The following is a 41,090-nucleotide window of genomic DNA, read 5'->3' as shown; positions in this document are numbered from 1 at the left end:
TATATATAATAATCTACTATATGTCAACTAAAAAATATCTCTATTAGTGACTACATAAAAATCCTAAAAACCGCCACTTTCTCATTAATATTCAATATGTTATACTAATTTGTAGGGGTGAACTTCCGGTATATTGTTTAATGGATGATAAAACAAATTTTGCATATCTTTTTAAGATGAAATAGGCTAGTTTAGAAGATACGTTGACCCCAGATATGGAGAAGGAATAATAATTCAGCTTCCCTGGAGAAGCTTGAGGTGAGAGGTATTAAAGGTCAGGATAGCCATCTTTATAGCTTTTTTATCAATCCGGATACCATAAAAACGCCAAAAATTGCTATTTTTATCCTTAATATTTAATAGGTTATACTAATTCACGGGGTAAACTTCCGCTATAAAAAACGTTCTATACTTAATGGAGTTACATCTATACTAGGTGGCTTGTCTAAGATAATTTCTTTTAACAGTTTTCCAGTCACTAATCCTTGAGTAATCCCTAACATCCCATGGCCACATGCTATTAATAAATTTTTAAAAAGATTACTACGCCCAATTATTGGTAAACCATCTGGAGTCACAGGGCGCATTCCTCTCCAGACTTCCATAATATGAAAATTGTTTTTAACTTTTATATAATTTTGAAGAGCGCTCAGAATATTTTCTATTCGTTTCCATTTTATAGATACATCTAATCCACTTAACTCTAGTACCCCTGCTAAACGCATTCTATGCCCCAGAGGTGTAACAGCTACCTTTTCTTCCCCTAAGTATAATGGTATATTGGGAATAACTTCAGGATATTCAATAGTTATACTATATCCCTTTGCTGGTTGAAGAGGTAAATTAAGACCCAATTCCTTACCTAACATGGAAGTCCATACACCTGTTGCTAGCACCACCTGTTCAGCTTTTAATTGGCCTTTAGTAGTTATGATTTTGTCAACTTTGTTTTTCTTGGTCTCAAAGGTAATTACTTCAGTATTTGTTAGAAAATTTACACCTCTTTTTTGTGCCAGTTTAGCTAATTCTGTAACAAATTGATGAGGATTCAGATGAGCATCCTCAGCAAAATAGATTCCTCCTGTTATTGATGGCAAAATGTGGGGCTCATATTGCAGAACCTCATTTTTTCCCAATATCTTGAGAGTAATTCCATTTTTATTAAGTAATTCAGCCTCCTTGGCTGCTTTATGGAAACTTTTTTCATCAGTATAAAGATGTAGCCATCCACGTTGATCAAAACTACATTCAATATTTTCTGTTGATTGTAGCTCATTTAATAATGAATAACTGGCTATATTCAACGATCTAATTATGGAAATAGCCTTGTGCATTTGAGTATCATTGCAAGCAGATCTAAATTGCCAAAGCCACTTTAGAAGTTCAAAATCAAGACGAGGTTTAATGTAAAAGGGACTATTTTTCTTCATTAGCATCCAACGCAAACTCTGACTAATAACACCAGGTGCAGCAAGGGGAATCACGTGACTTGGCACAATAAGCCCAGCGTTACCGTAAGAACTGGCATCTGTGGAACAGACACCTCTTTTATCTAATAGGGAAACCCTCAATCCTTCTGAGCTTAAGTAATAAGCAATAGATACTCCAATTACACCACCACCGACTATAAGAACATCCTGACTCATTTGATACCCCTTTTTTTATTAAAAAACCTCAAAAAACACCCACTAGTGGATTTTACTTTACTCTGAAAAAAAACATTAGTAAACAAAATTCTTATTAAGAATTTTTAGACACAAACAAAAAACACATTCTGTTTTTATTTGCAACTTATAATTTTTTTCCTTTAAAGGCGATTAACAAAGGGGAGATCAAATACATTAGTAACTTGTCATAAAGATTACCCCCTTATCTTTTGCAAAATTGAAAATTTTTTTTGCATAAATGCTTTTTAAGTAATCATTTGAAATTATATGGGTTTTTATATAATTTCTTAAAATTTTAGCAAAACTGCAAAATTTTTAAACATGCTCATAAGAAAAACTTTTATATTATAATCAAATAAATTCAAGATGTTATTAATATGGCGTAACAATTGCTAAAAAGTTTGAATGAGGTTTAGATAAGAAAATTGTGATATTGAATTTTAAAAATGTTGATTCTAAAGTGGTTATGACCTTTTTAATAAAAAGGAGCGTACTATGTTCTGGAATGTTCTTACAGTTGGTATAATGGTTGGAGCAATCTATACGTTAGTAACCATTGGTTATAGTATGGTTTATGGAATTTTAAGGTTGATGAATTTTGCGCATGGAGATGTATATATTTTTGGTACATTACTAGCCTGGTCACTTTTGTCTGTTCATCATTGGCATCCTGTAGCGGCAATAATTGTTTCTGTAATTGTGGGCGGGACGTTGGCCTCTCTAGTTGAAATTATCTGTTATAGACGTCTTAGAGCAGAGCAACATCGAATGATCTCAATGATCACGGCCCTAGGTGCTGCATATATAATTCAGAATATCTCAGAACTAAATTGGGGTAACCAAGTTTTATCTTTTCCTTCTTTATTCCCTGCACGTACTTTTACAATTTTTGGGATAACTGTATCATTAACCAATGTTATTACTCTAGCTATTGCCATTGGAGTGTTGGTTATATTTAACCTTTTTTTAAAGTATCATAAGATAGGAAAGGCCATACTCTGTGCATCAGAAGATTTGGAAGCCTCAAGTTTAATGGGCATTCCTATAAATAGAACCATTTCCATAGTTTATTTCCTTGGTGGTGTTCTGGGAGTAATTGGAGGTATCTTATATTCTTCATCTTATAACGTTATCTCAATTGGAATGGGATTTCGTGGTACCATAGTAGCTTTTACTGCAGCAGTAATAGGAGGAATTGGGAGCTTCAGTGGTGCCTTTATTGGTTCCATGATAATGGGGCTAGCTGAAAATTTTGTAGGAGTTTACATATCTAGTTCTTTTCGGGACCCTATTATATTTATGCTTCTTATACTTATATTGCTCGTAAAGCCTACTGGTATTATGGGTGAAATTGAAATCAAAAAAGTTTAAAGAGCTAATTGAGGAGGTTATAAGTGGTAAAGAACTTAAATAATAATATGACAAATTCTAAAGCTATGAAAACCTTGAATGGAGAAGGCAAAAAAACGCTAAAAACTGTAGTGGTTTTAGGAATTGTAATTCTCTTACTTATGCTCCCATTATTTATAAAAAACCCTTATATCTTAGGCACCCTAAATTTTATGATCCTGTTCGGAGTGTGTTGTATGGGGCTCGATCTCATCTTAGGATATACAGGGCTACTTTCCCTTGGACATGCTGCATTTTACGGAATAGGAGCTTACACCACTGCAATTCTCATGGTAAGGCATGGATTTGGATTTGTACCAGCATTTATTATATCAGGCATGGTCACTTTTCTCATTGCTTTGTTACTAGCTATTCCAACAAGAAAGGTTCGTGGAGATTATTTTTGTTTAATAACTATAGCATTTGGTGAAATATTCCGTCTTGTAGCAGTTGCATGGATAGGTTTCACTGGGGGTGCCATGGGTATAGTTGGGATACCTATACCACGAATTTTAGGATATGCCCTAAGAACAGAGGCTGACTATTATTACTTCGGTCTTGCACTGTTGGCTTTTACCTATGTTACTTTGTATCTTTTGGTACATTCCCGTTTTGGACGTGCCTTTATCGCGATCCGTGAAGACGAACTGGCGGCTCAGGCAATGGGTGTAAATACGCCTATGTATATGATTATGTCATTTACAATTGGATCTATTTATGCAGGACTTGCTGGTAGCCTCTTAGCTGTGTACCAAACTACAGTAACACCTTCAAATTTTAAATTAGAAGATTCCTGTTTGATGATTATAATGGTAATAGTTGGGGGAATGGGAAGATTATGGGCATCGTTGCTAGGTGTATTTTTAATGACTGTAGCGACAGAATTATTTAGACCTCTGGATAGTTATAGAATGATGATAATTGGAGCTATAATGATTGGTGTACTTTTGTTTAGGCCTCAAGGATTATTTGGAATTTCGGCCTTTAAAGACTAAAAAACAGTGTATGAGGTAGTTTTTATGACACTCTTAAAAACAGAAAGACTTCAAAAGAATTTTGGCGGTGTCTTTGCAGTAAATAATGTATCTCTGGAAATAAAAAAAGGTGAAATTTTGGGCATGATAGGTCCAAATGGAAGTGGGAAATCCACTTTTATCAATGTGATCACCGGGATTTATGAACCAGATGGAGGAGATGTCCTATTTAATGGAGAATCAATATCAGGTTTGCCACCCTATAAAATCACTGAAAAAGGAATCACCAGAACTTTTCAAAATTTAAGAGTGTTTTCAAATATATCTGTATTGGACAATATATTAATTGGTCAACACTGTAGGATAAAAAATTCTCTAATTGATATCTATTTAAGACCTTTTAAGACTAGAAAAAGAGAAAAAGAAGCAGTTGATAAGGCATTAGAAATCCTTGAAATGGTAAAATTGGCTCATCGCAAGGATGAACTAGCAAAAAATTTACCGTACGGAGAACAGCGTCTAATTGAAATCTGTCGTGCACTGGCCTCAGAACCTGAACTTATATTTTTAGATGAGCCATGTGCTGGAATGAATCCTGTAGAGATGGATACATTGGCAGAATTTATACTGCAGTTACAATCAAAGGGTTATACCCTCTTTATTATAGAACACAATATGCGTTTTATAATGTCAGTTGCAGAAAGGATAGTAGTGCTTAATGCGGGCAGTAAATTTCGTGAAGGAAGTCCCGCAGAAATTCAGGCAGACAAGGACGTCCAAAAAATTTACCTTGGAGAAGAGGAAGGTTCAATATGTTAGAAGTTAAGAAAGTTTGTTCTGGATATGGAAAGATTAATGTTTTAAATGAAATTAGCCTTTATATTGATGCTGGTGAAATCGTAGCAGTAATTGGAGCAAATGGTGCTGGGAAAACTACTCTTCTTAAGACTATATCTGGACTTATAAAGGCCACAAAAGGGGAGATTCTTTTTGAAGGAGAACCCATAACTCGCATGGCTCCCGAAAAAATTGTTGCCAGAGGGATAGTACATGTTCCAGAAGGGCGTAGAGTGTTTGCCAAGTCCACAGTTATGGTCAATCTGGAGATGGGTGCTTACCTACGTAAAGACCAACAGGAAATTAAAAAAGACATGGAAATGTGTTTTGAGCTGTTTCCTGTATTAAAGGAGAGGGCCAGTCAATTAGCAGGCACTTTAAGTGGGGGAGAACAACAGATGCTTGCAATAGCAAGGGGGCTTATGGCAAGGCCCAAAGTACTTTTACTAGATGAGCCATCAATGGGACTGGCTCCTTTTTTGGTCAATGAAATCATGAAAGTTATTTCTCATCTTAACGAAAATGGAATGGCAGTCCTGTTAATAGAACAAAATGTAAAAAAGGCTCTCTCTATTACACAAAGGGCCTATGTTATGGAGCTTGGTAGGATTGTTCTTGAAGGACAATCCCATGAACTTTTGCAATCAGATGAGGTTCGTAAGTGTTACCTTGGTGAACAATAAACACAAAAATATAAGGAGGTAAGTATGAGAAAGAAAACTTTAATTTTAGCTACCGTACTAATGTTTCTTTTGGGAATGTCTATTCATTGTTTTGCAAAGGATGGGGTGGATCATAAAAGAAAGATTGTGAAGATTGCAGGTTATGATGCTGCCACTGGTAAATACGGCGATTATGGTCTTGGAGACAAGCGGGGACAAGAAATAGCAGTGGATGAAATTAATAAGAAAGGTGGGATTCAGGCTGGGCCACTAAAAGGTTATAAACTAAAACTGGATTTTTTTGATGATCGTGGGGATCCCAAAGAATCAGCAAGTATTGCTAAAAGAATTTCTGCTGGAGATTATCTTGTAGCAATTGGTCCTACTATTAGTTCATGTGCCCTTGCTGCTACTCCAGTTTTTTACAGAAATAGGGTGCCAAACATTGTCACATATTCCAACGCAAACACCATTACTGAGCAGGGCTTTGATAATATTATTCGCCTAACCTATACTACAAAATCTATAGCTACTTATATGGCTGAACAGGTGAAAAATCGTTTTAACAAACATTCAGCAGCCATAATTAGTGAAAATCAGGATTATGGTCAACAATTGGTAAAATATTTCAAAGAAGCAGCTAAGAAACTTGGTATTAAGGTGGTGGCAGAAAGTGTTATAACAGCGGGTCAGGATCTTGATTTTAAGTCTGTTTTAATGAAATCCAGGGCAAAAAATCCTGGTGTTTTAATACTTTTTGTCACATATAACGAAGGAGGAATGATAGTAAGACAGGCAAGACAGCTTGGGTGGAATGTTCTGATCTATGTTCCTGATGCAATGACTGAACCTAAATTTTACGAGCTAGCAGGTGATGTCCATAATGTTTATATCCAGTTGTCTCCAACCATTGATATTACCAGGCCTGCTGCAAAGGTTATAAAGGAAGAGTGGGAAAAAAGATATGGAGGATTTCCTCCACTTTCTGCTATTTATGGATATGATGCTGTTAAAATCGCGGAAAAAGTAATTGAAATGGGCGGTACAACAAGGGAAAAATTTATAAAGCTGATGAGAAAAGTAAGACATGAAGGTGTAGCCAATCCTATGTATGAGTTTGACCAGAAAGGAGACAGTAAGGCACCACCCTTTGTTACTATGTCATGTGTAGAATATTATGAGAAAAATATAAAAGGGAAAAAATAATAAGATTTGAGATGAAATTTATTTATTAGTTATACAACGGGATAGTGATTAGGAGGCCGACAATATGGAGGATAAAATAAAAGAACAGGGATTGTGGGCGGTTACCGCCCCTCCTCCCCCCCCACTTCATGAACTTCAGGAAGATATTACCTGTGATATTGCAATTATAGGAGGTGGTTATACAGGTGTATCTGCTGCTCTACATTTGGCAGAGGCAGGAATAAAAGCTGTATTATTAGAATCTAAATATTTAGGATATGGAGGTTCTGGGAGAAATGTAGGGTTGGTAAATGCGGGCCTATGGGTGCTTCCTGAAGATGTAGTCAAAGAGCTTGGCACATATTATGGAGAACAGCTCAATGCTGTATTAGGAGAATCACCTGATTTGGTGTTTAACTTAATAGAAAAGTATAAAATGTCATGTGAAGCCATTAGAAATGGTACACTCCAGTGTGCACATTCAAAAGCAGGATTTCGTTACCTTAGGGAAAGAGAAAAACAATGGGGTCTAAGAGGTGCTCCTGTAAAGCTCTTAGATAGACACTCAGCTGCAGAAAAAATAGGCTCAAATGCTTATCATGGAGCTCTATGGGACTTAAGGGCGGGGACAGTGCAGCCTCTAGCATATCTTCATGGTCTTGCCCATGCTGCTGTTAAGAATGGAGCACAGCTTTTTGAGAGAAGTCCCGCAATTTACATTAAAAGGGAATCAGGCAAATGGTACATTAAAACTCCTAAAGGTACAGTACGCTCACAAGCTATAATTTGCGCCACCAATGGATATGTGGAAAAGGTTCTTCCAGAATTAACAAAGACCTTCATAAAATTTAATTATTTTCAATATGCCACAAAACCTTTGCCTGAAAGTGTGTTAAAAACAGTCATTCCTGAGAGACACGGCACATGGGATACTAATACTGTTTTGGCCTCAATGAGATTAGACAAAGATGGGCGTCTTGTAGTGGGAAGTGTAGGAACTGTTAATGGATTTGCCAATAAGTTACACAGAAGATGGGCAAAAAGAATGATTCGCAAGGTATTCCCCCAAATAGGAAAAGTGGAATTTGAGTATGCCTGGTATGGCGTGATAGCAATGACAACTAATCACATGCCTAGGTTTTACAAACTTGGACCTGATTTTATAACTGTTATGAGCTATAACGGCAGGGGAATAGGTCCTGGAACCATGTTTGGTAAGCTCATGGCTGACTATTTTTTGCATGAAAAATCAGATGATGTGATTCCTTTGCCAGTTTCAGAGCCAAAGCCAATTACAACAAAAAAATTCTGGGAGCTTTTCTACGAGACAGGAGCAAGATTGTATCACTCAGTTCAAAAATTTATATTGCGTTAATAAATGGCAAAATGGAGGTTAACATTATGAATTTAAATGAGGTCCTTGATAAACTTGGTATAAAAAAAATCAACTTTGGTTCTAGCACTGGCGTAGATTGGGGTAAATCCAGTGATAAAGGTGTTATAGAGAGTTTTTCTCCAGTTGATGGAAAAACTATTGCGTCTGTGTATAAGGCCTCAGAAGAAGATTATAATACTGTTGTGAATAAAGCAACTGAGGCCTTTAAATACTGGCGAAAGGTTCCAGCTCCAAAACGTGGTGAGGTAGTTAGAAAAATAGGTCTTAAGCTAAGGGAATACAAGGATGTTCTCGGTAGATTGGTTAGTTATGAAAACGGAAAGATCCTCCAGGAAGGCTGGGGTGAGGTTCAAGAAATGATAGATATTGCTGATTTTGCAGTGGGTCTTTCTAGACAATTATATGGCTTTACCATGCACTCTGAAAGACCAGCACATCGTATGTATGAACAATACCATCCATTAGGACCAGTAGGTATTATAACGGCATTTAATTTTCCTGTTGCAGTGTGGTCTTGGAATGCCTTTATTGCTGCTGTATGCGGAGATGTTATGGTGTGGAAACCTGCATCGTCTGTACCTCTAACAGCAATAGCCGTTCAAAACATATTATCTGAAGTTATAAAGGAAGAAGGATTACCTGAAGGTATTTTTAATCTGGTGATAGGAAGTGGAGAGACTATTGGAGAGAAAATGTTACAAGACAAAAGGTTGCCTCTTATTTCTATAACTGGATCCATTCCTGTGGGAAGACATGCTGCTACTGTTATATCAAAACGAATGGGAAGATATATACTGGAACTTGGGGGAAACAATGCCATTATTTTAACAGAAAGTGCTGATTTAAAACTAGCTATTCCAGCAATAGTCTTTGGGGCAGTGGGCACTGCTGGTCAGAGGTGCACTACCACAAGAAGACTAATAATCCATGAGAATATTTTTGACAGAGTGAAAGAAGCCTTAATTAAAGCATATGCAAGTTTAAAAATTGGTAATCCTTTAGATCCATCGGTTCATGTTGGTCCTTTAATTGATAAAAAGGCGGTGGAAAACTATAAAAAAGCCTTACAGATAATTAAGGAACAAGGTGGTGAAATAATCTATGGTGGGGAAGTACTAGATGGGCCTGGATATGAATCTGGTTGTTATGTTAAACCGACCCTAGTTATTGCGAAAAGTGATATGCCAATTGTTAGAGAAGAGACATTTGCTCCAATACTATACCTAATAAAATACTCTGGACATATAGAAGAAGCACTTGAAATTCACAATAATGTACCACAAGGTCTTTCTTCTGCTATTTTTACACAAAACATAAAAGAATCTGAAGCATTCCTATCAGCGTGGGGATCTGACTGTGGAATAGCCAATGTAAACATCGGCACATCTGGTGCAGAGATTGGAGGAGCTTTTGGAGGAGAAAAGGAGACAGGAGGAGGAAGAGAAGCTGGATCAGATGCATGGAAGGCCTACATGAGACGCCAGACTGTTACAATTAACTTTTCAGATGACCTTCCACTCGCTCAAGGTATTAGATTTGAAATATAAAATGGGATACTCAGGGGGATCATTATAATGCGTCTTTGTTTGATGGAAGGAAATGAGGCAATTGCACGTGCAGCAGTGGCCGCGGGTTGTAGGTTTTTTGCGGGATATCCAATAACCCCGGCCACCTCTCTGTATCATGAAATGTTAAAACTTCTCCCTCCTCTTGGAGGTATTTGTATTCAGGGGGAAGATGAAATAGCCTCTATTGGATTTTGTCTTGGGGCCTCTTTAAGTGGAATGAAAGTCATGACTGCTACTTCCGGTCCAGGAATCAGTCTCTACAGTGAACAGATATCCTTTGCTATTGGAAGCGAGATCCCAATAGTAATTGTGGATGTCCAGAGGTTAGGCCCTTCCACTGGTTCTGCAACTCGTGGTGCTGACGGTGACATACAGTTTTTGAGGTGGGGAAATTCTGGAGGATTACCAGTAATAGTCCTGGCTCCTGTAGATGTCAAAGATTGTTTTGTATTAACTATACATGCCTTTAACCTTGCAGAACAATATCGTTGTCCAGTGTTTATCGCCTCCAATAAAGAACTTGGGATGACCAGAGATACAATTAATCTAAAAGAAGTAAAACTTCCTCCATTAGTTAATCGAAAGATGGCGGATGATAGTGAGCCTTATCTTCCATACAAGACGGAAAATGATAATTCTCCCCCTTCCTTTCTTCCTCTTGGGAGCAAGCAACTTGTACGTATTACATCTTCAACCCATGGAATAAACGGATACATTACTACAGATCCTGAAGAGATAAGTAATTTTCAAAATAGGCTCTACAAGAAGATAGAATCTCACATAGATGAATTTTCTTTTTATGATTTTTTTGAAATAAAAGGGGCTGATACCCTTGTTATAACTTATGGTGTTACAGCTAGGGCAGCCAAGGTAGCTGTAAAAAATCTTGCAAAAAACAATATTATGGCTTCATTACTTGTGTTAAAAACATTATGGCCTGTGCCTGAAAAGCTAATTAGAGAAAAGGGAAAAAACTACAAAAAGATAGTAGTTGTTGAGATGAATCTTGGACAATATGTTAGAGAAATAAAAAGGATATTTTATGATAAAAAGATAAATTTTCTGGGACAGATGAATGGTATGCTAATTTCACCTACCCAGATTGAGGAGGCAATTACAAGATGACTGACACCAGTTTATTAAATAAAAGTAGACCTCCAGTATTTTGCCCAGGATGTTCTCATGAACGTGTGGTACAGGCCTTAGACAAGGCATTGATACGATTAGGTGTTAAAGGAAACCAGGTGGTAATTGTTTCTGATATTGGTTGTTCAGGGCTTTTTGATACCTTTTTTAATACCCATGCGGTACATGGACTTCATGGCAGGGCACTAACCTATGCTACAGGTATAAAGTTAGCTAGACCTGAGCTTAAGGTTATAGTTACAATGGGAGATGGAGGTCTTGGAATTGGAGGTGCGCATGTATTGGCAACATGTAGGAGAAATATTGACCTTACTTTGTTGGTTTTAAATAATTTTAACTATGGTATGACAGGTGGACAGTATTCTGTTACTACCCCCCAAGATGCTAAAGTATCCTCAGGATTTTTAAATCAATTGGAAAAACCAATTGACATATGTCAGGTAACTGCCTCTGCTGGAGCTGGTTGGGTGGATAGAACTTCCGTATATGAAAAGAATCTTGTTGAAAAGATTGAGGAGGCAATAAGATTTGAAGGTTTTTCTGTTTTAGATATTTGGGGTATATGTACAGGAAGATATATAAAGCGAAATGAAATCTCTCCTAAGATAATTAAGAAAAAGATTGAAAAACTTCCTGAGTGGACGCACTTTTTAAAACAAAATAAAAGACCTGAATACACCAAACATTATACAGAGGTGGCAAATAATACATCCAGTCCACCAGAACCTATAGAATTTGAGACATTGTATTCGCCACCTCAAAATAAAAGACATGAAATAGTTATCATGGGAGCAGCTGGTCAAAGAATTGTTACTGCTGGAGAACTTCTTTGTATGGCAGGTGTCACAGCTGGTCTTTATACAACTCAGAAGAATGATTATCCTATCACAGTGATGCGTGGTCATTCTGTCACAGAAGTCATTTTAAGTCCAGAGAAAGTTGATTTTACAGGGATTGAAAATCCCACAGTATTAATTGCCCTGGCTGAAGAAGGTGTAAATAGAAAAAAATCTCTTTTTAAAACCCTATCACCGGATACCACCATTATTATAAAAAAGGGCCTAAACATTCCGCCCAATAATGGATCTACAATTGAACTTGACTTTGATGCAAGAAAAATTCGTTCTCAAGATCTTGCTCTTGCCTCTATTGCATGGCTTGCCAAAAATAAAATTGCAATAAATGAAGATATGCTAACGTCTGCTCTTAAATACCGTTTTAAGGGAGAAGTATTAACCAAGGCCCTTCAAATAACAAAAACCTGGAAGGAATAATTTATGAAGGTAAGATTTCTTTGTTCAGAGGATGTTAAAAAGGCGCTTCCTATGGAAAAGGCAATTGATGTCATGGCTGAAGCCTTTTCTCAGTTTTCTTCAGGGAGAGCTCAAGTGCCATTAAGGAATCGAGTTAAAACTAAAAAAGGAGAAACATTATTTATGCCAGCCTATCTTATGGATACTGGGGCTGTAGCAATTAAGGTGGTATCTGTGTACCCAGAAAATATAGAGCATGGCTTGCCAACAGTTCCAGGCATTGTCCTAGCTATTGATTCAGATACAGGAATACCCCGGGCGATTATAGAAGGTTATACCCTAACAGCTATTAGAACCGGTGCTGCAGGCGGACTTGCAGCCAAACTTCTCTCCTTACCAAATTCAGAGAATTTGGTTGTTTTTGGTGCAGGAACTCAAGGGTGGGCACAGATTTGTGGAGTACTTGCTGTTAGGAATATAAAACGCATATGGATCTTTGATCCGAATGAAAAAAATAAAGAAAATCTTGCCCTCAAATTAAAATCACTCCCATCTCCCCCCGACGTAATTATATTTGACGACCCCAATAAAGCTGTAAGTAGAGCACATATAATCGTTACAGCTACAACATCTACTACTCCTGTATTTGATGGAAGTTATGTTAGGCCCGGAACCCATGTAACTGCTGTTGGATCTTATACCCCTAATATGCAGGAGATAGATGGCAAACTTATGCAACAGGCTAAAGTAGTGGTTGATTCCCGTGAGGCTTGTTTGGCAGAAACAGGAGATATTATCAAACCAAAAGTATCAATATATGCTGAAATTGGAGAAATTGTAAGTAAAAAAAGTCTTGGAAGGACATCTGATGAAGAAATTACCATTTTTAAGACTGTTGGTATAGCTGTGCAGGATGCGGCTGCTGCGAAAGCAATAGTTGAATATGCAGAACAGAAAAATTTAGGGGAGCTAATGGAGTTAACATGATAACTTGCGCCACTAATATCTGGTTATAATTATTGAAAGACATCTAAAAAATATTCCTTTCATTATATTCTCATGCCTAACAATAAATAGAAATCATGGAAACTAATTTAATTTTTATTTTTGATATTTAAACTCAGAACATATGTTAGGAGGAATAACTATGGAAAATAGTTTAAATCCATTTCACATAGCACAAAAGCAATTAGATGAAGCAGCGGAGTATTTGGGGTTAGATGAATCAACCCATGAACTTTTGAGATGGCCAATGATGGAGCTTCATTTTCGTATTCCAGTGAGGATGGATGATGGTAGTATCAAGGTATTTGAGGCATTTAGGGTGCAGTATAACACGGCTAGGGGACCTGCAAAAGGCGGAATAAGATGGCATCCTGATGAGACCATAGATACTGTTAGAGCACTTGCTGCATGGATGACATGGAAGACAGCAGTCTTAGATCTGCCCCTAGGAGGTGGAAAAGGTGGTGTTGTTTGTAATCCAAAGGAGCTTTCAGAGCCAGAAAAGGAGCGTCTGGCTAGAGGTTACATGAGAGCTGCTGGGAAACACCTAGGAGTATTTCAGGATGTCCCAGCACCTGATGTATACACTAATCCACAAATTATGGCGTGGATGATGGATGAATATGAAACCTTGGTTGGGGAAAAACATCCTGGAGTTATTACTGGAAAGCCCTTGCCTTTGGGAGGCTCTCCTGGAAGAAAAAGTGCCACTGCACGTGGTGGTATCTATGTGGTAAGGGAGGCAGCAAAAGCAATAGGGCTTAATTTAGAAGGTAACTCAATGGCAGTGCAGGGATTTGGAAATGCTGGGCAGAATGCAGCTATTTTAGGTGAAACTTTACTTAAAATGAAGTTAGTTGCTGTGTCAGATTCAAAAGGGGGAATTTATAATCCAAAGGGTATTAATGTGAAAGCATTAATTGAGTACAAGAGAGAGACTGGTTCAGTTGTAGGTTTTAAAGATGCAGATTCCATAACCAATGAGGAATTACTTGAATTAGATGTTACAGTATTATTTCCTGCAGCACTTGAAAATGTAATAACTGAGGAAAATGCAGATAAAATAAAATGTAAAATAAGTTGTGAGCTTGCAAATGGTCCAACAACTCCTGAAGCTGATAATATTTTATTTGATAGAGGTATATTGGTTCTTCCTGACTTTTTGGCAAATGCAGGCGGTGTTACTGTATCCTATTTTGAACAGGTGCAGAATGCATATAATTATTATTGGAGTCTTAAGGAGATCCAAAGAAGATTATGTGAAAAAATGACCAAGGCATTTAGAGCAGTTTATGAGATGCATATAAAAGAGAATATCCACATGAGAAAGGCTGCTTATCTTTTAGCTGTATCAAGGGTAGCTGAAGCATGTAGACTTAGGGGTTGGGTATAGATGAAATTAGATCTGCACCATAATATACTTATTCAATTAATCAAAGAGTATGAACTAATTAACCGTATATTTAAATATCCTGAAATAAAAAATACCGTATTTTCAGTTTTTAAAGATGCTTTAAAAGAGAATTTCAATATAGATGAAGCTGTTATTGAGAGTAAAATATATCAAGTAAAAAGCCTATTAAGACAACGAATAGAGGAGGAAGAATTAAAAAAGATACTCGTTGTTATATTTTTTTCCATTTATTTTGAGAATAGTAGATGGGATGATTATATTAATCTCGCAAGAAAAAAGGTATTGTTTAAAAAATTAGCAAAAACAGTTAACAAAGAAGGGGCAACCTATGGACAGATACTAAGAGCACTTAAGAAGTTTTGCGAAATTCCAGAGGGGGACTTGTATCTTTCTCCAAGTGAGGTAGAAGGGATGAGGGTTGCCCTGATTAATTATTTTATCTCAAATCAACTGTCTTTTATCAGCATTGCCAAAAATCATATCACAGTCAGAGATGTAAATGATATTTTGGAAAATACATACAGGAGTAAGAGAAGGCCTGGTAGAATTGGTGGTAAGGCAGCAGGTATGTATCTCGCTTATAGGATACTTGTGCCAAGGTTTGGGGATAGAGATAAGGATCTGGAAAAATATATAAAAATCCCAGAATCCTATTATTTCAATTCAGGAATTTTTTCAGAATTCATAGATTATAACGACCTATATGAGTTTCATACACAAAAATATAAAACATTAGAGGAGATTCAAAAAGGATATGAGCAGATAAGCGAGCTTTTTAAAAGGGCAAAATTTCCAGATAACATAGTTGATCAATTTAAGGAATTTTTAAAAAAGGTGGGAGAACACCCCTTGATTCTTCGTTCATCTAGTCTATTAGAAGACAACTTTGGATATGCCTTTTCAGGAAAATATGATTCTGTATTTCTTGCAAATCAAGGAGATATAGAGACAAGATTAGAAGAATTTATTTTAGGTCTGAAACAGGTACATATGAGTGCCTATTCTCCTGCAGCGTTAATATATAGAAGAGATCGTAACTTACTTGATTTTGATGAACGAATGAGTGTTCTTGTTCAAAAAGTGGTTGGCAGAAGAGTTGGGAACTATTTTTTCCCCTTTGCTGCTGGTGTAGGATTTTCTTATAGTTCTTATTCATGGTCACCTAAAATTGATAAAAATCTGGGAATGGTTAGGTTGGTGTTAGGACTTGGAACCCGAGCAGTGGATAGGGTTGGTGGAGACTATCCCAGAATGATTTACCTCTCTCATCCTTCTCTACGTCCAGAAGTGAGTGCAGACCAAATAGTAAAATATTCTCAAAAATTCATAGATGTGTTAGATATTAAAGAAAGGTGTGTGAAGAGCGTTTCTATAAAGGAATTTATAAAACAAGCAAAACATCCAGAAATGTATCATGCCATTTCAATAATAGACAACGAGCACATCTCATCCCCACTTTTTAAAAAAGTTCCTTTAGATAAAGTATCTGTGTGTATAACTTTTGATAATCTCATAAAAAAAACAAAATTCATTGCCCTAATGAAGAAGGTCTTAAAAAAATTAGAAGAGGCTTATAATACACCTGTTGACGTAGAATTTGCCTGGGACAATGGGATATTATATATTTTACAGTGTAGACCTCTTTTTGTGACTCAAGAAGAACATGATGTAGAAATTCCTCATGATATTCCAGACAAAGATATCATTTTTACAACCCACATGGCATTAAATAATTGTAAGATAGAAGGAATAAAATATGTCATTTATGTTGATCCCAAAAAATATGCCACTATACCATCTCCTCAAAAAAAGATAAAAGTTGGACACATTGTGGGCAAACTCAACAGGTGTCTTGAGAAGGGTTCCTTTGCTCTTTTTGGACCTGGTAGATGGGGATCAAATGATTTAAATTTAGGAGTAAAAGTGACTTATGAGGATATAAATAGAGCAAAAGTGTTAGCTGAAGTTGCCTTTGAACAAAATGGATCAACTCCTGAAGTATCCTATGGAACACATTTTTTTAATGATCTTGTGGAATCACAGATACTTCCTTTAGCTATCTTTCCAAATCATCACAAAACTATTTTTAAAGAGGATTTTTTTAAAACAGGCAAGAATCTCCTTACACAGATAATATCTGAAGCAGAAGAATTCAAAGAAATTATATATGTAATTTTAGTGCCAAATGAACACCAGGGAAGATACCTAAATATTTATCAAAATTCTAAGCAACAGTTTGGCGTTGGTTTTCTATGTCCACCAAGAACTTAAATAAGAGATAACGAACAAATATAACTACTATATATTAATTGCAGGAGGTAAATATAATGACATTAATTAATGAAAACTTTCTTAAGTTACAACAGAGTTACTTATTTTTTGAGACTGCAAAGAGAGTAAATGAATTTCAGAAAGAAAATCCTGAAATTGATATAATAAAAATGGGTATTGGAGATGTCACTCTACCTCTTCCTCAATCATGTATTGAAGCAATGGAAAAAGCACTAAATGAAATGGGTAATGCTGATACATTTAGGGGATATGGACCTGCCCAAGGATATGAATTTTTAAGAGAAAAAATAGCATTTTTTGACTTTCAGAACAGGGGTATAGATATATCAAGAGATGAAATTTTTGTAAGTGACGGATCCAAATGCGATACTGGTAATTTCCAGGAACTTTTTTCTTCAGACGCCATAGTAGGTATCCCAGACCCTGTGTATCCTGTATACATAGACACAAATGTAATGGCTGGCAGAGCAGGAGAACTCAAAGATGGAAGATATACAGATATTAAGTACTTGGAATGCACCATTGAAAACAATTTTATTCCAGATATTCCTGAAAATAAGATTGACATTATATACTTGTGTTTTCCAAATAACCCAACTGGAGCAACTATTAATAAAGATGAGCTAAAAAAGTGGGTGGAATACGCTTTCCAAAATAAATCAATTATTTTATTTGACGCAGCATATGAGGCCTTTGTCCAAGATTCAGATATTCCTCGCTCTATTTATGAGATCTCTGGAGCCAAAAAGGTTGCAATAGAATTTAGGAGTTTTTCAAAAACTGCTGGTTTTACAGGAGTGAGGTGTGCATATACTGTAGTTCCTAAAGATTGTGTTGGGTATACAAGGGATGGTAAAGAGGTAAGTTTATACAACTTATGGTTAAGGAGACAATCAACAAAATTCAATGGAGTTTCTTATATTGTTCAAAGAGGAGCAGAGGCCATATATTCAGAAAAAGGTCGAAATGAGGTAAAAGAACGCATTACTTATTATTTAGAAAATGCAAAATTAATTAGAAAGTCATTGGAAGATATTGGATATTTTTGTGTGGGTGGAGAAAATTCTCCATATGTATGGGTGAAGGTAAATATGAATTCGTGGAAATTTTTTGACTTGTTATTGAAAAAGTGCGGGGTGGTATGTACTCCTGGCAGTGGATTTGGAATGTGCGGTGAAGGGTATATTAGGTTAAGTGCCTTTAACTTTAGAGAAAATGTGGAAAAGGCCATAGAGCGAATCAAAAAAATTTAATTTGATTGATCCAATTACATATGTATAACTACTATTTTAGAATTCTAGTTAGATTTAAAGAATCTCAAATGGTAACCCGAGGTTATTAAATTGATAACCTCGGGTTAAGATAAATATAAATTAGTAATTGTAACTTAGAAATACTTTTATATTTTTTCCAACAAGGTATTCTCTTTGCCTTAAGTTGTTTTCTCATTAAAGGTAGTTTTGAATTAAATTTATAACACTAACTAACCAAAAGCTTTAATAACTTGTGTTAATTTAATTTTTTTCATTACCATTTTTTCTCCGATAATAGAGAAGTTGATCACTAACTCTTTCTAGTAAAAGCTTGAATCCCTGTTATATATCGTCCTAAAATCAATGTGTGAATGTCATTGGTCCCCTCATATGTATACACGCTTTCGATGTTAGCCATATGTCTAATTGGAGAGTAGTCTAGGGAGATACCATTGGCACCTAAAAGTTCTCTAGCTATTCTAGCACACATCCTAGCCACCCAAACATTATTCTTTTTTGCAAAAGAAATCATCTCAGGTGTTCCTTTTCCTTGGTCTAAAAGTCTTCCAACCCTATATGATACTAATTGTCCTTTAGAAATTTCCATGAACATCTTTACCAGTTTTTCTTGTACTAATTGGTATGAAGCTAGAGGCTCTCCAAACTGTTTCCTCTCTTTGGTGTAAGTTAAAGCAGTCTCGAAACAATCCATAGCGGCACCTAAAGCACCCCATGAAATTCCATATCTCGCCTGGTTTAAACACATAAGTGGAGATTTAAGTCCTCCTGAATTAGGTAAAAGATTCTTTTCAGGGATCCTGCAATTTACAAATCCAAGCTCACCTACACCTCCAGCCCTCATGGACCCTTTTTGTGTAATAGCTGATTGTGTAAAGCCCTTAGTTTCTCTCTCAACGACAAATCCTTTAATCCTTCCATCATCTACATCCTTTGCAAACACAACTGCAATGTCCGCTATATCTGCTTCTGTTATCCAAGTTTTGGTTCCATTTAATATCCACTCATTGCCATCTTTTTTAGCAGTTGTCTCCATGGAACCAGGATCAGAACCATGATTTGGTTCAGTCAATCCAAAACATCCAATAATTTCTCCACTTGCAAGTTTAGGCAAATATTTTTTCTTTTGTTCCTCATCCCCAAATTTCCATATGGGATACATAACAAGGCCAGAGGTAACTGCAACAAAACTCCTCAGAGCGCTATCCACCCTTTCCACTTCCTGACAAACCAGGCCAAATTCCACATAATTTCCTCCAGGACATCCATATTCCTCTGGCAAAAAAGTACCTAACATTCCAATGTCTCCCATTTTAGGAGCAATGTCCTTAAAAGGTAGAGATTCTTCCTTATGAAAGGCTTCCTTTACTAACGGTTCTATTTCCTTGTTCAAAAACTCTCTCACTGACTTTTTAATTAACTTTTCTTCTTTAGAAAGTTTATCGTCCAATCTGAAAAAGTCTATTCCTTTAAAAGCCATAAATAGTCCTCCATACCTTTTATTCATATTGAATTGTATAACGTTTCTAATTTTTTAGCAAAATTTGTACCATTATTATCAATGACATAACCATCTATTTTTTATTAATTTTCAAAGATAAAATCTCCATAAAAACAGAAAAAAATATGGAGGGATTGCAAATTTGAAAATACAGTAGAGAAAATTTAAGTATATTTAGCCAGAATATACGTTATTAAATTTTGCTTTTTTGCAATAACTCATTTTCATTTTTGCAATTTACGATAAAGGGTAGAAGGGGCTACCTTTAATATCTTGGACGCCTTAACTACACTTCCAAATTTTCTTACTGCTTTTTCAATAACACTAATTTCATATTTTCTCACCATTTCTTTTAGTGAATGAAATTCGTTTAAGGGATAGTTAGTATTATTCTTTAGAAAGATATCCTTTGGTAATTCACCTTCATCAATAACATTATTTTGACTCATAATTATAAGTCGCTCAACTAAGTTTTTTAACTCTCTAACATTTCCTGGCCAATGGTAATTATACAAAAAGTCAATAACTCCTTTTGAAAATGACTTTTTCATTTTATATTTTGTATTAAATTCTCTCAAATAATAGTAAATTAATGGTATAATATCTTCTTTTCTTTTTCTTAAGGGCGGTACATAAATAGGGACTACGTTTATTCTAAAGAAGAGGTCTTGACGAAATTTTCCCTTTGAAACCATGTCTTTTAAGTCTCTATTAGTAATGCAAATTATTCTAACATTAATTTTCTTACGCTTAACCCCACCTATTCTTTTAATTTCATAATCTTCAAGAACAGTAAGCAACTTTGATTGAAGATATAAAGGCAACTCTCCTATTTCATCTAATACCAAAGTACCTCCATGGGCTAGTTCAAACAGTCCTGGTTTACCACTGGAATCTGCTCCTGTGAACGCCCCTTTTTCATAACCAAATAACTCAGCTTCCAATAAATTGTCAGGGATTGCACTACAATTAATACTCACATATGGAGCATCTAATTTGGGAAAAGTCATTTTATGTATTAATTTTGCTATAACACCCTTACCAACTCCTGTTTCTCCATAAATTAAAACTGGAACTCTATTATGCTGTAATTGAACAATTATATCCAAAATCCTTTCCATGGATTTTGATTCGCATATTATATTTGAGGGAAGATTTATAATTTGTTTTTTTAATTCTCTAATCTTGTGTTCATATTGTTCTGCCAGCTCTTTGGCTTCCTTTAGCTCTCTACTAAGTTGCCTCATCTCAGAAAGGTCTCTAACTGTCGTAACAACCATACTTACCTTTCCATCTTTATCTAATACAGGATTTCCAGAAACCAATACTTCCTTACCAGTAACAGTTTTAGCTTGAATAGACATTGGCTTTTTATTTTTAATTACCATTGGTGTTACAAATTTAGATACATATCCTTTTTCTTCTAATTCCTTTACAGTCTTACCTAAAACATATTCTGGTTTCAGACCTGTTATTTTTGCCCAGGAAGAATTAACTCTAAGTGTTTTTCCATATCCATCAGTTACATAAATTCCATCATAGATAGATTCTATAATAGTATTTAATTCCTTAACAAGTAAATGATATGTTTCAAGTTCATTTGCCAACTTTTCCATTTCAGAAAAATGTTGGAAAAGGCTAATAACACCTATTACTTTACCGTTATATTCTATTGGATAACGTTGTACAAATAATGTTTTACCTTTAATCTTTTCTCTTTTCCCAATTTGTTCTTTTTTAGTTTTAAATATATCTTTTATTTCACTCCATGCATTATACGATATATCTGACAAATATAATTTATTTGTCTTATTTTTTATATTTAAAATCTCTCTAGCAGTATTATTAATAAATCTTATACAACTCTCTTTATCTAAAATAACTATTCCTATCTTTATGGAGTTTAGTGATATATTAAATAATATATCTTTTTTATTAAAAAAATCTTCCATAAATACTCCTTAAAACATATTGTGTATTATATTATATATACAAATTCTAAAATAAATCAATATAATATACTGCTGTAGACCTTAACGCAACTTCCTAAAAATTATTTTTATGTGAAATATTAAAAAATGGGCTCAAAAACTGATTAACATATGGATATGAAATCAACATTGGATGAAAATGTCAATACTCTTTACTAATTGAGTAATATTAACCTTATCTGCCTATTTCTTTTGCTCCGATTAGTGATTGGGTTATGGATGAAGATAGTGTAAGAATTTTTCTGTAAAAAGGTGCTTAACCTTTCTGATATGAGGCTTCACTTCGGTCAGCCTTGACTGGGCACTCAAAGCTGGTGATTGTAACCCCGGCTTTGGGGTTACACTAAAAACAGCTTATCTAAAACCCGCAAATTGGTGCCGTTATTTTACCAGCTTTGAGTTTTGCCCCGTCAAGGCCAAGCCTTTGAGGTGACCTCTGTTTCGCCTCTGTTTATACCCCCCCTTCCGTCCCTCAAAGGGGAAACGGGGTTCCCTAAAAACAGCTTTTTTACTATGTCATTCTCAGATATATCCTCCCTTGTTCCCATTCCTCAGAAATCTCCATCAATACCGCACTCACTAGCCTTAAGCATGATGCAGAGTTCGGGAAAATCCCCACTACCCGTGTTCTTCTGTTTATCTCCCTATTAAGCCGTTCAACCATGTTGGATGTCCGAATCCTTCGTCTGTGCTCTTCCGGAAACCTAAAAACTGTGAAACCTTCCGGAATATTCTCTTCTGCCCAAGTTGCGAGCCTAGGAGCGGCTTCGGCGTAATGTTTTACGAATTGTGAAAGAAGTCTTCGGGCTTCTTCTTCACACGGCGCATTAAAAATGGCTCTGATACTCGATGCGACCTCCTTTTTCATGCTCTGCCTGGGAATGTAGCTTTGAGCATTTTGTTGAAGATGAAACTGGCAACGTTGCCATGCTACACCTGGTAAAACTGCTTTCAATGCACTCTTTAAACCTTCGTGAGCATCACTTATGACCAGCTCAACTCCATGGAGACCCCTTTCCATTAAACTCCTTATGAAATTGTGCCAGTGTACCTCACTTTCTGAAAGAGCAACTGAAACTCCCAACACTTCCCGCTTTCCGTTCTCCCTTGCACCTACCGCAATTAATACAGCACAATCAAGTACCCGACCACCTTCTCGAACTTTCTCATACCTTGCATCAAGAACTAAATAACGATAAGCTCCAAGCGGTCGGTTCTGCCACTTCTCCAGGATATCATCCAATTCATTTGCTGCCTTGCTTACCTGCGAACTACTGATCTCTAATCCGCATAACTCCTCTGTAATAGCAGCTACCTTACGGGTTGAAACCCCATGAACATACATCTCCGCCAACGCCAATTTTAATGCTCGTTCTGATCTCAACCCCTTTTCCAAACTCTTTGGATAAAATTTTCCCTCTCTTACCTGCGGAATGCTAAACTCCAACTCACCTACACGAGTTTTTACCCTCTTCGGTTTATACCCATTTCTTCTCCTCCTCCTATTTTCACTCCTCTCATACGGCAACACACCCAAGTACTTATCCCTCTCAACCTCCATGGCAAGGTTTATCAGTAACTTCACGGCCTTACCCATGCCATCGAGCCCCTCTTCAGTAATCAGTTCCAATGCCTCCCTTACTATGGTATCTTTATCCCTACAGGTCATGGCAACTTCCTTTCTATCTATATTTTTTCCAAATATCAGAAAGGTTAAGCCATGACCTACTAATTTTTCAAATAAATCAATTTTACAGAAAAAATGATACACTACTAATGGGTCTTAACATATATATTGTTAAGGCATTGGATGATAGGATGGATTTAAAAGAACTTTTTTTGGCTGCCATACCATTTCTTATAATAGACGTGATAACCATTGTACTTTGCATGATATTTCCAGAGATTATAACCTGTTTCCCAAAGGCTTTGGGGTATTAAACATGGAGTCAACTCATGTATTTAGAAGATTTAAGACTACCTTTTTTATCAATAGAACACCAACTCCTCAGGCAAAGTATAAGGGATTTTGCAAAAAAAGAACTAATAGGAGGTGCATTGGAAAGGGATGAAAAAGGTGACCTTAAAGAAACTGTAAGACTTTTTAGAAAATTAAAGGATCTAGATGTGTTTGGGCTAAGGATTCCAGAAAAATATAGTGGTATGGGCGCAGACATGTATTCAGAGCTTATTTTAATGGAAGAACTTGGTTATGCAGATGCCAGCGTTGCTATCACTACCTTAATACATACTGGGGCGGCTGCTGCAGTTATATATGAGATGGCATCAGAAGAGATAAAACAAAAATATCTCCCAAAAGTAGCCACAGGTGAGAAAATTCTTGCCTTTGCCATGACAGAAGGGGATGTTCCTGGAAGTTGGTCATCCTACATGCAGACCACGGCAACCCTTGATGGGGACCACTATGTATTAAATGGGACCAAGGTATTTATAACAAATGCCACTATTGCAGATCTCTTTGTGGTGTTCGCACGAACCCATCCAGAAGAAAAAGGACACAAAGGCATAGGCATTTTTTTGGTTGAGAAAGAATTTCCAGGAATTTTAACATCAGAAGAGCCATCATTTGGAGATAGAGCAGGTTCATGGGGTTCGGTCTTTTTTGACAACTGTAAAGTTCCCAAGGAAAATCTCATAAAAGATGGGCCTAATGCCTTTGCTGAGGCCATGAAACTCTTTAATTTTGAGCGTATGGAAAACCCATCTATCTGCAATGGAATTGCACAAAGGGCCCTGGATGAGACCATTTCTTTTTTGACCAAGAGAAAAGAACCAAAAAAAGGACTTCCGTTTACAAAAGCATATCAGCATGTTCAATTTAAGCTAGCAGAGATGTATGCCAGAATCAGGGCATCAAGACTTATGGTATGGCATGCATGTTATCTCGCTGAAAATGGATATCCCTTTGTAAAAGAGGTATCTTCTGCCAAGTTTTATGCAAATGAGACTGTTAGATGGGTGTGTGAGCAGGCCCTTCAATTACACGGTGGTTATGGATTTTCCCGTTCTTTTATTATTCAGAAATTACTCAGAGATGTTTTTTTTGGCGGAATTGCTGGCGGGACACTTGAAGCCTTAAAAGACAGAACCGCACGGGAACTCTTAAGGTAGGTTAAGTGGCATGTTTTTAAAGGTGTGATATAGTGGAAAGGGCAAGGTATTTAATACCTTTACCCATCCACTATGAATCTAAATCTCATTGAGTATTTTTGCCTGTTCTGTGAGTAAATTTTTAAATCTGTCTAAGGTTACTTCATATGTTTGCATTGGAATACCCATCCAGTCGCAATACTCCAAAAATTCCTCTGGATGCTCATTCATATATTTTTCCATAAAACCAATTCCATCTGCCACAATGGCACCACCTGTATGTCTTGGGAAATTCTCATTTGCCATAGCTTTATCCCAGCCCTTGAATACCTGCTTTCTGAACCTTACCCAACCAGGGGTCATCCACCACACCTTTTCTCCACCAGCAAGCTCTAACGCAGCCTTTTCCCTCTCTTCTTCACTTATAATCATATCTATACAATGGCTGGCCTGTATCCTGACTACATTGGGACCTTGTTCGTCTATTATGACCTTCATGGTCCTGGTTGGTTCATCTGGATTTACATAGCAAAATTTCCCCCCATAAACTACCAGCACTTTATCACATACTTCTTTGGCCTTATTTATCCTGGATATTAATTGACGTTCCAATTCCTTGATATCTTGATGTAGTCCCGGGGTAGTGAAAAATATGTGTTCAGTGTCTAAAAATCCTTCTTCCTGAAGGGCCCTGATTTCCATACTCAGGGTCCCACACGACACAATTGCAATATTGGAAAAAGATATTTTTTCCATAAAAAATTACTCCTTGAACTAGTTTTAATTTAATTATCTTGAAACAGCCTTTTTTATTTTTTGTATTAGGTTTGAGATATCGTTGTCATCTGGATGACCTTTAGACAGTGGAGCGTCTTTGAACCATTCAGGGGGAGTTGGTTTTGATGCAGCCTTTTCCATTATCTTTGGAGAGACCTCACCCTGGCAATTAAAAGTTCCTATTATATCACAGCCCTCAAGTAAATCCTTTGCCCTTTCCATACCTCTTTTGGCGTGTTCTGAATCAGGGGCTGCGCCATGCGTTGCCATTAGAAATACCTTTTTGTTTTTTATTTTTTGAAGGTATTCAAGGGAAGCTGGATCTGGGACTCCTTTTTTAAACCAAAACCCTATTACTACTAAATCATAGCCATCTGGTGCAGGAGCATTTTCAATACTGTATATCTCTTTGGGTTCTGGCAATACTTGATAGGCAGCTTGTGCCAATTTTTTTGTGTTTCCTGTTTGGGATGAATATACAACTAATGTCTTCATACAGACCTCCTCCTCGTTTAGACTGTTTAAATAATTATATCCCCAACATAAGTCCATCATTACCTTCAGCAAAATGAATGCCAGTTTAAATTTAATAAAAGGCCAATAATTTCAAGTAAATTTATTGTAGGAAAAGACGTGTGGGAAATTAAGTAATTAACTGGTGTTAATGATTTTGTTAATAGTTAACACCAGTTAAAATATTAGAATAGGATGCCAGGTGTATTTAATAAAAATTGGCACGAGTAGGATAGTAAAGATTAAGTAATTACCATATGTTTAATTCGAAAAATTAGCAACTGAATATTGGAAAGACTCTTTGTTGATTGGAATTATTCTCTCTTCTTTATCTAACCCCTGTAGATAAGCAAGTGCCACTTCATTGAATTCACAATGCTTCTCCACATTACACACATGACCACATTTTTTTATTAAGAAAAAATCAGAAATTGGATCAGCAGTAGCATATGCAATAACATCATCTACAAATAAATGATCCTCGTCACCAGATATGAATATCTTTTTTAATTTACCAAATATATTTGTTGTAATTTCATCACAAACTTTTCTATAGGAAGCAAGTAATTTATGCCATTTTAGAAATTCCTTTCTACCTAATTTTTTTGCTTCTCTAACAAACACAGATCTAGATTTTCTATGGTTTTTCTTTGGCATTATTATCCATGCAAAGATTTTATAAAGCCACATATAGGGAAGTAATCCCTTTAAGACATAACTAAGATACAAAAGAAATGTGGTTTTTATTGTAAAGCGCATTGCAGCGCCTCCAAGTATAAGGCTCTTTACCCTTTCTGGATAATAATTGCCAATTGCCATACCTACTATGGACCCAAGAGATATACCCATAAAATGGGCTTTTGATATATTTAAATGGTCCAGTACTTCAATTATTGAGCTTGATACTGACTCAAAATTGTATGTTTCAAGAGTTTCTTCTGTATTTCCATGTCCATAAAAATCAACTAAAAGTAAATTGTAGTATTTTTTAAAAAAATTCCACTGCTTGTACCATATCCTTGAGCTTCCCCCAAGTCCGTGCAAAAAGACTATCCAGTCTTTCTTATCTTTGTTTTCACAATAAATGATTTTATAATGTATCATAGGTGGCTCCTGTTTGTTTTTTGTATTCTTTTTCATTGTTGTAGATCACATTAGACCTTTTGATTTTTTTTGGGAACGTAAGGAAATGCTAGAAAAGTATCAGGCTAATACTAGTATATATGACAAAATTTCTGCATATATCACGTGGGAATTATTGGATAAATTAGAAATAGGGGGGTTATTTTATCTTTGAATTTTATTAATCCAGTGACTGGAGGTAGGTCCTTAGATTGATTTTTTTGTGTTTTATACCTAATTTTTCCCTGATCTGGTTTCTGTGAAACTCAACTGCCCTTGTTGAAATATTCATGATTTCAGCTATTTCCTTCGTGGTTTTACCCATTTTTATAAACTCAGCCACCTTTAGTTGTGAAGGGGTGAAGTTATAGAAATTTGCTGATACTTTTTGCGAAAAAGGGGCAAGGATATTTATTAGGTTGTTTTCAATGAGATCCAAAAGTCCCTGTTGTTGGATGGATAGTTGAGTTGACTTAAGCTCCTTCACATAGGGCAAAACAAGGTCCTTTATATTGGATAAAAATTTTCTCTCCATCTCTTCCCTTTCTTTTTGCTTGTGTTCAAGCAAGACCTTTAGGGTAGTATTCATTTCTTTTAAATTTTTTGCTTGAATTTTTAATTCTTTTTCCTTTTTTCTAAGCTTAGCCTCAATATTTTTCCTCTCATTTATCTCCATAATTAGTTGTCTATTCATATCAATGACAGACTTTGTCCTTTCCTTTACCTTTTTTTCCAGCTCTTTTTTGGCGTTTTCAAGCCATGTTTCATAGAGTTTTTTTTCTGTAATATCCACAAAGGTACAAAATAGGCAGATGGGATTGCCATTTGCATCATCTACTTTATGGGCGGAAAGTTCTACGTGCTTAATTTCCCCATGTTTGTTTATTCCAGATAGTTCTCCTTGCCATTTTCCTTTTTTTAATAATGCTTCCAGAGCTTCATTGGCAGCATTTTTGTCCAATGCAAAATCTACTAGGGAAGTGCCTAAGACTTCTTCCTTTGTACCTCCCCATTCCTTTAAAAAGGCTTTGTTTACATAAGTAATTTTCCCCTCTAGATCTCCTATCACCACTGCATTTATGGAAGATTCTATGGCAAGATCTTTTACTTTCATCTCTTGCTCAATCTTTTTTCTGTCTGTAATATCTATAAAGGAACACATCATGCATACAGGGGAATTGTCCCTGTCTGTGACTAAAAATGCAGAGAGATAGACACAAATAGGGCTTCCATCCCTTCTCCTTCCCCAAATTTCTCCTTCCCATGAACCCTTGGTAATTACCTGTACTATCACCTGTTCAGCCTCTTTTTTGTTCAAGGCAAAAAAGTCAGCCTTCTTGCCGACAAGTTCGGATCTCAGGGCACCACCCCACATCTTTAAACATGCCTCATTCACGTATGTTACGTTTGCATTAAGGTCACTGAAAGCAATACCATTTATGGAAGATTCTATGGCAAAATCTTTTATTTGAAGTTCCCTTATTATGTTCTCATAGGCCTCTTTTTTCATACATTTATTCCCCTTATCCTAGAAAAAAGTATTTTTGAACTATTACCAAATAGTTGAATTATATTCAATTATTTTTTGAATATTTTTTGTTGGAAACCTTGTTTCATTTAAACAAAAGATACACTAACTAATCCCTTGTATTTTTTCTGTCTACCTGTTAAATCCCATCACCTATGGAACAAAAGAATAGGCTTGTAATAATAGGGCTTGATGGGATGTCTGTATCCCAACTAAAGTTCGTGTGCAGGGAATTTTCATTGAGTAACCTGGGACAATTAGTTGATAGTAATTATCTAAGTTCTATTGAATCAGAGCTTCCAGAGCTCTCACCAGTAAATTGGACATCTTTTTTTACAGGTAAAGGACCAGAACAACATGGTGTATTTGGATTTTGGGATATAGATCCCATTTCATACAAGATATCTATTTCTGATTTTACAAAGGTGAGGTGTAAGACCATTTTTCATGAACTGGGAGAGAGGAATATTATATCCAAAGTAATTAATCTACCAAATACATATCCGGCTTTTCCAATTCGAGGTGTATTAATATCTGGCTTTGTTGCTAAAGACCTTTTAAACAGTGTCTTTCCAAAGGTCTATGTTCCAATGTTAGAGGAGATTGATTATAAATTAGAGGCTGATACAATAAAGGGGATAAAGGACCCTGAATACCTGTTAAAAGAGGTTTTTTTGTGTCTTGAGTCCAAAAAAAAGGTCCTTAATCTCTTCTGGCCAGATCTTACATGGGATCTTTTTGTGCTTATTTTTACAGAAACAGATAGGATAAACCATTTTTTATATCCTGCTATTTTTGATAAAAAAAATCCCCTTCATTCCATGTGTAGAGAATTTTTTAAGAAATTGGATGGGGTGTTTGGAGAAGTTTTAGATAGATATTCATCTCTCCCTTCACCTAAGAGATTTATGATGGTATCGGACCATGGTTTTTGTGAACTAATTACTGAAGTTGATATAAATGCTATACTGAAACAGGCAGGTATGCTCTTTTTGGAAGATACCCCTACCTTTGAATTAGATGCATCTTTTATATCAGATAAAACAACTGGTTTTGCACTTGATCCAGGAAGGATATTTATCCACAAAAAGGGTGTTTTTTCCAGAGGAAGGGTAGATAGGTCTGATTATAAAAAAATAGTAAATGATATAATAGAACTACTCAACGCAGTTGAATATAATGGGAGCAAAGTATTTGATAGGATATACCTTAGAGATGAGCTTTACCCAGGATCTAAGTTCATAAATACCCCAGATATAATAGCCCTGCCCAAAAAGGGGTTTGATCTAAAGGCAAAGTTTGATAGGGAGTCTATTTTTGGTTGTTATGGACGCTTTGGTACACACTTTAGAGAAGATCTTGTTTTCTATGATTCAAATTTATCTGGTAAAGTCACCAGGGTAAGAGATGTGGGACAGGAAATATTAAAACACTTTCAAAACCTTGTGGTAGTTTAATGGGAAAATTCTATGATAGACCTGGAAAAAGATTTAAATGAAGCCCAATTTGAGGCAGTTACTACAATACATGGTCCAGTTTTGGTTATTGCTGGGGCAGGAAGTGGAAAGACCAGGACCATTGTCTATAGACTGGCGCACCTGGTTAATTTAGGGGTAAGCCCTTCATCTATTTTGCTTCTTACTTTTACCAAAAAGGCAGCCCAGGAAATGCTACTTAGGGCTGGTAAACTACTTGGCGCTCAGATGGATGGGGTGGTTGGTGGCACCTTTCATTCATTTGCCAATTTAATCCTCCGGCGTTTTGCAAAGGATATTGGATATTCGTCTGAATTTACCATATTAGATCAATCTGATTCACAGGATATTATAAAACAATTAAAAGATTCTCTAAAGATAGGACAAAAAGACAAAAGCTTTCCAAAAAAGAGCACTGTCTTTTCCCTGATTTCTCGTATGCGAAATAAAGAGATTACATTAGAAGAAGCTGTTATATCTTCATCCTCACATCTTTTGATTTATTTAGAAGACATGGAAAAAATATATAAGGCATACACTGATTTTAAAAAAGAGCACAACTTAATGGACTATGATGACTTGTTGTTTAATTTAGAAGAGTTACTTTTGTCTAAAGAAGATATTTTGAACTTTTTGAAGATGAGGTATCAGTTTATAATGGTTGATGAGTATCAGGATACAAATTTAGTTCAAGGAAGAATTGTATCTCTTCTTTCAGGAGAAAATGGCAATGTAATGGCAGTTGGAGATGATGCACAATCTATATATTCATTTAGGGGTGCAACAGTTAGAAACATTTTAGATTTCACCAATATATTTCCAAAATCAAAAGTTATTTTGCTGGAAAAAAATTACAGGTCAGTTCAATCTATATTGGATTTTAGCAATGAGATTTTAAAAAATGCAAAAGAAAAATATGAAAAAAGACTCGTGGCTATACGAGAAAGAGGTCAAAAGCCTCAGTTAATTAGAACAATCAGTGACCAGAGTCAGGCATTGTTAGTGGTAAATAAAATAATTGAGATGTCCCATGAATATCCTTTAAATGAAATAGCTGTTTTATTTAGGGCTGGTTATCAATCATATCCAGTGGAACTACAATTAAATAAAATGGGAATCAAGTATAAAAAATTTGGAGGCATGAAATTTTCAGAAGCAGCCCATATAAAAGATATAATTGCATATCTCAGGCTAATACACAACCCCGCAGATTATATATCATGGCAACGGGTATTTTGTCTCATACCAAAAATTGGTCCAAAGACCGTAAAAAGGATGTTTGATAGTTATTTCTCAGACAAAAATTACTTAACCCATATTTGTAAATCCAATAAAGAGGTTAGTGATGTAATTTCCCTTATGAATGATTCAGATATTAAAGATTCAAAACCAAAGGATATCTTAGAAAAAATAATAGGGATCTACACCCCTTATTTTATGAATGAATACCATGACGACTATCCAAAAAGACAGGCTGGTTTAGATGAACTTTTGCAACTGTCCTCCAGTTACTCCGACTTGGAGCTATTTTTGACTGATATCACCCTTGAGCCAGTGGACTCATATGGTATGGAAGATCCACTGGAGCAATATGTTACCCTGTCTACCATTCACTCAGCCAAAGGACTGGAATGGGATGTTGTTATTTTGATGGATATGGTTGAAGACAGGTTCCCATCAAGGCTATCCCAATTTGAACCAGAAGGTATGGAAGAAGAGAGGAGGCTTTTTTATGTAGCCACAACAAGGGCAAGGGAAAGGCTCTATATCTACAGTCCAAGGACATTGGTCTCAAAAACTGGAGATCCTTATCCAGCCAGGATAAGTCCATTAATCGAAGAGCTAGGTAACAAAGTCTTTGATGAATTTTCTGAAAACTATACTGGTTCTCTAACAAAAACAACTCAAAAAAAAGATAATATTATAGAGAAAAAGACTTCAAAAAAGGGGATGTGGTGTACACATAAGGTCTTTGGAAGGGGAAAGATAATTGGAATAATAAGTCCCAACAAGTATAAGGTCTATTTTTCAGGCTTCGGGGTAAAGGTAATTTTAAGAGATTATGTGAAAATAGAATAGCCATAAAAACTTTAGATTGACAAAGGATATCTTGTATACTATATGACTCTATAGCGATATGGAGGTGTTATGAAAAAATTTATCAAAGTTATGAAGGCACTATCAGATCCAAATAGGGTGAAGATCTTAAAGATGCTTCAGATGCGTACCCTTTGTGTTTGTGAACTCCAGGCAGTCTTGAAGGTAGCCCAATCCACAGTTAGCAAACACTTAAAGGTATTGGAAGAGGCAGATCTTGTTACCTTTGAAAAAGATGGTCTCTGGGTAAATTACAGGATAAACCAGGATACAGACAACCCTTATGCAAAGACCATGTTGAATATACTAGAGGATTGGTTAAATGAAGACGTACAGATAGTTTCCATCCTAAGAGAATTAAAAGATATTTCCAGGGAGAAATTGATAAAATAACCTGTCCTGCAAAGGAGAGATATTACATTTATATGCATAATTGGCCATTTCACTAAATAGAGGTAGTTATATGAAAGAGAGGTATAAGTTAGGGATATTGGTTGCCATATTTTTAATAGCTTACTTTACCCCATGGGAGAGTGAGATAATCAGGAGATCAGGGCTTGAGGCCTTTTTGATGTTGCAAGAATATGCAAGGCAACACGTCTTGACCTGTCTTATCCCTGCATTTTTTATTGCTGGTGCAATAGCGGTGTTTGTGTCCCAGGCATCAGTCTTAAAGTATTTTGGACCCCAGGCAAATAGGATTTTGTCATATTGCGTTGCCTCTGTTTCAGGAACCATCCTGGCTGTGTGTTCCTGTACAGTACTTCCCCTGTTTGCTGGTATATACACAAGGGGGGCAGGCATAGGACCAGCAACAGCATTTTTATATTCTGGACCAGCAATTAACGTCCTTGCAATTGTATTTACTGCAAGGGTGTTGGGCTGGAAGTTGGGTCTTGCAAGGGCTATTGGGGCTATTTTATTTGCATTCATTGTGGGAATCTTGATGGAAATTATATTTAAAAAGGACGAACAAAAAAGGTTAGGGGGACAGATCTATCTTCCCCAGGAACACAAAACAAGGCCACTTTGGCAGGAAACCGTATATATGATAACCATGATCCTCATCTTACTCTCTGCAACAATAGCAAAACCAAAGACCCAAAGCCCAATATGGACTACTCTTTATGAGATAAAGTGGTATTTGACTGGTTTTTTCTTAATTTCTCTTTTTCTTATGTTAAAAATGTGGTTTGCAAAAGAAGAGATAAAGACATGGGTGGATTCCACCTGGGGATTTATGAAACAGATATTTCCACTTCTCTTTGCAGGGGTATTGGTAGCTGGATTTTTTTTGGGCAGACCAGGACATGAGGCATTAATTCCATCTCGTTTTGTTGAAGCACTTGTTGGAGGAAACTCATTTTTTGCAAACTTTTTTGCATCAATAGTTGGTGCTCTTATGTATTTTGCAACACTTACAGAGGTGCCAATACTCCAGGGACTTATTGGTTCAGGAATGGGACAGGGGCCAGCTTTGGCCTTGTTGCTTGCAGGACCAGCCCTTTCCCTTCCTAACCTCCTGGTGATTAGCTCTATTATGGGATGGAAAAAGGCCCTTACCTTTGCTGGGATAATAGTTGTCCTGGCAACTGGTTGTGGAATGTTTTATGGATATATTGTTTCGTAAAAAATACAACATAAAGGAGGTAGTTGTCATGGAAATAAAGGTATTGGGACCAGGATGTCCAAGGTGTGAGCAGGCCTTTCAGGTGGTTATGGATGCACTTCAAGAAGCAAACATAGCGGCAAATATAGATAAGGTAACAGATACAATGGAAATCGCAAAGGCAGGTGTATTTGGTACCCCAGCTATTATGGTGGATGGTGAGGTAAAAAGCGTTGGCAAGATTCCTACTAAGGCAGAAGTATTGACCTGGTTAAAAAAATAACAGGAGGTGAGTTATGGATAAGAGTTGCTGTAACTCTAACAATGACCAATATATGATCCTGTGCTGTTCAGGTGGATCAAATGTAGGGCAGCTTGCCAATGCAACTGCTATAAGACTCACAGAACAGGGCGTTGGAAAAATGTTTTGCCTGGTAGGAGTTGGTGGGGATCTTCCAAAGTTTGTGGAGTCAGTTAAAAATAAAGAAAACGTACTTCTCATTGATGGGTGTGAAGTAGGGTGTGGATTTGCAACCCTAAAAAGACACAATATAGAACCAAAAAAATATCTCGTGGTGACGAAATTGGGTATAAAAAAGACTCCAAACCTTGATATAACAGAAAATGAGTTAAAACAGGTTGTGGAAAAGGCTTTGTCAGAATGTAAATAAAAAAATTTTAAGGGGCTATGCCCCTTTTTTAATTTTTTAGATTAAGTTTTTTGATTTTACTATATGAATTTTATTAAAATCTACTTCTGAAATAACCATACTGAGGACAATTAACATCCCCCCTATAATTGCCTTTAATGTCAATATTTCTCCCCCATAAAAATGGGCAAATATAGCCCCAAAAACTGGCTCACCTGAAAATATAATAGCTGTCTTTGTTGGGATTGTATATCTTTGAAAGTATGTCTGGGCCCAGAACGCAAAATTTGATGCAAAAACAGAGCATATAATAATGGCCCACACTGTATTTTTCTCTATTTTCAAGAGTTCACTACTATGGCCATAAAAAATGGCGAAAATTCCACTTAATAAAGCTATTGTCCCCATTTGAATAAATGCAAGATTAAATGCATTATTGTATTTTGTGTATTTATCTGTATAAATAATGTGTAGTGCTACGCATATTGCACAAAAAAAGACAATGATATCACCTTTATTAATTTTAAGCTCTCCATTTATACAGAGTAGTGAAAGTCCAATTAAAGCCATTATTGACCCAATTTTTGCATTGAATGGTATGTGTTTTTTGAAAAAAAAGCTATTTATTATTGGCACTATAACTACATTTAAACCTGTTACAAATCCAGCATTTGCAGCAAGCGTGTATTTTAATCCAATGGTCTGAAATGCATAAGCCAGAAACAATAGACCGCCAAGTATCATGCCATGAACAATTGTTTTTAGATGGAATTCTCTTCTACAAAAAATTACAAAAGGTATGAAAAGAAAAAAGGCGACTAAAAATCGCTGGAATAGAAACACATATACATCAACATAGGCTATGGCATGTTTAACAATTGTAAAGGTTATGCCCCAGATAAATGTCACTGATGTGAGTACTATAAGCGATTGGGATTCTTTGGTCATGGGGACTAGTTTTTTTATTAATTATTTAGAGAAGTCAACAGCTTTTTAATATAACTAGCAAATTCATAAATGGTATATGGCTTTTTAATGGCTCCTACAAATCCATATTTTTTGTACTCCTTAAAAATTGGATGCGCAGTGTGTCCAGAGGATATTATTATTCTGGCATCTTTGTCTATTTCAAGGATCTTTTTGCCCACATCCAATCCTCCTTCTCCACCAACAATTGTCAGGTCAAGGACCACCACATCAAAACCCTTTTTTTTGTTTAAGGCCTCTTTATAAATTGATATGGCTTCATTGCCATTAGACACAACTGTCACCGTTCCTCCAACAATGGGCACAAGCTCTTTTATTACTTCTCTGAACATCTCTTCATCATCCATGAGTAAAATATTAATACCTTCCAGGCTTGTATCAGGGTTATCTTTTTTAGGTTCCACAGTTATTTCTCTTTTGGCTGGTAGATATAACACAAATTCAGTCCCTTTCCCTTTTTCACTTATGACTTCAATGTGTCCCTGGTGGTTTTTAACTATATTTTCAACAACATACAACCCAAGCCCTGTTCCTCCTTTTTTTGTTGAAAAGTATGGCTCAAATATCCTAGACAGATTGTCTTCGTCAATTCCTGGTCCTGTGTCTTTTATTGATATACGCACATAATCACCTTCAGATAATCCTTTGATCTCGTCCCTCTTCACATGGATATTTTGTGCCTTAATTGTTATTTTCCCTCTATCTTTCATTGCATCCTTTGCATTTATAATGAGGTTTTGGATTACTTGATCTATCTGGGTCTCATCTCCATTAATATAATATAAGTCTTCGTCAATCAAAAATTCTGCCTCAACACTTGTTCCAGCTAAAATCAGCCTTGTTAGTCCTTTGATTTTTTTCCTATAATCAAAGGGTTTTTTATCTGGTTCAAACTCCGTGCTAAGTAGAATCAATTGTTTGGTGAGATTTCTTGCATCAAGAATGGTTTTTTCTACTTTTTCAAAAAATTTTCTTTCAAAGGCATCAATTTTTAGTTTATTTTTAACCAGTGCACAGTTGGAAACAATAGTTGCAAGTATGTTATTGAAATCATGGGCAATGCCAGCAGATATCTGGGACACTGTATTTAATTTCTCTAATCTGATTAGTTCTGCTTCCCTCTGCCTTTGTTCCCTTCCATCCCTAAAGACTATTACCACTCCTATTAATTCCCCGTCTTTCCCAAAAATTGGAGCTCCACTATCTAATATGGGAATTTTGTCACCATCTTTCCTGATTAACAGGGTGTGGTTGCCAAGACCAATTATCTTTCCTGTTTTCTTGATCTCTGTAAATGGATTATCTACTTTTTTACCTGTTTTTTCAGATACAATGTTAAAAACCTCTTCCAGATTTCTTCCTATAGCTTCCCCTTTTTTCCATCCAGTTATCTGTTCTGCTACTGGATTAAAAAATTTTATCTTTCCCTCTTTGTTAGTTGATATTACCCCATCTCCAATGGAATTAAGGGTAGTTTCAAGCTCATTGGCAAGGGTGATTATCTTTTCTTCCTGTTTTTTCATATCAGTTATGTCCTGACACAAAAAAATTACCCTGTTGGGTCTATTTTTAAGCCTTACAGAGTTGGCGAGCACATAGACAGTTTCCCCATTGGGTTTTACATATCTTACCTCAAGCCCTTTTAAGCTGCCATGTTTTATTATTAAATCTCTAGCCATTTTTTGTAGGTGTTTGTCTTCTGGATGGGTCCATTCATCAATCCTCTTTCCAATTATATCTTCTTTTCTTCTACCAATGAGATTTAGATATTCTTGGTTAACGTCCAATACATATCCGTCTAAGTCCCGTTCAACCAGCCCCATATTTGCCGCGTGAATAATAGAATTTAATCTATCGTATAGTTCCCCTATCTCTATGTTTTTTTCTATAAGTTCCCTGGTCCTTTTATCTACAATCCTTTTTAAGGATAAAGACCATGCAAGGATAACAGTAAAAATTAACAAAAATATCACAACTGTAATAATTAAATATTTTTCCCACCAGAAATTAATTTTAACCCCTGTCCATTTACCTGTGATTTCGTTTATCTCTTTTTTTGATATCTTATTGAAACCACTATTTATTAATTTTAATAATTCACTATTTCCATCTTTTACTGCAGCATATACCTTTGATACGTAAATTGGTCTTTTTGAGTACTTAAAATTATCACCCCCCTTATATTTTGCCAGGTAAAAGAGCGCAATTGGTCCATCGCAAATAAATACCTTAATTTTACCGTTTATTGCAGCTTTGACCATATCTTCAGTAGTTGGAAAGGTCTTTATATGTATATAAGGATAATTTGATTTTAAGAATTTTTCTGCATAATCTTCACCTACAACACCAACAAGAAACCCTGAAATATCATCTATAGTTTTTATTCCAAAAATATCTTTGTGGAAAAATATTCTGGTATCAATCTGAGTATATGGTATGCTGAAATCAAAAAATTTATCCCTCTCCTTACTGTAGAATATACCACCAACTACATCATATTTACCCTTCTTTACCCCTTCCAGTGCATCTTTCCACTTCATTAGTCTATATTGAACCTTTATATTGGTCTTTTTCTCCCATAACTTCCATATATCCACAAAAATTCCCCGGGGTTTTCCCTTTGCATCCTTAAATTCAAAGGGGGCATAAGACTGGTCTCCCACCACAGTTATAGTCTTATTGGTGTATGAATAAAGAGTAGTGGAAAAACATATTGAGATTGTGAAAAACAATAAAAAGATACATTTTTTCATAATATTATTCATATTATTCCTAATAGTTATTTATAAAATATACGGATATAGAGATCTCCTTTAAATGGTCCAAGTCTTTTCCCAAGCCCTTTTAGACGGATGGCCTTTCCTGGAATATAGTTTTCTGGTATCTTTGTAATTATTTGTGTTGGTTTTTTCTTAAATTGCGTTATCTGAAATTTGAGTTTTGCCCCAGGTATTAGTTGATTTTTGTCCATATAAATCACGTGCTCATGGTCTAACTGTGACCTGAACCACTTTTTTAAATTTGATATACTAAAAATATATCCAACTTTTTTTATCCTTTCAACTGGAGAATAACTAACTACATGGTCTAATTTTCCATCCTGGTGGTATATTGACCTCTTCTTTACTTCTCTAAATATATCTTCAAATACCTGTCTGGCAAAGGGATCCTTTAATATATTTTTTAAGATATCTTCCTGTGATAATTTGTTTTTTTTCGATTTGTTCCATTTAGATGTATCTCTTTTTTTTGATTCCCCCTTTGTCCTTGTTGTTTTATAAAAAAATCTTTTTTTTGCAGTATAGTATGTGGCCTTTTTCTGGAAGTTTTCATATGTAGCGTGTTCTTTAGGTCTGTCTTTCTCAATAGTTTGTTTATGGTGGGTGAGCAAAAATACATATGCTTCATTTAATTCCTGAAATTTTTTACCAGCATCCTTTAGGTTGGGATTTAGGTCTGGGTGATACAAAAAGGCAAGTTTTCTATATGTTTTTTTTATATCATCCAATGATGCATTTTTATCAATTTTTAAGATAGCTAGTGCTTTGTTTTTGTCCATATCAATAATCTGAATCTATTTTTAAGGCATTGGGTGCATCTTTATCTTTTTTTAACAAGTCATGTTCCCTTAAAAATTTAAGACCATATTTTCTAAATTCCTCAAAAGAAACATCCCTTGAAATTCCAGGGCAATACTCCTTTGCCAGAAAAAAACTGTATTCATCTTCTAAATTTCCCTTAAAAAATGGCCACGCAAGGCATATATCAGGTTTTACCATGTGAATTTTACATCCCTTGTGAGGGTTAAAAAAAACACAACTGCCATCTGTTTTGGTGCTTAAAGAGTATTTTCCATCTGGGGTTTTTTGTGTAAACTTGATCAGGAAATCACTAATTTCAATAGATAGATATTTGCAGATTCTTTCTATTTCCCTATATGTTACAATAATCCCACCTTCCCCTGTGCAACATTGCCCACACATCTTACAATCAAAGACCTGTTTATTCATCTTTTACATGTCCTCTAAGATATCCATTTTTTTATAGATTGCTAATAGGGACAATTTTGTATAAACTGAAATTCCCAATGGATTTATAATCTATTTGATTTTATCTAATTGGGCAATATTAAAAAATTTGTATTAAAAAAATTAAGGGATAAGGGGGAGAGCATGTTTGAAGCCTTGGAAATCATACCAAGAGAAGAACTTGAGATGAGGTGGAAAAGGGTTAGAGAAATATTGGATAAATATCAACCTGAATCAGGGGGGCTAATGCTTTTGTCCAGGGTCCACATTTATTGGGCAAGTGGACATTTTGCAACAGGTGTATTCTGGTTGCCCAGGGAGGGTGAACCCTCTCTCTTTATAAGAAAAGGGATTGAGCGCGCAAAGATAGAATCACTGGTTAAAAATATATTTTCTTATCGCTCCTTTTCAGACATCATTAATATACTTAAAGAAGCAGGGGAACCTCTACCTGATGTGTTTTCAATTGAAATGGGAGGGGTTCTGTGGTCCATGGGAAAATTAATTGAAAAGAAATTTCAGGGGAAAAAATTGCTCGATGGTGACACAATAATAAACAGGGCATGTGCCAAAAAGACCAAATGGGAAATTTACAAATTAGAACTTGCAGGAAGCAGGCATTATAAGGGAATTTGTGAAATTGTGCCTGAAAAAATAAGACCAAATATGAGTGAGAGGGAAATTGGAGAGAAAATATTAGACACATATATGTCCCTTGGTCACTCTGGCATTTTGCGTATGCAAGGAGCATATGAGGAACTATTTATTGGGCACATAAGCTCTGGTGATTCAGGTATTTATCCAACCTGTTTTAATGGACCTGTTGGAGGTAGGGGGATACATGCAGCAGTTCCCCATTTTGGCTATGATGGGAAGGTTTGGAAGGAAAAAGAATTACTTATGGTGGATACTGTATTTTCCCTGGAAGGCTATCACACAGATAAATCCCAACTCTTTTTTTCTGGAAAACAAGCAGATATGCCAAAGGATGTGAGAAAGGCCCAGGAATTTTGTCTCATGGTGCAAACAGAATGTGCCAAGATGTTAGTTCCAGGTGAGTCACCTGAGAATATTTATGCCTTTGCTATTGATTTAGCCAAAAAGTATGGATTTGAAGAAGGTTTTATGGGGCTTTCTGGTAATAAGGTTCCATTTATAGGTCATGGTATAGGTTTATATCTAAATGAATGGCCTCCAATAGCAAAAAGATTTACAGATCCACTAGAAGAGGATATGGTAATCGCCCTGGAGCCAAAGATTGGAATACCAGATATTGGCATGGTTGGAGTTGAGAATACCTTTTTGGTCACTTCTAGTGGGGGAGTTTCCTTAACAGGAGATAAGTTTGATGTTATTTTTATTGAGTAAAAAAGATTGGCTTTTGTAATTTGGGTATATTGGCAAAAGGAGAAGTGCCTAACATTAATCCAAGTTTTAATAAATTCGGATTAGGTCCACAAATAGAAGTATGAATTTAACTTACAATGATCTACTTGCACTTTATGAAATAGCCAAGTTAGTTGCCTCTGAAGATGATATAAGGGACCTTATGTTAAAGGTCTTAGATATCTTGAATGAGAAACTTGGCATGAATAGGGGGATGATTTCTGTCTTAGACCTCCAATCTGGGGAAGTTTGGTTA

General features: G+C 35.9%; 35 protein-coding genes (1 of these 35 only partly in view). 23 read left to right on the top strand and 12 right to left on the bottom strand.

Translation table 11 applies throughout. From position 1 onward, the window contains the following. Nucleotides 1–392: 392 nt before the first annotated feature. Complete coding sequence (locus ACYQ0O_RS03455) at nucleotides 393–1,646, bottom strand: NAD(P)/FAD-dependent oxidoreductase (RefSeq protein WP_459890659.1); 1,254 nt, start codon at nucleotides 1,644–1,646, stop codon at nucleotides 393–395. 516 nt (nucleotides 1,647–2,162) lie between these two features. On the opposite strand from ACYQ0O_RS03455, the gene ACYQ0O_RS03450 reads away from it, so the two are divergent. The 13 genes from ACYQ0O_RS03450 (at nucleotide 2,163) to ACYQ0O_RS03390 (ending at nucleotide 18,041) form a co-directional block, all read left to right on the top strand. Continuing rightward, nucleotides 2,163–3,038 (top strand): branched-chain amino acid ABC transporter permease, encoded by an 876-nt coding sequence (locus ACYQ0O_RS03450; RefSeq protein WP_459890657.1) that lies wholly within the window; start codon nucleotides 2,163–2,165, stop codon nucleotides 3,036–3,038. Nucleotides 3,039–3,061: 23 nt separating this feature from the next. Beyond that, entirely contained in the window at nucleotides 3,062–4,051 is a 990-nt protein-coding gene (locus ACYQ0O_RS03445) for a branched-chain amino acid ABC transporter permease (protein ID WP_459890655.1), read from the top strand. Between the two features lie 24 nt (nucleotides 4,052–4,075). Further along, nucleotides 4,076–4,849 (top strand): ABC transporter ATP-binding protein, encoded by a 774-nt coding sequence (locus ACYQ0O_RS03440; RefSeq protein ID WP_459890653.1) that lies wholly within the window; start codon nucleotides 4,076–4,078, stop codon nucleotides 4,847–4,849. Then, nucleotides 4,843–5,550, top strand: coding sequence for an ABC transporter ATP-binding protein (locus ACYQ0O_RS03435; RefSeq protein ID WP_459890651.1), 708 nt, complete (start codon nucleotides 4,843–4,845; stop codon nucleotides 5,548–5,550). Before ACYQ0O_RS03440 ends, ACYQ0O_RS03435 begins: the two co-directional genes overlap by 7 nt. Before the next feature lie 24 nt (nucleotides 5,551–5,574). Next, nucleotides 5,575–6,735: an ABC transporter substrate-binding protein gene (locus ACYQ0O_RS03430; protein ID WP_459890649.1), complete on the top strand. Its 1,161-nt coding sequence runs from the start codon at nucleotides 5,575–5,577 to the stop codon at nucleotides 6,733–6,735. A 64-nt stretch (nucleotides 6,736–6,799) separates the two neighbouring features. Next, entirely contained in the window at nucleotides 6,800–8,089 is a 1,290-nt protein-coding gene (locus ACYQ0O_RS03425) for an NAD(P)/FAD-dependent oxidoreductase (RefSeq protein WP_459890647.1), read from the top strand. A gap of 26 nt (nucleotides 8,090–8,115) precedes the next feature. Next, nucleotides 8,116–9,657 (top strand): L-piperidine-6-carboxylate dehydrogenase, encoded by a 1,542-nt coding sequence (amaB, locus tag ACYQ0O_RS03420; RefSeq protein ID WP_459890645.1) that lies wholly within the window; start codon nucleotides 8,116–8,118, stop codon nucleotides 9,655–9,657. Between the two features lie 27 nt (nucleotides 9,658–9,684). Then, entirely contained in the window at nucleotides 9,685–10,803 is a 1,119-nt protein-coding gene (locus tag ACYQ0O_RS03415; RefSeq protein WP_459890643.1) for a transketolase C-terminal domain-containing protein, read from the top strand. Beyond that, nucleotides 10,800–12,098: a thiamine pyrophosphate-dependent enzyme gene (locus ACYQ0O_RS03410; RefSeq protein WP_459890641.1), complete on the top strand. Its 1,299-nt coding sequence runs from the start codon at nucleotides 10,800–10,802 to the stop codon at nucleotides 12,096–12,098. Before ACYQ0O_RS03415 ends, ACYQ0O_RS03410 begins: the two co-directional genes overlap by 4 nt. Before the next feature lie 3 nt (nucleotides 12,099–12,101). Then, nucleotides 12,102–13,064, top strand: a complete 963-nt coding sequence (locus ACYQ0O_RS03405; RefSeq protein WP_459890639.1) for an ornithine cyclodeaminase family protein — start codon at nucleotides 12,102–12,104, stop codon at nucleotides 13,062–13,064. Nucleotides 13,065–13,224: 160 nt separating this feature from the next. Continuing rightward, nucleotides 13,225–14,475, top strand: coding sequence for a Glu/Leu/Phe/Val family dehydrogenase (locus ACYQ0O_RS03400; protein ID WP_459890637.1), 1,251 nt, complete (start codon nucleotides 13,225–13,227; stop codon nucleotides 14,473–14,475). After that, entirely contained in the window at nucleotides 14,476–16,767 is a 2,292-nt protein-coding gene (locus ACYQ0O_RS03395) for a PEP/pyruvate-binding domain-containing protein (protein ID WP_459890635.1), read from the top strand. Between the two features lie 56 nt (nucleotides 16,768–16,823). Then, nucleotides 16,824–18,041: an LL-diaminopimelate aminotransferase gene (locus tag ACYQ0O_RS03390; RefSeq protein ID WP_459890633.1), complete on the top strand. Its 1,218-nt coding sequence runs from the start codon at nucleotides 16,824–16,826 to the stop codon at nucleotides 18,039–18,041. 310 nt (nucleotides 18,042–18,351) lie between these two features. Here ACYQ0O_RS03390 and ACYQ0O_RS03385 read toward each other — a convergent pair whose 3' ends face one another. The 3 genes from ACYQ0O_RS03385 to ACYQ0O_RS03375 all read right to left on the bottom strand — a co-directional run bounded on the left by ACYQ0O_RS03385 (nucleotide 18,352) and on the right by ACYQ0O_RS03375 (nucleotide 23,220). Continuing rightward, on the bottom strand, nucleotides 18,352–19,539 hold the full coding sequence (locus ACYQ0O_RS03385; RefSeq protein ID WP_459890631.1) for an acyl-CoA dehydrogenase: 1,188 nt from the start codon (nucleotides 19,537–19,539) through the stop codon (nucleotides 18,352–18,354). A gap of 245 nt (nucleotides 19,540–19,784) precedes the next feature. Next, nucleotides 19,785–21,512: a sigma-54 interaction domain-containing protein gene (locus ACYQ0O_RS03380; protein WP_459890629.1), complete on the bottom strand. Its 1,728-nt coding sequence runs from the start codon at nucleotides 21,510–21,512 to the stop codon at nucleotides 19,785–19,787. A gap of 550 nt (nucleotides 21,513–22,062) precedes the next feature. Then, on the bottom strand, nucleotides 22,063–23,220 hold the full coding sequence (locus tag ACYQ0O_RS03375; RefSeq protein WP_459890663.1) for an IS256 family transposase: 1,158 nt from the start codon (nucleotides 23,218–23,220) through the stop codon (nucleotides 22,063–22,065). Between the two features lie 107 nt (nucleotides 23,221–23,327). Here ACYQ0O_RS03375 and ACYQ0O_RS03370 point away from each other — a divergent pair, with 107 nt between their 5' ends. Together ACYQ0O_RS03370 and ACYQ0O_RS03365 are read left to right on the top strand one after the other, a co-directional pair. After that, nucleotides 23,328–23,492, top strand: coding sequence for a hypothetical protein (locus tag ACYQ0O_RS03370; protein WP_459890627.1), 165 nt, complete (start codon nucleotides 23,328–23,330; stop codon nucleotides 23,490–23,492). Nucleotides 23,493–23,507: 15 nt separating this feature from the next. Then, nucleotides 23,508–24,683, top strand: coding sequence for an acyl-CoA dehydrogenase family protein (locus ACYQ0O_RS03365; protein ID WP_459890625.1), 1,176 nt, complete (start codon nucleotides 23,508–23,510; stop codon nucleotides 24,681–24,683). 78 nt (nucleotides 24,684–24,761) lie between these two features. Here ACYQ0O_RS03365 and ACYQ0O_RS03360 read toward each other — a convergent pair whose 3' ends face one another. The 4 genes from ACYQ0O_RS03360 to ACYQ0O_RS03345 form a co-directional block, all read right to left on the bottom strand. Then, the gene (locus tag ACYQ0O_RS03360; RefSeq protein WP_459890623.1) at nucleotides 24,762–25,418 is read right to left on the bottom strand and encodes a DUF1638 domain-containing protein; all 657 of its coding nucleotides are present in this window, start codon (nucleotides 25,416–25,418) and stop codon (nucleotides 24,762–24,764) included. Between the two features lie 33 nt (nucleotides 25,419–25,451). Further along, nucleotides 25,452–25,934, bottom strand: a complete 483-nt coding sequence (locus tag ACYQ0O_RS03355; RefSeq protein ID WP_459890621.1) for a flavodoxin family protein — start codon at nucleotides 25,932–25,934, stop codon at nucleotides 25,452–25,454. A gap of 279 nt (nucleotides 25,935–26,213) precedes the next feature. Further along, complete coding sequence (locus ACYQ0O_RS03350) at nucleotides 26,214–27,056, bottom strand: alpha/beta fold hydrolase (protein ID WP_459890619.1); 843 nt, start codon at nucleotides 27,054–27,056, stop codon at nucleotides 26,214–26,216. A 199-nt stretch (nucleotides 27,057–27,255) separates the two neighbouring features. Beyond that, entirely contained in the window at nucleotides 27,256–28,584 is a 1,329-nt protein-coding gene (locus tag ACYQ0O_RS03345; RefSeq protein WP_459890617.1) for a PAS domain S-box protein, read from the bottom strand. A gap of 173 nt (nucleotides 28,585–28,757) precedes the next feature. Here ACYQ0O_RS03345 and ACYQ0O_RS03340 point away from each other — a divergent pair, with 173 nt between their 5' ends. From ACYQ0O_RS03340 to ACYQ0O_RS03315, 6 genes are all read left to right on the top strand, one after another. After that, on the top strand, nucleotides 28,758–30,059 hold the full coding sequence (locus tag ACYQ0O_RS03340; RefSeq protein ID WP_459890615.1) for an alkaline phosphatase family protein: 1,302 nt from the start codon (nucleotides 28,758–28,760) through the stop codon (nucleotides 30,057–30,059). 12 nt (nucleotides 30,060–30,071) lie between these two features. Then, nucleotides 30,072–32,156, top strand: coding sequence for an ATP-dependent helicase (locus tag ACYQ0O_RS03335; RefSeq protein WP_459890613.1), 2,085 nt, complete (start codon nucleotides 30,072–30,074; stop codon nucleotides 32,154–32,156). A 69-nt stretch (nucleotides 32,157–32,225) separates the two neighbouring features. Continuing rightward, nucleotides 32,226–32,567: an ArsR/SmtB family transcription factor gene (locus ACYQ0O_RS03330; RefSeq protein WP_459890611.1), complete on the top strand. Its 342-nt coding sequence runs from the start codon at nucleotides 32,226–32,228 to the stop codon at nucleotides 32,565–32,567. 70 nt (nucleotides 32,568–32,637) lie between these two features. After that, on the top strand, nucleotides 32,638–33,804 hold the full coding sequence (locus ACYQ0O_RS03325) for a permease (protein WP_459890609.1): 1,167 nt from the start codon (nucleotides 32,638–32,640) through the stop codon (nucleotides 33,802–33,804). A gap of 28 nt (nucleotides 33,805–33,832) precedes the next feature. Continuing rightward, nucleotides 33,833–34,066, top strand: a complete 234-nt coding sequence (locus ACYQ0O_RS03320) for a thioredoxin family protein (RefSeq protein WP_075068272.1) — start codon at nucleotides 33,833–33,835, stop codon at nucleotides 34,064–34,066. Between the two features lie 13 nt (nucleotides 34,067–34,079). Further along, nucleotides 34,080–34,454: a putative zinc-binding protein gene (locus ACYQ0O_RS03315; protein WP_459890606.1), complete on the top strand. Its 375-nt coding sequence runs from the start codon at nucleotides 34,080–34,082 to the stop codon at nucleotides 34,452–34,454. Nucleotides 34,455–34,490: 36 nt separating this feature from the next. On the opposite strand, the gene ACYQ0O_RS03310 is transcribed toward ACYQ0O_RS03315, so the two are convergent. From ACYQ0O_RS03310 to ACYQ0O_RS03295, 4 genes are read right to left on the bottom strand one after another with little or no spacing between them, the layout of a single operon-like run. Beyond that, nucleotides 34,491–35,381, bottom strand: coding sequence for a DMT family transporter (locus ACYQ0O_RS03310; RefSeq protein WP_459890604.1), 891 nt, complete (start codon nucleotides 35,379–35,381; stop codon nucleotides 34,491–34,493). A gap of 17 nt (nucleotides 35,382–35,398) precedes the next feature. Beyond that, nucleotides 35,399–38,173 carry a PAS domain S-box protein gene (locus ACYQ0O_RS03305; RefSeq protein WP_459890602.1) on the bottom strand — a complete coding sequence of 925 codons (2,775 nt, stop codon included), beginning with the start codon at nucleotides 38,171–38,173 and terminating at the stop codon, nucleotides 35,399–35,401. A gap of 26 nt (nucleotides 38,174–38,199) precedes the next feature. Next, complete coding sequence (locus ACYQ0O_RS03300) at nucleotides 38,200–38,979, bottom strand: J domain-containing protein (RefSeq protein ID WP_459890600.1); 780 nt, start codon at nucleotides 38,977–38,979, stop codon at nucleotides 38,200–38,202. Nucleotide 38,980: 1 nt separating this feature from the next. Further along, nucleotides 38,981–39,430 (bottom strand): YkgJ family cysteine cluster protein, encoded by a 450-nt coding sequence (locus ACYQ0O_RS03295; RefSeq protein WP_459890598.1) that lies wholly within the window; start codon nucleotides 39,428–39,430, stop codon nucleotides 38,981–38,983. Nucleotides 39,431–39,592: 162 nt separating this feature from the next. Between ACYQ0O_RS03295 and ACYQ0O_RS03290 the strand changes: the two genes are divergently transcribed. Beyond that, nucleotides 39,593–40,816 (top strand): M24 family metallopeptidase, encoded by a 1,224-nt coding sequence (locus ACYQ0O_RS03290; RefSeq protein ID WP_459890596.1) that lies wholly within the window; start codon nucleotides 39,593–39,595, stop codon nucleotides 40,814–40,816. A gap of 100 nt (nucleotides 40,817–40,916) precedes the next feature. Further along, nucleotides 40,917–41,090, top strand: partial view of a sigma-54 interaction domain-containing protein gene (locus ACYQ0O_RS03285; RefSeq protein ID WP_459890594.1) — the beginning only. 1,347 nt of this gene lie beyond the right edge of the window; only the first 174 of its 1,521 coding nucleotides appear in the window; it begins with the start codon at nucleotides 40,917–40,919; its stop codon lies off the right edge, out of view.

The organism is Desulfothermus okinawensis JCM 13304, from assembly GCF_054654515.1.
The sequence above is the reverse complement of the archived record's forward strand: the minus strand, read 5'-3'. Positions and strand labels throughout refer to the sequence as shown.

Excerpts from the sequence above, each read along its gene's own strand:
- ACYQ0O_RS03455 (WP_459890659.1), bottom strand. The coding sequence starts at position 1,646 with ATGAGTCAGGATGTTCTTATAGTCGGTGGTGGTGTAATTGGAGTATCT.
- ACYQ0O_RS03450 (WP_459890657.1), top strand. The coding sequence starts at position 2,163 with ATGTTCTGGAATGTTCTTACAGTTGGTATAATGGTTGGAGCAATCTAT.
- ACYQ0O_RS03440 (WP_459890653.1), top strand. The coding sequence starts at position 4,076 with ATGACACTCTTAAAAACAGAAAGACTTCAAAAGAATTTTGGCGGTGTC.
- ACYQ0O_RS03435 (WP_459890651.1), top strand. The coding sequence starts at position 4,843 with ATGTTAGAAGTTAAGAAAGTTTGTTCTGGATATGGAAAGATTAATGTT.
- ACYQ0O_RS03430 (WP_459890649.1), top strand. The coding sequence starts at position 5,575 with ATGAGAAAGAAAACTTTAATTTTAGCTACCGTACTAATGTTTCTTTTG.
- ACYQ0O_RS03425 (WP_459890647.1), top strand. The coding sequence starts at position 6,800 with ATGGAGGATAAAATAAAAGAACAGGGATTGTGGGCGGTTACCGCCCCT.
- amaB (WP_459890645.1), top strand. The coding sequence starts at position 8,116 with ATGAATTTAAATGAGGTCCTTGATAAACTTGGTATAAAAAAAATCAAC.
- ACYQ0O_RS03415 (WP_459890643.1), top strand. The coding sequence starts at position 9,685 with ATGCGTCTTTGTTTGATGGAAGGAAATGAGGCAATTGCACGTGCAGCA.
- ACYQ0O_RS03410 (WP_459890641.1), top strand. The coding sequence starts at position 10,800 with ATGACTGACACCAGTTTATTAAATAAAAGTAGACCTCCAGTATTTTGC.
- ACYQ0O_RS03405 (WP_459890639.1), top strand. The coding sequence starts at position 12,102 with ATGAAGGTAAGATTTCTTTGTTCAGAGGATGTTAAAAAGGCGCTTCCT.
- ACYQ0O_RS03400 (WP_459890637.1), top strand. The coding sequence starts at position 13,225 with ATGGAAAATAGTTTAAATCCATTTCACATAGCACAAAAGCAATTAGAT.
- ACYQ0O_RS03395 (WP_459890635.1), top strand. The coding sequence starts at position 14,476 with ATGAAATTAGATCTGCACCATAATATACTTATTCAATTAATCAAAGAG.
- ACYQ0O_RS03390 (WP_459890633.1), top strand. The coding sequence starts at position 16,824 with ATGACATTAATTAATGAAAACTTTCTTAAGTTACAACAGAGTTACTTA.
- ACYQ0O_RS03385 (WP_459890631.1), bottom strand. The coding sequence starts at position 19,539 with ATGGCTTTTAAAGGAATAGACTTTTTCAGATTGGACGATAAACTTTCT.
- ACYQ0O_RS03380 (WP_459890629.1), bottom strand. The coding sequence starts at position 21,512 with ATGGAAGATTTTTTTAATAAAAAAGATATATTATTTAATATATCACTA.
- ACYQ0O_RS03375 (WP_459890663.1), bottom strand. The coding sequence starts at position 23,220 with ATGACCTGTAGGGATAAAGATACCATAGTAAGGGAGGCATTGGAACTG.
- ACYQ0O_RS03370 (WP_459890627.1), top strand. The coding sequence starts at position 23,328 with ATGGGTCTTAACATATATATTGTTAAGGCATTGGATGATAGGATGGAT.
- ACYQ0O_RS03365 (WP_459890625.1), top strand. The coding sequence starts at position 23,508 with ATGTATTTAGAAGATTTAAGACTACCTTTTTTATCAATAGAACACCAA.
- ACYQ0O_RS03360 (WP_459890623.1), bottom strand. The coding sequence starts at position 25,418 with ATGGAAAAAATATCTTTTTCCAATATTGCAATTGTGTCGTGTGGGACC.
- ACYQ0O_RS03355 (WP_459890621.1), bottom strand. The coding sequence starts at position 25,934 with ATGAAGACATTAGTTGTATATTCATCCCAAACAGGAAACACAAAAAAA.
- ACYQ0O_RS03350 (WP_459890619.1), bottom strand. The coding sequence starts at position 27,056 with ATGATACATTATAAAATCATTTATTGTGAAAACAAAGATAAGAAAGAC.
- ACYQ0O_RS03345 (WP_459890617.1), bottom strand. The coding sequence starts at position 28,584 with ATGAAAAAAGAGGCCTATGAGAACATAATAAGGGAACTTCAAATAAAA.
- ACYQ0O_RS03340 (WP_459890615.1), top strand. The coding sequence starts at position 28,758 with ATGGAACAAAAGAATAGGCTTGTAATAATAGGGCTTGATGGGATGTCT.
- ACYQ0O_RS03335 (WP_459890613.1), top strand. The coding sequence starts at position 30,072 with ATGATAGACCTGGAAAAAGATTTAAATGAAGCCCAATTTGAGGCAGTT.
- ACYQ0O_RS03330 (WP_459890611.1), top strand. The coding sequence starts at position 32,226 with ATGAAAAAATTTATCAAAGTTATGAAGGCACTATCAGATCCAAATAGG.
- ACYQ0O_RS03325 (WP_459890609.1), top strand. The coding sequence starts at position 32,638 with ATGAAAGAGAGGTATAAGTTAGGGATATTGGTTGCCATATTTTTAATA.
- ACYQ0O_RS03320 (WP_075068272.1), top strand. The coding sequence starts at position 33,833 with ATGGAAATAAAGGTATTGGGACCAGGATGTCCAAGGTGTGAGCAGGCC.
- ACYQ0O_RS03315 (WP_459890606.1), top strand. The coding sequence starts at position 34,080 with ATGGATAAGAGTTGCTGTAACTCTAACAATGACCAATATATGATCCTG.
- ACYQ0O_RS03310 (WP_459890604.1), bottom strand. The coding sequence starts at position 35,381 with ATGACCAAAGAATCCCAATCGCTTATAGTACTCACATCAGTGACATTT.
- ACYQ0O_RS03305 (WP_459890602.1), bottom strand. The coding sequence starts at position 38,173 with ATGAAAAAATGTATCTTTTTATTGTTTTTCACAATCTCAATATGTTTT.
- ACYQ0O_RS03300 (WP_459890600.1), bottom strand. The coding sequence starts at position 38,979 with ATGGACAAAAACAAAGCACTAGCTATCTTAAAAATTGATAAAAATGCA.
- ACYQ0O_RS03295 (WP_459890598.1), bottom strand. The coding sequence starts at position 39,430 with ATGAATAAACAGGTCTTTGATTGTAAGATGTGTGGGCAATGTTGCACA.
- ACYQ0O_RS03290 (WP_459890596.1), top strand. The coding sequence starts at position 39,593 with ATGTTTGAAGCCTTGGAAATCATACCAAGAGAAGAACTTGAGATGAGG.